This is a genomic window from Kitasatospora sp. GP82 (assembly GCF_029892105.1).
GTDB lineage: Bacteria > Actinomycetota > Actinomycetes > Streptomycetales > Streptomycetaceae > Kitasatospora.
This window is the reverse complement of record NZ_JARZAJ010000009.1, coordinates 115,344-172,267: the sequence shown is the minus strand read 5'-3', so window position 1 is coordinate 172,267 and position 56,924 is coordinate 115,344. Positions and strand designations below refer to the sequence as shown.

General features: G+C 72.0%; 48 protein-coding genes, 1 tRNA gene and 2 pseudogenes (1 of these 51 only partly in view). 22 read left to right on the top strand and 29 right to left on the bottom strand.

The features are described from left to right. Positions 1-292, bottom strand: the 5' portion of a protein-coding gene (locus P3T39_RS12015; RefSeq protein ID WP_280697475.1) for a hypothetical protein. 92 nt of this gene lie to the left of the window's left edge; 292 of the gene's 384 nt are visible here — the first part of the coding sequence; it begins with the start codon at positions 290-292; its stop codon lies beyond the left edge, outside the window. Positions 293-301: 9 nt separating this feature from the next. Between P3T39_RS12015 and P3T39_RS12010 the strand changes: the two genes are divergently transcribed. Beyond that, on the top strand, positions 302-451 hold the full coding sequence (locus P3T39_RS12010; protein WP_280697474.1) for a hypothetical protein: 150 nt from the start codon (positions 302-304) through the stop codon (positions 449-451). Positions 452-562: 111 nt separating this feature from the next. Here the strand turns inward: P3T39_RS12010 and P3T39_RS12005 are convergent. The 8 genes and pseudogenes from P3T39_RS12005 to P3T39_RS11970 all read right to left on the bottom strand — a co-directional run. Beyond that, positions 563-748: pseudogene (locus P3T39_RS12005) on the bottom strand (gamma-glutamyltransferase family protein); the annotation flags it as partial. A gap of 639 nt (positions 749-1,387) precedes the next feature. After that, complete coding sequence (locus P3T39_RS12000; protein WP_280697473.1) at positions 1,388-1,633, bottom strand: hypothetical protein; 246 nt, start codon at positions 1,631-1,633, stop codon at positions 1,388-1,390. A gap of 330 nt (positions 1,634-1,963) precedes the next feature. Continuing rightward, positions 1,964-2,791, bottom strand: a complete 828-nt coding sequence (locus P3T39_RS11995; RefSeq protein WP_280697472.1) for a hypothetical protein — start codon at positions 2,789-2,791, stop codon at positions 1,964-1,966. Between the two features lie 156 nt (positions 2,792-2,947). After that, positions 2,948-3,451, bottom strand: coding sequence for a MarR family transcriptional regulator (locus P3T39_RS11990; protein ID WP_280697471.1), 504 nt, complete (start codon positions 3,449-3,451; stop codon positions 2,948-2,950). Between the two features lie 168 nt (positions 3,452-3,619). Next, positions 3,620-5,464 (bottom strand): FUSC family protein, encoded by a 1,845-nt coding sequence (locus P3T39_RS11985; protein ID WP_280697470.1) that lies wholly within the window; start codon positions 5,462-5,464, stop codon positions 3,620-3,622. Between the two features lie 156 nt (positions 5,465-5,620). Further along, positions 5,621-5,857 (bottom strand): DUF6296 family protein, encoded by a 237-nt coding sequence (locus P3T39_RS11980; RefSeq protein ID WP_280697469.1) that lies wholly within the window; start codon positions 5,855-5,857, stop codon positions 5,621-5,623. 38 nt (positions 5,858-5,895) lie between these two features. Then, a complete protein-coding gene (locus P3T39_RS11975) occupies positions 5,896-6,138 on the bottom strand; it encodes a hypothetical protein (protein ID WP_280697468.1) in 243 nt (80 codons plus the stop codon). A 115-nt stretch (positions 6,139-6,253) separates the two neighbouring features. After that, entirely contained in the window at positions 6,254-6,517 is a 264-nt protein-coding gene (locus tag P3T39_RS11970) for a DUF5133 domain-containing protein (protein ID WP_280697467.1), read from the bottom strand. 310 nt (positions 6,518-6,827) lie between these two features. Here P3T39_RS11970 and P3T39_RS11965 point away from each other — a divergent pair, with 310 nt between their 5' ends. Next, on the top strand, positions 6,828-7,157 hold the full coding sequence (locus P3T39_RS11965; protein ID WP_280697466.1) for a hypothetical protein: 330 nt from the start codon (positions 6,828-6,830) through the stop codon (positions 7,155-7,157). A 71-nt stretch (positions 7,158-7,228) separates the two neighbouring features. Here P3T39_RS11965 and P3T39_RS11960 read toward each other — a convergent pair whose 3' ends face one another. Further along, positions 7,229-7,771 carry a type 1 glutamine amidotransferase domain-containing protein gene (locus P3T39_RS11960; protein WP_280697513.1) on the bottom strand — a complete coding sequence of 181 codons (543 nt, stop codon included), beginning with the start codon at positions 7,769-7,771 and terminating at the stop codon, positions 7,229-7,231. A 130-nt stretch (positions 7,772-7,901) separates the two neighbouring features. Next, on the bottom strand, positions 7,902-8,276 hold the full coding sequence (locus P3T39_RS11955) for a hypothetical protein (RefSeq protein ID WP_280697465.1): 375 nt from the start codon (positions 8,274-8,276) through the stop codon (positions 7,902-7,904). 345 nt (positions 8,277-8,621) lie between these two features. Between P3T39_RS11955 and P3T39_RS11950 the strand changes: the two genes are divergently transcribed. Then, positions 8,622-9,116, top strand: a complete 495-nt coding sequence (locus P3T39_RS11950; protein ID WP_280697463.1) for an N-acetyltransferase — start codon at positions 8,622-8,624, stop codon at positions 9,114-9,116. 309 nt (positions 9,117-9,425) lie between these two features. Beyond that, positions 9,426-10,661, top strand: a pseudogene (locus P3T39_RS11945) (family 10 glycosylhydrolase); the annotation flags it as partial. A gap of 588 nt (positions 10,662-11,249) precedes the next feature. On the opposite strand, the gene P3T39_RS11940 reads toward P3T39_RS11945, so the two are convergent. Continuing rightward, positions 11,250-12,137, bottom strand: a complete 888-nt coding sequence (locus P3T39_RS11940) for an SDR family NAD(P)-dependent oxidoreductase (RefSeq protein WP_280697462.1) — start codon at positions 12,135-12,137, stop codon at positions 11,250-11,252. A 71-nt stretch (positions 12,138-12,208) separates the two neighbouring features. Here P3T39_RS11940 and P3T39_RS11935 point away from each other — a divergent pair, with 71 nt between their 5' ends. The 3 genes from P3T39_RS11935 to P3T39_RS11925 all read left to right on the top strand — a co-directional run bounded on the left by P3T39_RS11935 (position 12,209) and on the right by P3T39_RS11925 (position 14,737). Further along, entirely contained in the window at positions 12,209-13,132 is a 924-nt protein-coding gene (locus P3T39_RS11935) for a LysR substrate-binding domain-containing protein (protein ID WP_280697461.1), read from the top strand. 164 nt (positions 13,133-13,296) lie between these two features. Next, positions 13,297-14,580 (top strand): acyltransferase, encoded by a 1,284-nt coding sequence (locus tag P3T39_RS11930; RefSeq protein ID WP_280697460.1) that lies wholly within the window; start codon positions 13,297-13,299, stop codon positions 14,578-14,580. Between the two features lie 83 nt (positions 14,581-14,663). Further along, positions 14,664-14,737: transfer RNA gene (locus P3T39_RS11925), tRNA-Met, on the top strand. A 349-nt stretch (positions 14,738-15,086) separates the two neighbouring features. Here P3T39_RS11925 and P3T39_RS11920 read toward each other — a convergent pair. From P3T39_RS11920 to P3T39_RS11905, 4 genes are all read right to left on the bottom strand, one after another. Next, a complete protein-coding gene (locus tag P3T39_RS11920; protein ID WP_280697459.1) occupies positions 15,087-15,248 on the bottom strand; it encodes a hypothetical protein in 162 nt (53 codons plus the stop codon). 370 nt (positions 15,249-15,618) lie between these two features. Next, positions 15,619-15,936, bottom strand: coding sequence for a hypothetical protein (locus P3T39_RS11915; RefSeq protein ID WP_280697458.1), 318 nt, complete (start codon positions 15,934-15,936; stop codon positions 15,619-15,621). A 138-nt stretch (positions 15,937-16,074) separates the two neighbouring features. Continuing rightward, on the bottom strand, positions 16,075-17,229 hold the full coding sequence (locus tag P3T39_RS11910; RefSeq protein ID WP_280697457.1) for a helix-turn-helix transcriptional regulator: 1,155 nt from the start codon (positions 17,227-17,229) through the stop codon (positions 16,075-16,077). Between the two features lie 110 nt (positions 17,230-17,339). Then, positions 17,340-18,176 carry an alpha/beta fold hydrolase gene (locus tag P3T39_RS11905; protein ID WP_280697456.1) on the bottom strand — a complete coding sequence of 279 codons (837 nt, stop codon included), beginning with the start codon at positions 18,174-18,176 and terminating at the stop codon, positions 17,340-17,342. Between the two features lie 445 nt (positions 18,177-18,621). On the opposite strand from P3T39_RS11905, the gene P3T39_RS11900 reads away from it, so the two are divergent. The 4 genes from P3T39_RS11900 to P3T39_RS11885 all read left to right on the top strand — a co-directional run bounded on the left by P3T39_RS11900 (position 18,622) and on the right by P3T39_RS11885 (position 27,826). Continuing rightward, entirely contained in the window at positions 18,622-19,833 is a 1,212-nt protein-coding gene (locus tag P3T39_RS11900) for an FAD-dependent monooxygenase (RefSeq protein ID WP_280697455.1), read from the top strand. A 244-nt stretch (positions 19,834-20,077) separates the two neighbouring features. Continuing rightward, positions 20,078-23,599 carry a LuxR family transcriptional regulator gene (locus tag P3T39_RS11895; protein ID WP_280697454.1) on the top strand — a complete coding sequence of 1,174 codons (3,522 nt, stop codon included), beginning with the start codon at positions 20,078-20,080 and terminating at the stop codon, positions 23,597-23,599. A 109-nt stretch (positions 23,600-23,708) separates the two neighbouring features. Further along, complete coding sequence (locus P3T39_RS11890) at positions 23,709-25,367, top strand: S53 family peptidase (RefSeq protein ID WP_280697453.1); 1,659 nt, start codon at positions 23,709-23,711, stop codon at positions 25,365-25,367. Positions 25,368-25,540: 173 nt separating this feature from the next. Next, the gene (locus P3T39_RS11885; RefSeq protein WP_280697452.1) at positions 25,541-27,826 is read left to right on the top strand and encodes a glycosyltransferase family 39 protein; all 2,286 of its coding nucleotides are present in this window, start codon (positions 25,541-25,543) and stop codon (positions 27,824-27,826) included. Between the two features lie 94 nt (positions 27,827-27,920). Here P3T39_RS11885 and P3T39_RS11880 read toward each other — a convergent pair whose 3' ends face one another. The 4 genes from P3T39_RS11880 to P3T39_RS11865 all read right to left on the bottom strand — a co-directional run bounded on the left by P3T39_RS11880 (position 27,921) and on the right by P3T39_RS11865 (position 31,568). Beyond that, positions 27,921-28,385: a plastocyanin/azurin family copper-binding protein gene (locus P3T39_RS11880; RefSeq protein WP_280697451.1), complete on the bottom strand. Its 465-nt coding sequence runs from the start codon at positions 28,383-28,385 to the stop codon at positions 27,921-27,923. Positions 28,386-29,037: 652 nt separating this feature from the next. Then, positions 29,038-29,619: a sigma-70 family RNA polymerase sigma factor gene (locus tag P3T39_RS11875; protein ID WP_280697450.1), complete on the bottom strand. Its 582-nt coding sequence runs from the start codon at positions 29,617-29,619 to the stop codon at positions 29,038-29,040. 89 nt (positions 29,620-29,708) lie between these two features. Continuing rightward, the gene (locus tag P3T39_RS11870; RefSeq protein ID WP_280697449.1) at positions 29,709-31,085 is read right to left on the bottom strand and encodes an MFS transporter; all 1,377 of its coding nucleotides are present in this window, start codon (positions 31,083-31,085) and stop codon (positions 29,709-29,711) included. Between the two features lie 126 nt (positions 31,086-31,211). Further along, positions 31,212-31,568: a metalloregulator ArsR/SmtB family transcription factor gene (locus P3T39_RS11865; protein WP_280697447.1), complete on the bottom strand. Its 357-nt coding sequence runs from the start codon at positions 31,566-31,568 to the stop codon at positions 31,212-31,214. 291 nt (positions 31,569-31,859) lie between these two features. Here P3T39_RS11865 and P3T39_RS11860 point away from each other — a divergent pair, with 291 nt between their 5' ends. From P3T39_RS11860 to P3T39_RS11850, 3 genes are all read left to right on the top strand, one after another. Then, the gene (locus P3T39_RS11860) at positions 31,860-32,141 is read left to right on the top strand and encodes a hypothetical protein (protein WP_280697446.1); all 282 of its coding nucleotides are present in this window, start codon (positions 31,860-31,862) and stop codon (positions 32,139-32,141) included. A 176-nt stretch (positions 32,142-32,317) separates the two neighbouring features. After that, a complete protein-coding gene (locus P3T39_RS11855) occupies positions 32,318-32,911 on the top strand; it encodes a hypothetical protein (RefSeq protein WP_280697445.1) in 594 nt (197 codons plus the stop codon). A gap of 62 nt (positions 32,912-32,973) precedes the next feature. Continuing rightward, positions 32,974-33,297 carry a putative quinol monooxygenase gene (locus P3T39_RS11850; RefSeq protein ID WP_280697444.1) on the top strand — a complete coding sequence of 108 codons (324 nt, stop codon included), beginning with the start codon at positions 32,974-32,976 and terminating at the stop codon, positions 33,295-33,297. 18 nt (positions 33,298-33,315) lie between these two features. Here the strand turns inward: P3T39_RS11850 and P3T39_RS11845 are convergent, their stop codons facing one another. Then, positions 33,316-34,356 carry an aminoglycoside phosphotransferase family protein gene (locus tag P3T39_RS11845; protein WP_280697443.1) on the bottom strand — a complete coding sequence of 347 codons (1,041 nt, stop codon included), beginning with the start codon at positions 34,354-34,356 and terminating at the stop codon, positions 33,316-33,318. A gap of 228 nt (positions 34,357-34,584) precedes the next feature. Here P3T39_RS11845 and P3T39_RS11840 point away from each other — a divergent pair, with 228 nt between their 5' ends. From P3T39_RS11840 to meaB, 5 genes are all read left to right on the top strand, one after another. After that, positions 34,585-36,018 (top strand): selenium-binding protein SBP56-related protein, encoded by a 1,434-nt coding sequence (locus P3T39_RS11840; protein WP_280697442.1) that lies wholly within the window; start codon positions 34,585-34,587, stop codon positions 36,016-36,018. A 120-nt stretch (positions 36,019-36,138) separates the two neighbouring features. Next, positions 36,139-36,429 carry a hypothetical protein gene (locus tag P3T39_RS11835; RefSeq protein ID WP_280697441.1) on the top strand — a complete coding sequence of 97 codons (291 nt, stop codon included), beginning with the start codon at positions 36,139-36,141 and terminating at the stop codon, positions 36,427-36,429. Positions 36,430-36,662: 233 nt separating this feature from the next. After that, on the top strand, positions 36,663-38,543 hold the full coding sequence (gene mutA / locus P3T39_RS11830; RefSeq protein ID WP_280697440.1) for a methylmalonyl-CoA mutase small subunit: 1,881 nt from the start codon (positions 36,663-36,665) through the stop codon (positions 38,541-38,543). Then, positions 38,543-40,747, top strand: a complete 2,205-nt coding sequence (gene scpA / locus P3T39_RS11825; protein ID WP_280697439.1) for a methylmalonyl-CoA mutase — start codon at positions 38,543-38,545, stop codon at positions 40,745-40,747. Before mutA ends, scpA begins: the two co-directional genes overlap by 1 nt. Before the next feature lie 12 nt (positions 40,748-40,759). Further along, positions 40,760-41,761 carry a methylmalonyl Co-A mutase-associated GTPase MeaB gene (gene meaB / locus P3T39_RS11820; RefSeq protein WP_280697438.1) on the top strand — a complete coding sequence of 334 codons (1,002 nt, stop codon included), beginning with the start codon at positions 40,760-40,762 and terminating at the stop codon, positions 41,759-41,761. Between the two features lie 75 nt (positions 41,762-41,836). Here the strand turns inward: meaB and P3T39_RS11815 are convergent, their stop codons facing one another. From P3T39_RS11815 to P3T39_RS11795, 5 genes are all read right to left on the bottom strand, one after another. Further along, positions 41,837-42,979: a toll/interleukin-1 receptor domain-containing protein gene (locus P3T39_RS11815; protein WP_280697437.1), complete on the bottom strand. Its 1,143-nt coding sequence runs from the start codon at positions 42,977-42,979 to the stop codon at positions 41,837-41,839. Positions 42,980-43,122: 143 nt separating this feature from the next. Then, positions 43,123-44,442 (bottom strand): M1 family metallopeptidase, encoded by a 1,320-nt coding sequence (locus P3T39_RS11810; RefSeq protein ID WP_280697512.1) that lies wholly within the window; start codon positions 44,440-44,442, stop codon positions 43,123-43,125. Between the two features lie 121 nt (positions 44,443-44,563). Beyond that, positions 44,564-48,439, bottom strand: a complete 3,876-nt coding sequence (locus P3T39_RS11805; protein ID WP_280697511.1) for a Pls/PosA family non-ribosomal peptide synthetase — start codon at positions 48,437-48,439, stop codon at positions 44,564-44,566. 239 nt (positions 48,440-48,678) lie between these two features. Further along, on the bottom strand, positions 48,679-48,825 hold the full coding sequence (locus tag P3T39_RS11800) for a hypothetical protein (RefSeq protein WP_280697436.1): 147 nt from the start codon (positions 48,823-48,825) through the stop codon (positions 48,679-48,681). 952 nt (positions 48,826-49,777) lie between these two features. Further along, positions 49,778-50,497, bottom strand: coding sequence for a hypothetical protein (locus P3T39_RS11795; protein WP_280697435.1), 720 nt, complete (start codon positions 50,495-50,497; stop codon positions 49,778-49,780). A 226-nt stretch (positions 50,498-50,723) separates the two neighbouring features. On the opposite strand from P3T39_RS11795, the gene P3T39_RS11790 reads away from it, so the two are divergent. The 3 genes from P3T39_RS11790 (at position 50,724) to P3T39_RS11780 (ending at position 54,037) form a co-directional block, all read left to right on the top strand. Beyond that, positions 50,724-51,476 (top strand): class F sortase, encoded by a 753-nt coding sequence (locus P3T39_RS11790; protein WP_280697434.1) that lies wholly within the window; start codon positions 50,724-50,726, stop codon positions 51,474-51,476. 201 nt (positions 51,477-51,677) lie between these two features. Further along, a complete protein-coding gene (locus P3T39_RS11785; protein ID WP_280697433.1) occupies positions 51,678-52,571 on the top strand; it encodes a polysaccharide lyase in 894 nt (297 codons plus the stop codon). 335 nt (positions 52,572-52,906) lie between these two features. Continuing rightward, positions 52,907-54,037: an AI-2E family transporter gene (locus P3T39_RS11780; RefSeq protein WP_280697432.1), complete on the top strand. Its 1,131-nt coding sequence runs from the start codon at positions 52,907-52,909 to the stop codon at positions 54,035-54,037. Between the two features lie 35 nt (positions 54,038-54,072). Here the strand turns inward: P3T39_RS11780 and P3T39_RS11775 are convergent, their stop codons facing one another. From P3T39_RS11775 to P3T39_RS11765, 3 genes are all read right to left on the bottom strand, one after another. After that, complete coding sequence (locus P3T39_RS11775; protein WP_280697431.1) at positions 54,073-54,561, bottom strand: ATP-binding protein; 489 nt, start codon at positions 54,559-54,561, stop codon at positions 54,073-54,075. 116 nt (positions 54,562-54,677) lie between these two features. Continuing rightward, the gene (locus P3T39_RS11770) at positions 54,678-55,040 is read right to left on the bottom strand and encodes a hypothetical protein (protein WP_280697430.1); all 363 of its coding nucleotides are present in this window, start codon (positions 55,038-55,040) and stop codon (positions 54,678-54,680) included. Between the two features lie 180 nt (positions 55,041-55,220). Beyond that, a complete protein-coding gene (locus P3T39_RS11765; protein ID WP_280697429.1) occupies positions 55,221-56,087 on the bottom strand; it encodes a SigB/SigF/SigG family RNA polymerase sigma factor in 867 nt (288 codons plus the stop codon). Positions 56,088-56,924 lie beyond the last annotated feature (837 nt).

The following is a 56,924-nucleotide window of genomic DNA, read 5'->3' as shown; positions in this document are numbered from 1 at the left end:
GTTCCAGCAGCCCGGTCGCGATCTCCTCCGGGGTCCCGATCAGCAGGGTGGGGACGTCGGCCACCTGTCCGGCCGCCAGGTAGGGCATCCGCCGGCGCATCACCTTCGCGGCTCCCGGCCGGTCGGCCGTCACCAGGACCGTCTGGACCAGGATGTTCCGTTCCAGGTGCGCGGCGCGCTCACCGGCCTCCCGCTCGAAGAACCCCACCCGCTCGTCCATGGCCTCGGCGTCGATCAGTTGCAGGGTGCCCCGGATCGAGCCCGGCGCCAGCACGGCACCGGCGAAGTACACGATGTCCGCATGGCGCGCGGCCAGTCGCAGTACCCGGTCGCCGTTGCCGCCGATCAGCAGCGGGAGCCGGGGCGGCGTCCGGGGAAAGCCCAGGGCACGCGGCTCCTGCGCAACCGCACCCAGGCCGTCGTCTACGCGCTCCGCACCGGGGTGCTCTGAACCCGGTTCCCCGGGGGCGGCTCGGAGATCTCTCGGCGGATCGGCCCGCAACCCGACGACCGCTCGCCGCCGTTGCCACATCCGTTGCCACATCTGCTGCCAAGCCGGCGGCTACCGACCCGCCGCGTACCCCTGCATCCCGCGCGGGTTCGCCCCCGCCGAGAGGATGCCGGTGAGCGGGTCACGGGCCACCGCGCTCATCCTGCCCTCCGACCAGGGTCCTGCGACCGTCACGCGGTGCCCACGACGGCGCAGTTCGGAGACGGCCCGCTCACCGGTCCGCGATTCGACGCTGACGTGTGCCGGGCGTCCGCTGTGTCTGCCGCGTCTGCCCTGTCGTACGGGATACCGCCCGCTGCGGCGTCGCGTGCGTGCCTGCTCAGCCTCGGTGTCCAGCCGACCGGCCGACCGGCCGACCGGGCCGCAGCTCGACCGAGGCCCACTCGGTGATCAGCGCGCGCCGTTGCCCGCTGTACCCATCGTCCAGCAGGCACTCCCCGCCCGAACCACTTTGGCAGCAGAGCGAGTTGCTGCAAAAAGTCCGGTCCCTGGCTCCACAGCCCCGGCTTGCACACCGTCCAGCCGTTCCACTCGTCGGGGCGACCGGAGTGCGCTTTCTCGGGGGGGCTGGCGCAAACCGGCCGTCGTCGTCATCATGGGAGGCGAGGGAAACATCCCGGGGGGCCGTCGACGCGGAACGTCGAATCCGGGGCCGGCGCCTGTGCGTCAGGAGCCCCGGGGAACGGATCCCCTCCCATGGACACGATCCTCCTCACCGTAGATGCCGTTCTCGGCGTCCTCGGCTCTGCCCTGTCCCTGTCGGTGGAGATCGTCCGCGCGCGACGGTGTGCTCCGGATCGGCAGCCCGACTGCCCGAAGGGACAAGGGCAGTTACCGGACCAGGATGCGGCTGTGTGAGTCAACGGCGCGGATCGGTCAGATCCCACAGTTCGAGGTACTGCCCGGGGTTGATGAGTCCGCCTTCCAGGACCAGCGTCCGGCTTCGCGGCAGGAATCCGGCGGCATCCCACGATCCTGGGACTCGACGCCCGCGCTCGCGCCGGTGTCGAAGGCGATCGGCGCCGCGAGCGGTGAGGCCGCGCCCAGGCTCCACAGCAGTGCGGTGCCGCCGGTGACGGTGGCCAGGGTGGTGCCGTCCGGACTGAACGCCAGCGAGGTCACAGCGCCGGACTGCGTGCTCCGGCCGACCAGGTCCACCGACCCGCCGGACGAGACGCGCCAGAGCCGGAGGGACCCGTCACTGTCCCCAGCGGCCAGCAGGGTACCGGCGGAGTTGAAGGCGAGCTGCGTTGTCGCCGCCGCGCCGGGCGTGCCCGTGGCCGCGATCCGGGTCGGCCGTTGAGGGTCCGTCAGATTCCAGAAGGTGAGCGCGCCCGCGCAGTCGGTTGCCAGCAGCCGCGTGGCGGGCGGGTCGCACGCGATCGCGCCGACAGGTAGGGGGCGCTGGTCTCGCTAGGCCGGTGGGCCCGGTCCGCGGTCGGACCTGACAGGTCAGCCGCAGTGGCTCCAGCTGCTGGTCCAGGTGGTGCCCTGGTACGAACCGCCCCATTCGACGCAGGTGTTGGGGGCGTGCTCGGTGACCGGGCCCGCGTAGTAGGTGAAGGTGCCCGGGTCACTGGCCGAGCCCCCGCCCCGGACAGTCAGGGTCGAATTCATCGGGACCGCGCCGCTGGGGTTGTCCGCGATCGTGGTGACGCAGTTGTCGCCGGTGGCACTGTTGTAGAGCAGGTACACGCTGGCGCCGCCGAGGCTGTGCGAGCCGATGACGTTGTATCCGCTGCCGCACACCTGGCGAGCGCTGTACGGCTTCCCGGCGGGCGGAGCCGGCTGCGGCGGATTGGAAGTGGCGCCGGGGCCCGGGGCGGGCGGTGGCGCCGCCGCCGGGGTGCCGGCCCCCGCCGGAGCGGCCGGCCGGGCAGTGGCGGACCTGGTAGGGGCGGCCGACCGGGACGCGCCGGCACTGGCACCGGCACCGACACCGACACCGACACCGACACCGACCGAGGCTGACGCGTCGGCGAAGGGCAAGGCGCTCTCACCCGAATCAGCCGGGGCGCTGCTACGACTGCCGGAGCCGGTGACCGCCGCGGCGGTGGTGCTCGCGGACTTGTGCCCCGAGCCGGAGACCTGGATCACGGTGGCGATGATGCCGCCGATGGCGGCAGTGGCCACGACACCGGTCGCCACCACCCGCTTCTGCTTGCGCCGCCGGATCTCCTGCTCGTGACGCTCCGCCAGAGCCGTCCAGTCGGGCTGCGATGCCCCGGTCACCAGCGGTTCGTCGCTCCAGACCGGTCCTGTCCCCCGTGTCTCCGTCATGGGCCGACATCCTAGAACACCTGTCGGTACCGCGATGGTGTCGGGTGCGGCGGACACGGCCACGCCGGGTCGGGTTCGGATTCATCTCGTGGCCGTCCTCGGTCTTCCACCAGCGGTGCGTTCCCAACTCGCGGCCGATCTCGGTGAGAACGTGCGTCAGGCCGAGCTGCTGCCGCTGCTGCCCTCCAGGACGAGCAGCAACCGGCCGAGGGAGCGGGCGAGTTCGTCGCGCTCCTCGGCGGTCAGGCCGGAGAGCAGGGCCCGGTCGTAGGCGAGCAGCTCGGGGTAGATCCGGTCGACCAGCTTGCCGCCGCTCGCGGTGAGCGAGAGATGGGAGACGCGGCGGTCGCGCTCGTCGGTGCGCCGAGTCACCAGGCCGCGCTCCTCCAACTGCCGCAGGCGCTTGGTGACGGCGGCGCCGGAGGCGAAGGTCTCGCGGGCCAGCTGAGTTGGCGTCAGCTCGTGGCCGATCCGGCGCAGCGCACCGAGGATGTCGAACTCGGAACGGGTGAGCCCCTCGCGGGTGAGCGGCCCGGTGCTGCCCTGCTGCAACAGCGCAGCGCAGCGGTTGATCCGGCCGATGACCGCGATCGGCTCGGTGTCCAGGCCGGGGAATGCCTGCTGCCACTGTCGCAGCACGCCCGCAACGGCGTCCTCCACGTACGGTGCTCCCCTCTGCCGCGCCGGGCGGTCGGTGTGCGGCCCGTTGCGCGCCGAGGCGCGGCGGGTCCGGTGGTCTGAACCCGATCCTATGGGCAGCGGACCGGAGCCCGGTCGCAGGTCCCGTCCGGCCGCTCTTCGACGGACGACACCCACGCAGCGCCTTGGTCAGCGCATGCCTGACGTCGCGCCCGGGACCGACAGGAGCACCGGACGGCCCTGGGCTCCGCGGTGGTCGACCAGGGCGGCCAGCAGTATGTGGCCCTCCTGCTCGGCCGCGGCGATCCGGGTCTGGGGCAGGGCTCGCTGCCACCACTCGCCGGACGCGATCTCGGCCGCCTCCCGCAGCTCCACCAGCGCACGGGAGAGCCGGTCGCGGGACTCAGCGGTGGTCGGGACGCGCCCGCCGTCCTCGCCCCGGCGGGCGGCGGCGGTCTCGTGCGGTGTCCGCTGCGATACGGCCGACGGGGGCGGCGGAGCCATGGACCCGGACGGGACGGCTGTGCGGGCCGCTTCGTTGGCCGCGACAAGCGCGGTCAGGGCATGGTCCAGGCGGGTGGCGGTACGGCGGTTGGTGACCAGAAGGCAGGCGGCGAGGCCGAGCAGGGCGCCGAGGCAGGTGTCCAGCCAGCGGTCGGCCACCAGGGCCCGGGCGGGCTGGTAGCCGGCGAACTCGGTCATCAGCAGTGCCATCGGTGTCACAAAGGTGCTCGCCAGCCAGTAGCTGCAGGCGATCAGCGCCTCCGCGCCGAACTGGCAGACCAGGCCGAGCAGCACCAGGAGGAGCTGACCGGAGCGGGAGACGGGCAGGAGCGCGGTGAAGAGGAGCAGTCCGAGCAGGTTGCCAAGCACCCGTTGCACCGCGCGCAGCCAGGACATTCCGGCGCTGGCCTGGAACACCGAAGCGGCGGTGACCACCGCCCATGCGGGCCGTCCGACGCCCAGCGCCATCGAGGCCCAGCCCGCGGCGGCGCAGCCGAGCGCCACCCGCAGGCCGATCGGCAGCAACGGCGAGCCGGGGCGCAGCGCGTGCCACCACCGTGGTCCGCGCTCGACCACGCGGTCATCGTCAGCGGCGGTGCCGCGCAGCTCGGCCTGCTCGGCAGCGGTGAGACCGGGGCCGGGCAGTGGCCGGTTGCTTCGCAGATCGCGGGCCCAACCCTCGTAGCGTGCGGCGGCTTCGGCGTTCTTCGGGGAAACCGCCGCCGCGGTCGGACTACCGGCGCCCGCCAAGGCCAGGGCGGACTCGCTGCGGATCAGCAGCCCTTCCAGGTCGGCCACCGCCTGGCGGCGCGGCCCGCTCGCCCCGGGTGTGAGCGACAGGGTATGCCGGGCGGCGTTGACGGAGGCCGCGAGCGCCGTCCGGGCGGCCGGTCGCCGGGCCGGTTCGCTGCGCAGCAACCGGGCGGCGGCACGCAGGGCGCGCGCCGTGACGATCCGCTCGGGCCCGAGCGGCCTGACCAGCGCCGGGGCCATGCAGACCAGCCAGGCCACAGCCGCACCGAACGCGGTGAGCGCGAGGTGTCCTGGCACCTCGCCGAGGTGCTGCGGCACGAAGGCGCAGCTGGCGCTGGTGAACGTCACGATGATGTTGCCGGGCGGGCCGATCCGAGCCGCGTCGCAGGCCATCTTGTGCAGCGCGGCGAGGGCGGCGCTGACGGCGACCAGGATCGCGGCGGAGTGGGTGAGCGAGGCGGCGGTCAGCGCGACTGCCGTGCTGGCGAAGGTGCCGAGGACGACCCCGCCGAGCGTGCGGGCCCTGACCGGGTAGGGAAGTCCGTGGCCGTAGAGGGCGCACAGTCCGCCGGCCGAGGTGTAGAGCGCGACATCGAGTCGGCCGAGCGCGAGCAGGGTGAAGTTGAGGGCGGCGAGGGTGACGACGGCACTGACGGCCGGCTTGTGCCAGATGTCCGCCGGAGCGCCCAGCCTCACGGCGTGGCTCAGCGGCGGCAGCGGGAGCCGGCGGGCGGGCGGGATGGGTGACGCTGAGGCGGTCTGGGACTGTGCGGCCATAGCCAAAAGCTTAGCAACTAATTTACTTGTGAAATAAATCTTTGCGGCAAAGTGTTCTCCAGGACGCGGAACATGCCTCCCGGACACTCCCCCGACCTGCGATGCCGACCGCCTCTGCCTGCATCTCCTGGCGGAGCACAGCGCCGGGCCACCGGTCTACGGGAGCGGGACCGCATGCAGGCACCGCATGCGATGGGGACTCGGATCGTCCGCCAGCGGCTCGGCGATGCCGTCCTCACCGACGTGCACCAGGAGAGCGCCCGACTCGTCCGCGTACACGGCTCGTCCGTCCACACCGGTCCGTCCGGTCAGCTGCACGGTCACCACGCGCGGCGGGGCATGGGTTCCAGGAGTGCCCGGGAACGTGATGGCGTATCGCTTGATCTTGGCCATGACAACCTCCTGCCCCCTGGCAGGCGTGTGACCGTCGCTCAGGGGTTGGCCGCGGGCACCGCGGCGTCCGGCGACCTGTCGGCCGCCGGGGGCTGCGCGTCGATGGGAAAGAGGTCGTAGAGGTCGGTGATCTGCATGAGCCGGACGAGCTGTGGGGCCGGGGCGGCCGGGTGGAGCGGATCGACGCTGTCGTGGTCCGCCGCGCCGACGGCGCCGACGGCGGTCGCTTCGGGCGTACTGCGGACGGTCACCGAAAGTGCGCCACCGACTGAGGGGTTCATGGCACTGCACCCCCGATCTCATCGCTGGTTCGGCCGGCTCGACCCGATTGGTTCGACCATACGGCGGTCGGCGACCCTCGCAAGCCGGGTGGCCGCCGACCGTTGCGTCAGGCCCTCACCAGCGCTTCCTGGCTGCCGCAGCCCGGCCGGGCAGTCGCCCCGGTGACGTCACCCCCGACACGGCAGGGGCCGGACGTGCGGCCAGCAGTCGGCGCGCGGTCTCCAGTGCCCGTGCCGCGTCCCGCTCGCCGGTGTAGATGCACACGGTGTACTGGAGGTCCTCGCGGCGGCGACGGTGAGCATGGCCGTCCGGGCTCGCCTTGAGCAGATCGAGTTCGGCGACGAGACCGCGCAGCGCTGTGTAGTCGATCAAGGGCATGGCCTGCTCCCCATCCATCTCACGTAGAGCGTTCACTTGGACACTCGGAGCTATTGTGCCCGCCGAGGCCGCCTCGGAGTGTGTGCAGACTTCGGGACAGCGGACGGGGGACATGTTGCCGAGCCGGTGCCCGATCCCGGCCCGACCTCAGGCGCCGCCGCTGTCGTCGGCACGGCCATCGGTCATTCCTTTCCCGGTGCCCCCTACGGCCGAATGGGCTCATGCGCGCTTGAGTGTTCTGCGCACCTTCCATCGCTCTCGATTCGGGGCGATCCGGAAGAACTCCGGCACGAGGTGCACGAGGTGAGGGATGAGCGGGAGCACGGGCACCGGGACCACGGTGCGCTTCGGACTGCTGGTGCTGCTGCCGTCCCTGGTGCCGCACTTCATCGAAATCGCCTCGATGCTCCCGACGCCGTGCTGGACCGGTGTGGCACCGATACTGATCCGCGGTTTCCTCCTCACGGTCCTCACGGTCGTGCTGGTCTATCTGGCGCGCTCGGACGTCCTGCGTACGCGGGAGATCTACGCCGATCGGGCGGCGGTGGGCTGGGGCGCGGACCCCGGCATCTGGGCCGACGCTTCGGCAGCGCCGGTGGCCGGGCCGCCACATCGTTGGGCCCGCCGCTCCTCGCCCTGACCCAGGGCTCCGAATAGCCCGCTCCCGCTCTCACCCCCAGGCCCCGCGCGGGATCCGCCATCCTCAGCCTTCTATACGCGAGGCGAGGCGAAGTGCTCCACCAGGGCACTGTTGAAGGCCGGCAGGTCGGCTGGTTTCCGGCTGGAGATCAGGATGTTGGGGCCGTCCCGGCACACCTGGACCTCCTGGTCGACCCAGCGTGCACCGGCGTTGGTCAGATCGGTTCGCAGACTGGGCCACGAGGTCAGGGTCCGCCCCCGGACGACGTCCGCCTCGATGAGTGTCCAGGGGCCGTGGCAGATCACGGCGACGGGCTTGCCCGAGGCGAAGAACCCGCCGATGAACTCGACCGCTCGGGAATCCATGCGCAGGAAGTCGGGGTTGGCCACACCGCCCGGCAGCACCAGAGCGTCGAAGCCCTCGGCCGAGACATCCGTGACGACCGCGTCCACCGGGAAGGTGTCGCCCCGGTCCAGGTGTCTGAACGCCTGGATCCGACCGGGTTTGGTGGACACCAGACGGGCTGTTCCGCCCGCCTTGGTCACTGCCTCCCACGACGAGCTCAGCTCCCGTTGCTCGGCACCCTCGGGCGCGACCAGGAACGCGACCGTCAGCCCGTTCAGACCGGTCATGTCGAACACCTTCTTCCTTTCGGAAGCGTCTGTCCGGTAGCGCCTAGCCGGTGGGCGGCTCCTCGAAACCGACGCACCCCCGGCGGTACGGTGCGAGGTGCTCCGCGCGCTGTCACATCTCCAGTTCGGATTCGATGCGGCGGGTGTGGTGGCGGGCCATGGCGAGGTTGGCGCGGGCCCGGTCCAGGACGAGGTAGAGGAACAGCCCGTGTCCGCCGGGGCGGGTGAGCGGGCGGATCAAGTGGTACTGGCTGGTCAGCGTGGTCAGGGTGTCTTCGAGGCCCTGGTCGTGCAGGCCGAGGAGGTCCAGGCAGCGGTGGGTGGCACGGACGATGTCGGTGCTGCCGGCCGCCGCCAGCGACAGGTCCAGGCCGGGCGCGGCGCCCAGGGTGCCCAGGGCCATGCCGCTCTCCGCGTCGACGATGGCCGCGCCGAGCGCGCCGTCGATGGTCAGGGCGTCCTTGAGGGCGGCTTCGATGCTGGACATGTGCTCCTCCGTAACCGTCGGTGGTCCTGGAAACGTCGGTGGTAGCGGCCGACTGCACGGTTCGACGGCTGCTCCGCGACTCCGCGCGATCTTGAGGTTACGGATGCGGCCGGTGGCCGTCGGCCTGATTGCCACTACCGACCGGAATGGGACGCTTACGGTTCGAATCAGACTTGCAATGACTGCAACTTGAAGAATTCTTCATATCTACAGATATGACCTCCTGTAATCGGACGGGCAGTGCGACCAGGGTCCGATGCGGTCACCACCCCGGGGCCAACGCTCTCCGGGCTCGGGGGTTTAACCCGGTGCGCAGTTGGCGGGCCGTCAACTACCCTCCGGCCCATGACCTGGCTGCCCGCTGATTTTGTCCACCCCGTCCGCGTCGCGCTCCTCGGCGGCCACCACCTGCGCCCGATCACCGGGGCCGACACCGAGCTCGACTACCCTGCCGTGATGGGTTCGCGGGACCGCCTGTGGTCCATCTACGGCGAGGCCTACGGCTGGCCGGCCGCCACCATGACGTATGAGCAGGACTTGGCGGACCTGGTACGGCACGAGGCCGAGATCGCCATCCACAAGTCCTTCAACTACGCGCTGTTCGACGACGCTTGCACCGCCCTGCTCGGCTGTGTCTACATCGACCCGCCGGAGAAGGCCGGTGCCGACGCCGAGATCTCCTGGTGGGTGGTGGACGACCGGGTCGGCACCGATCTCGAACGCGCACTGGATGCGCTCGTCCCGCAGTGGATCGCCGAGGTCTGGCCCTTCCAGCGACCGCGCTGCATCGGGCGCGACGTCTCCTGGCAGGAGTGGCTGGCCCTGCCCGATCTCGCCTGAGCCTGAGCCCGAGCCCAAGCCCGAGCCTGAGCCTGAGCCCAAGCCCAAGCCCAAGCCCAAGCCCGAGCCCGAGCCCGCGCCGTTCTCCGCCCTCGGTCGGCCGGTTGAGCCGGCCACGGGGTGGTGGCGGCGTGTCGCGCCCCGGTCGGCATGGGGCCCGGCATCCTGGGGTGCGTGCTGTCCTGCGGCTGCCGCAACCATGCCCAGCCCTTCGGCCTTCAGCCGGGGGCGAGTGGCTCCCGGTTCTCCGGTCCCGTCTGTCCGTGCGTCCGCACGGGACGACGTGGCTTCCTCTCCGGCCTCGGCCTTGTGGGCGCGGCAGCCGTTGCCGGCACGGCCTGGTCGAGCAGGCCGACTCGGGCGCAGGCGCTCCTCCGGGCCCGTGGTGGCGGGGTGCCGTCCCGGCCCGCTCCACGCGGCGGCCCCGGTTCCTCCGGGCGCCGGCTTCGCGGTGTGTGGATCGCATCGGTCGAGAACATCGACTGGCCGGCGTCGCCGGGGCTGTCCCCCGATCGTCTGCGCGCGGACTTCCTCGGCCACCTGGACCGCGCCCAAGCGGTCGGGCTGAACGCGGTCTTCGTGCAGATCCGCCCGACGGCCGACGCCTTCTGGCCTTCTCGCTTCGAACCGTGGTCGCAGTGGCTGACGGGGAGTCAGGGCAAGGATCCGGGCTGGGATCCGCTGGGCTTCATGGTCGAGGCCGCCCACGGCCGGGGCCTGGCCTTCCATGCCTGGTTCAATCCGTACCGGGTGTCGATGCAGCCCGACCCCGCCCGGCTGGCGGCCGACCACCCCGCCCGGCTCAACCCGGGCTGGGCCGTCCCCTACGGTGGAAGGCTCTACTACGACCCCGGTGTTCCGGCGGTCCGCCGGTTCGTCCAGCAGGCCATGATGGACGCCGTGGTGCGTTACGACATCGACGGCGTCCACCTCGACGACTACTTCTACCCGTACCCGGTCCAGGGCCAGGACTTCCCCGATGCCGAGACCTTCGCCGCGCACGGGGCCGGGTTCACGGACCGGGCCGCCTGGCGGCGGCACAACGTCGATCTGCTGGTCCAGGAGTTGCGTGACCTGGTACGGGAAGCCAGGCCCGAGGCGGCCTTCGGCATCAGCCCGTTCGGCGTGTGGCGCAACGCCCGCAGCGATCCGGCCGGTTCCGACACCACGGCCTTCGAGTCGTACGACGGGCTGTACGCGGACACCCGCGCCTGGATCCGCAACGGATGGCTCGACTACGTCGCCCCGCAGCTCTACTGGCCCATCGGCTTCGCCGCTGCCGACTACCGCACGCTGGCCCCGTGGTGGGCCGCCCAGACCGAAGGCAGCGACACCCAGCTGTGGATCGGCCAGGCCGTCTTCCGAGTGGGCGACCCGGGCCAACCGGCGCCGTGGCAGGACCAGTCGGAGCTCTCCCGCCACCTCACACTCAATGCCACGCTGCCGCAGATCGGCGGTGACATCCTGTTCAGCGCCAAGGACGTGTGGGCGGACCGGCTCGGCGGTGTCGGCCGGATGGCCGCCGACCACTGGCGACAGCCCGCCCTGGGCCCCGTGCTGCCGCGACTGGCCACCGCACCCGCCCCGGGACGACCGGTCGTACGCCTGGTACTCGACGGCCGGGACGGGCCGCGGCTGACCTTCCACTCAGGTGTCGGCAGCCCGCCGTTCCAGTACGCCGTCTACCGGTACGCGTCCCCTCCCGGGCCGGCCCCGGAACCCGCCCCGGACCGGCTGATCACCATCGTCCCGGCCGCAATTGGCCGCCTCACGCTCGCCGACGCCTCCGAGGCAGCGTGCCTCGCGGTGACCGCCGTGGACCGCGCCAACCGGGAGAGTCCGGCGGTCCGGCTCCTCGGCTGACGACGCATCACCAGGCGTTCCCGGTGCGGAGCAGCCGTCAGCGTCCCGAGTGCACGGATGCGGCCGGAAATGGCTCGTAAACGTTTTCGGGGCGACCATTGCCTTATCAACTCGACTGCGTGGGTGCCGGACTGGGTGCGCGGAAGCCGGGCCTGATGCCCGTTTCCCGAGAACCTGTTCGGCCCCCACCCTCCGGCGTGACATCACCGACGCGTGAGCCGAACGGTGCCTTGACGGCGTTCGTGGTGGAACTCCCTGCGCTGGGCCGGGTCACGGGGTGAGCAGTCGGTCCTGGTCCTTCGGAGGCGTTCCGTCACGCCAGGGCAGCACACTGCCGAAGCGGACGAGTTCGCCGTAGAACGCCGGGTCGAACCGTTCGGAGAGCACCAGGTCGAGCACGGGCCGCGCGGCCTGTGCCGGTGTCCGGGCCTGGCTGAAGTCGTCGAACCACGGCCGCGACAGCGGGGTGTCCACAAGCCCGGGGCAGACCGCCGCGATCAGGGTGCCGTCGGGCACGTCCTGCGCCCGGCGCTGCGCCGCGAGCGCCCGCACCGCGGCGATCTGGGCCACCTTGGACGGCACGTTGAGCCAGCGCGGCCAGCCCAGCTCCTCGGCGCTCCCGGCGTGGACGGCGGCCCGCCAGGACTCGACGGCCTTCTCGACCTCGTCGAGCGACGCGCCGTCGAACAGGGACTGAAGCCGGGGGTCCAGGTGACCGAGCGTGCCCAGGGAACTGGCCACGACGATCAGCCGTCCGCCGGAGCGCAGTACCGGGCCGAACGAACGCAGCATCGCGTGGGTGCCCCCGTTCGCGACGTCGATGAACTCGTCGGCCTGCCGGGACTGCGGCCGGTCCGGGGTGAGCAGGGCGCTCGCGTTGGACACCACGATGTCCACCCCGCCGTGGCCCTCGTGGAGCTCGGCGGCCATCGCGGCCACGGCGCCGGCATCGGTGACGTCGAGCACCCGGCCTTCCACCCGGCTCCTTGTGCCGGGGGCCCTGGCGACGAGTGAGGCGGCGTCCGCGACCCGTCGGGCGTCGCGTCCGGTGAGCAGGACCAGGTCCTCCGGGCCCATCCGGGAGGCCATCCCCTCGACGAGCGCGAAGCCGAGGCCCTTGTTCGCCCCGGTGACCAGGGCGATGCGTGCAGATCTCATGCCACCCAGGCTAGGAAGATGTCGGCCATGCGGCCAGCGAAAGTTACGCACACCTGGTATGCGTAGACGTCATGGACTTCACCGATGTCTCACTGACCGCACTGCGGGTCTTCCGCGAGGTGGCCGAGCGGGGCACGCTCACCTCTGCGGCGGCCGCGCTGGGCTACACCCAGTCCGCGGTGTCCCGGCAGATCGCTTCGCTCGAACGGGCGGCAGGGGTGCCGTTGTTGGAGCGGCGCCGCGACGGGGTGCGGCTGACCGCCGCCGGGCACGTCGTGCTGCGGCGGGCCACGACAGTGGTCGACCAGATCAACGCCACCGCGCGCGAGCTCGCCGGCCTGCCCGCCGAGGCCGGGACGGTGCGCGTCGGCTGGTTCACCAGCGCGGGCGCCGTCCTGCTTCCCCGGGCCATCGCCGCGCTGCGTCGCACCCACCCCGCCATCACCGTCACCACCCGCGAGGGCAGCACACCCGCGCTGGTCCGCGCGCTGCGAGCCGGCAGCGTGGATCTGGCGCTGTTGGCCTCGGCGCCGCCGTTCCGTCCGCCCGACGCCGAGTCGCCTCCGCTGGAACTGCGGACGCTCACCGAACGCAGCCTGCACCTCGCGGTGCCCGCCGACCATCCGCTCGCCCGGGGCGACTTCGTCGATGTCGCCGCCCTGCGCGGTCAGCGCTGGATCGCCGGCCCTTCCTCCGGCGAGGAGAAGCTGATGGGCGTCTGGCCCGGCCTGGACGAGCGACCCGAGATCGCGCACACCGCCCGCGACTGGCTGGCCAAGCTGCACCTCGTCGCCGCCGGATGCGGACTGACCACCGTGCCCGCCTCGCTCGCGTCCGCCGCGCCCCCGGGTGTGCGGATCCTGGCGGTGCGCGGCGGCCCCCAGGAGCAACGGCGCATCGTCCTGGCACGGCTCCCCCATCCGCTGACGGAGCCGGTCGCCCGCCTCGCCGACGCCCTGCGCGCTGCGGCGATCGACATCGGTGCACCGGTGTAGCCGGGCCGTCGCCCTGTGCGCGCACCGACACTCGGGCCGGAGCCGGGCGGATGATTGATCGGCACCCGCAATGTCGGACGTCGAACCCTGAACGTGTCGAGCCCTGAACGCTGAGCCCTGAGCGTTGAGGCTCGGATACGCAGCAGCCGGACGGAGGAGCGGCGTTGGGACGGAACCGCCACGCGGACCTGCTGCGAGTCGGCGCAATCGGCGCGGTCGTAACGGGCCACTGGCTGGTGACCGACGTCAGCTACCGCGGCGGCCGGCTGTCGGGGCTCAATGCCCTGGACTACATCGCCTGGGGCCACTGGCTCACGCTGCTCTTCCAGGTGATGCCGGTCTTCTTCGTGGTCGGCGGATATGCGAACGCCGTCTCCTGGAGGGCGCACCGCGACCTGGGCGGCGGATGGACCGACTGGGTCCGCCGCCGGACCCTGCGGCTGGTGTGGCCGACGACGGTGTACGTCGCGGTGGCGGAACTCATGGTCACCGCGGCTTCGGCCGCCGGACGGAGCGCCGCCGAGCTGACTCGCATCGGCTGGTTCATGGCCCTGCATCTGTGGTTCCTACCGGTCTACCTGGTACTCGTCGCGCTGACCCCGGCCCTGTTCGCGGCGCACCGGCGCTGGGGGCTCGCCGTGCCCGTGGCGATGGCCCTGGGGGCCGCGGGAGTGGACGCCGCGGTACTGGGCCCGCACCTGCCCCTGATCGGCTTCACCAACTACCTGCTGGTCTGGGGTTCGATGCACCAGTGGGGGTTCGCCTGGCAGGACGGCCGCCTGACCCGTCGTCGGTGGGCCCCGTACGCACTGGCCGGCGCAGGAGCCGCGCTCCTGGCCGGACTCCTCGTCTGGAGTCCCTTCCCGGCGGACATGATCGGCACCGGCGAGCGTGTAGGCAACACGAGCCCGCCGTCGATCGCCCTGCTAGCGTTCGCAGCCGTCCAGGCCGGGCTTCTCCTCGCAGCGGAACCCGTCGGACGGCGGCTGACCGCCCCCGCCGCCCGACAGCGACTGCTGTTCCGTCTCAACAGCGCGGTCATGACCGTCTACCTCTGGCACATGGTTCCGGTGATCTTCGTGGCCGGCATCCTCTTTCCCGCCGGGCTCCTCCCCCAGCCCCGGGTCGGGACGACCGGGTGGTGGGCGCTGCGCCCAGCCTGGCTCGCTGTCCTGGCCCTCGTGCTGATCGCCCTCACCACGGCGGTCGTTCGCGCGCAGCGGCCGCTGCGCCGCCTGCCCACCGGCCTGGGGAGCCCCGGGCGCTGGTCCCCGGTCCTGCTCCTATGCGGCCTCGGTGCCGTGATCCCCGCTCTCGCAAGGCTCGCGATCGGGGGCTTCGCCCCCGCCGGACACCCGCCGCCGCTGGTCCTGACCTGCTACGCAGGCGGTCTCCTCACGGTGCTGCTGTCGGGCCGCCCGTCGCCCGAGCACTTGGTCCACCGTTGACGGACCGAATCCTCGCTCCGCTCAACCACCGTGGAAGCGGATTTCGCGGTGGGAGCGTCGTGGCGTAGAGTCGGGTTCACCGACGCGGGGTGGAGCAGCTCGGTAGCTCGCTGGGCTCATAACCCAGAGGTCGCAGGTTCAAATCCTGTCCCCGCTACTGCAGGACCGGGTCCGGTGCACACAGTGCGCCGGACCCGGTCCCGTTTCCGGTGCCGACCTGTTCTGCCTGGCGCGCCAGGCAGACGTCCGGGAGCGGCCAGGGCGCCTTCGGTCAGCGTTCGATGCGGTCGCTCATCTGGGCTCGGTCTCCTGGCCGGTGGTGAACGCCTCCCGGGCGACCTTCTCCACGGCGATGCTGAGTACGCCCATCACCTTCTTGGTCGGCGTGTTGTCCCCGAGGGGCGAGCTCGGTGGCGCTGACCGCGGCCGACGTCTCCGCCGCGCTGCGCTCGAACCGGCCCTGTCGCAGCGGCGGTTGGATGACGTGACGTCACGAGCCCGGGTCGTCAACGTGCCGACCAGGTAGGGCAGTACGGCCGGTGCCAGGTGGTACGCACGACTGTCCCGCCCAGCGTCAGGTGCTCGGTGACCGTCACCTCGCAGCATCCCGCGTCCTGCCCGCCCGTCCGGGCCGAGCTGCGGAGTTCCTCCAGATCTTCCAGTGACATGCCCAGGTCCCGGGCGCGTGACCGGCGTCGGCTTCGCTGTCCATCTGTCATCCGCCCAGCATGCCCGGATCACCGGTCCTCACCGGGCGTCCACGCCGGAGGCGTCCCACCAGGCCCCGCTCGGCGCTGTCCGGGGCCGGCCACGAGTGATTCCCACACGGGATCGGGCTGGCCCGGAACTGTCCGCCCGGCCGCACGCCACGCGGCGGCGAGCTCCGAGTAGATCGGCGCGTCGGGGCAGTGGAGAACCGTTTCCGCACCCGTCCCTCGCAGGGGACCCGGCATCACAGCAGACGTCGTCACGCCTGACCAACGAGCCCGGTGCGACAGCGGGCACGCTCCGGTCAACTCCACCCGCTCGTGCGCCTGGTCACCGGTTGTTGTCGCGGGCGAGTTCGAGGGCCAGCTGCTGGAGGATCTCCTCGGTCGGAACGTCGGGCTCCGTCTCGTCGTAGGCATCGGCGACCGCCTCGAAGGCGAGGACGAATCCGGTGATCAGATGGCTCAGCGGACGGGAGAGCTGGCTGAGCACCGAGAGCCCGATGCTCTCCGCATCACCCTTGACGGGGACGATGAACTCGGTCGGGATCACCTCGCTGAGCAGATCGGTCACATAACTCGGTTCGACGCCGCCGCGGACAGCGGTGAGCGCGGCGATGGCCTTGAGCTTGATCTCGTTCTCGGTCACAGAGCGAGCGTATGAGCACGCCCTTGCCCAAGGGCGGCTGACGTGCCGGACGGCTCGCGACGAGGGCGCGCCGCCTGCCTGCTCCTCGTCCTCGTCCTCGCGGCGGATCGACCCGTTGGCCGGGCTGATGCTCGGCAGCTACGCGCTGATGCTCGTGATCGCGCTGCTGGCCAGCGACGAGCGGATGCTCCTCGCCCGCGACCCGGCCACCTGCGGCCTGGCCGGCCTCGTCCTCCTCGCCGGCTGCGCCACGCGCACACCTGTCCTCGCCCGTCTCGCACGGCGCCTGCACCCCGGAGGCATCCCGGACACTGCGCGTGCGCGGCGCGGCCTGCGGGTGCAGACCGCGGTGTGGGGTGTCACGCTGACCGCCGAGGCCGCGGTGCGGCTGGTGCTGCCGAGCCGCTTGGAGATCCGGCCGACGTGTTCGGCCACCGTACGCCGGCCGATTCCCGTACTGCGCGCGATCTTGTCCTCGGTGTGGCCCTCGACCAGGAGCCGCACGATGCGCCGTTCCAGATCCGACATGTCGTCAAGGGGGCGGCGGTCGTTCTCCGGACGGATCGGTATGGCCCGGCCCCAGGCCTGTTCGAAGACGTTCGTCAGGAAGCGGACGATGGCCGGGTGGCGGATCTCCAGGGCCTCGTCGGCGCACTCGGGACCGGTCGGGATGTAGGCGACGGCCCGGTCGCAGATCACCAGGCGGTCGAACATCTCGTCCACGGTGCGGACTTCGCCGCCCGCCTCGACCACCTGCGTGGCGTGACCGAAAGTCGGGGCGTCGAAGCGAACCGCGTGCTGGCAGAGGGTGCGCTGGCGGACTCCTCGGCTGAGGACTTCGAGGGTGCGCTCCAGAACGGCGTCGAGGATCTCCCGGGGTCGGCGGCCGCCCGGCTGGGCGGTGATCAGCTCCTGTTCGCAGGCGTCCACGGTGGCGTCGATGGTGCGGGAGATCGTCGCGTGGCCGCGAAGTACCGTCACGTTCGGCAGGCGCTGCTTCCGGGCGTCCGCGTAGAGGGCCTCGATGGACTCGAAGGCCGAGTTGAGGGACTGCGTCTGCCGGCGCAGGAGGGTGGTCTGCCGCTCCAGGGGCAGCAGCACCCGGCCGGAGGCGACGGCCGGGGTGACCGAGGCCATCCGGCCCGGGTATCCCGCACACGCCTCCAGCAGACCGAACCGGATCAGACAGTGGGGCACGTCGACGTCGCTGGTGGAGCAGGTCTCCACGGCCTCCCGGTACCGCTGCCGACCGGCCTTGCACAGGCCGGTGCCACAGTCGCCAGAATCGCACATGAGCGTGTTCAAGAGCCCTCCAGCAGGATCATGCACTGCACGAGGATGCTAGTGGCCGCCCGTTGCAAGCGGACCCCCGTTGCCGGCCCCTTCTCCGTGCGGTGCCCCGATCAGCCCCGACGGGCCGCCAGGATGTCCTGCCGGAGCTGCCGGGCGACCGACTCCACCTGCTCGTAGAGGTAGAAGTGGCCCCCGGGCCAGCTGCGGAAGCCGATTCCGGCACCGGTCTGCTCCGACCACGGTCGGACCGCCTCCTCCGGGGCCACCGGGTCCTCCCGACCGGTGTAGACCGAGACCGGGACGCCGAGCCGCGGGCCCTCGGTGTACCGGTAGGTGTCCACGATCGCCAGGTCGCCGCGGAGCGTCCGCACCATGGTCTCGACCAGCTCGGTGTGGTCCAGCACGTTCTCCGGCGTGCCGCCCAGCTCGCGCATGAACTGCACCAGCCGCTCGTGCGGCCACAGGTCGCGCCGGGAGCCGTGGCGCAGGCCGAGGTGGCTCGGGGCCGGGCTGCCGGAGATGCCCAGCCAGACCGGTGGCCGCCCCTGCCGTTCCAGCTCCCGGACCAGCTCGAAGGCGACCAGGGCACCCATGCTGTGGCCGAACACCGCGTATTCACCCTCACCGGCGAGTTCGGCCGCGACGGAGGGCAGCAGCCACTCCACCGCGTGCTCCGCGCTGTGACAGGCGGCCTCGGCGGGGGACATGAGTCGCCCCGGCAGTTCCAGGCCGAGCACTCGCCAATTGGGAGGCAGATGGCGGACGAACGGCGTGTACGCACCGGCCGCTCCGCCCGCGTGGTGCAGCAGGAGCACGGTGAGCTCGGGCTCGGCCGGCCCGGACGCTGCGCCACCGACGCCGGCCCAGCGGCGCAGATCCCGCACGCCCGGCCGGGAGGTGGTGGGGGTGGGGGTGGTGGTGGTGGTGCCGGGCAGGATCGTCGTCAACCTCGGTACTCCAGTGCCGTGATGCCCCAGCCGAAGCCCATGCCACTGCTGCCGAGCAGGACCGAGTCTCCCTCGCGCGGGCTTATCTCGTCCAGCAGATCGCCGGGCGTGATCAAGGTATCGGTGCCGCCCGTGCGGCCCGGCCGGTGATGCTTGAGGACGGGCGGGGTCGTCGACGGCGCGGGTCGGTCCGAATGGTCCGCTCATGCTGGTGCGGCTCTCGGACCTGGCGAGCAGCTTCACCGCCCGGCTCCGGAGCCGCGGCCGACACTCCCCGGCGATGGTGACGATCGGCACACTGTCGCTCGGACACCGGCCGCCGCCATACTGGTGACGATCAGTCATCACCAGGGCCTCACAAGGCGGGTTGACCGGACGATCCACCCCGGCGCGCGGCCACCTCGGCCTCTCCCGGACCGGACGTACGACGACGGAGGGAAGAGCAGTGCGCGGAGGACGGGTGGCCGTGGTGGGCGGGAGCATCGCGGGCTGTTCCGCCGCACTCGCCGCGTCACGGACCGGGGCCGACGAGGTCGTGGTCTACGAACGGGCCCTCGGGCGGCTCCAGGACCGGGGCGTCGGCCTCGCACTCCACAACGACCGGTACGCCGAGCTGGAGGCGGCCGGCTACCTCGACGCCGGTATGCCGTGGGTCCAACTGGCACGGCGCCCCTGGGTGGTACGCCGCGGGGCCGAGCGCGCGGGACACGAGATCGGCGTGCTGCCGTTCCCGTTCCGCTCGTACAACTGGGGTTCGCTCTGGCGGGAGTTGCGCAGCCGGATCCCCGAGACGGTCACGTACCGTACGGGCGCCGCCGTCGCGCAGGTACTGCCGCAGGAGGACGGGGCGGTGGTGCGCCTGGCGGACGGCGGCGAGGAGCGGTTCGACCTCGTCATCGGCGCGGACGGCTACCGCTCGGTGGTGCGGGCCGCGATGTACCCGGACGCCTTCGCCCGGTACGGCGGCTATCTGGCCTGGCGCGGCACCCTGCCCGCGGAGCAACTGCCGGGGCCGGCCGAGGCGTTCCTCCCCCAGGACGCCACGACGGTCGCCTTCCCCGGTGGACACATGATCGTCTACCGCATCCCTGGACCGGGCGGCGTCGGCACCAACGTCAACTGGGTGTTCTACGCCACCCCGCCCGCCTCCACCCGCCCGTGGTTCGACGATCCGACGACCGTGCCGCCCAGGGCCACCACGCAGATACTGACCGACTACCTGCACCGGGTGGTCGAGGAGCACTTCCCACCGTTCTGGCAGGAGGTCGTCCATCTCACCCCCGCCGAGGAGACCTTCGTGCAGCCCATGTACGACATGGCCGCGCCGCACTTCGCGTGCGGCCGCCTCGTCCTCCTCGGCGACGCCGCCTCGATCGCCCGTCCGCACACCGGCAGCGGTGCGATCAAGGCAGTTCAGGACGCCGCCGTGCTGGAGCGTTCGCTGCGCTCGGCCGACAGCTGGGCAGCGGCCCTGCACTCCTACGACGCCGAACGGGCACCGGTCGGCCGGGCCGTGCTCGAACTCGGCCGAAGCCTCGGCCGGGCACAGGTCCAGCAGACGCCGGAGTGGACGGTCATGGACCAGCGGGCGATGGACTCCTGGTGGCAGGAGGCGGGCGGCGGAAGCGGGTTCGGCGGTCACACACTCCGCCGATGACGACCCGCCGGCGCCGAGCGGGCCGCTGCGCAGTGGTCATGACGAGCAGTCATGACGGTGGATCAACCGGCCGTGAACATTCAGTTTCGTACGCACACTTCTGCCGCCGCCGATATTGACGGACCCTTGGGCCAGGGCTGGGATGAGGTGCCGAGGCGCAGAGGGCCGCGCCAGGGCACATGTCAGGTCCATGGCGCGCGGCCTCGGGGGCGCCGCGCCGGTGGCCTTGTGGAAGGGGCGGGGTATGCCGGAGATCGCAACCGTACGGACCGGCGAGGCGCAGCGGCGGCCTGCCGCTCCGGCCGACCGGGGGAAGCTGCGCGAAGCTGACGCCGAGGCCGCCGACGACGAGACGTCCGGCTGCCCGGCGGCTGCCCCGGGCGGCCTGGTGCCGGGCGGACGTCCGGTGGCCGTCGGACCGCCGACAGTCCAAGGTGTGCCGGTCGTCGGCGGCCAGGTCGCCGGACTCGGCCGACCGCCCCGGCGGCCCGAACGCCCTCCGTACGACGAACCGCCCGACCTTGGCCGGCCACCGGTCGGGCGCAAGGTACCCGGCCGCGACAGCAGCCGCCCGGCCGGCCACGACGGCACCCGCTCCCTCGGCCGGAGCGAGACCCGCCTGCCGGGCCGGGGCGAACTGCTCGCCTCCGTCGGCGATCTGCTCCAGGAGCACGGCGCACTGCTCCTGTACGGACCCGCCGGGATCGGCAAGAGCGCCGTGGTCGCGGCCATCGCCGCGCAGGCGGCCGGATCCGGCACCACCGTCCTGCGGTGCGCACCGGCGGACCAGGAGACCCGGCTGCCGTTCGTCGGTCTGATCGACCTGCTCAGCACCGTACGCGACGCCTGCTTCGACACGCTGCCCGCCGGACCGCGCGGCATCCTGCGGGCCGCACTGCTGCGCGGCGAGGGCCCGGCCGACGACCGCAGTCGGCTGGCCCTGCGCGTCGCGGTGGCCGAAGTCCTGCGCTCACTGGCCGGACGGGCACCGGTACTGCTCGTTCTCGACGGGCTGCAGTGGCTCGACGCGCCGAGCGCCGAGGTGCTCTCCTTCCTCGCGAGACGGGCCAGAGCATTGGGCCTGTCCGTACTCGCCACCGAACGGACACCGGAGGAGCAACCGCCCCAGCTGCGCGACCTCTGCCCGCCCGGCGCGATCGAGATGCCCGTCCCGCCGCTCGCGCCCACTGCCATCGGCGAGTTGCTCGCCCGGGAGTGCGGCGGGCAGCCGGCCACCGAGCGGGTGCGGGAGATCCAGCAGGCCTCGGCGGGCAACCCGTTGTACGCGCTCGAACTGGCCAGAGCGGGCCGCCACCACCCGCCCGGTACGGCCTGGCCGCCGAACGGACCACTGTGGCCCGTCGGCCCGGCGGCGGTGCCCAAGCGGCTGCGGGCCCTGCTGCTCGACCGGGTTCGGGTGCTGTCGGCCGAGACCGCCCGGGTCCTGCTGCTGGTTGCCGCCGCCTCCCGGCCGACGAGCCGTCAGCTGCGCGCGGCGGGCGTCCTCGACCCGATGGCGGCCCTGGCCGAGGCACAGGGCGCCGGAGCCCTGGACACCGACGCCGACGGGACCGTCCGCTTCCGGCACCCGCTGCTGCGCGCTGCGATACTCGCCGAGGCCGCGCCCCGCGACCGCCTGGCGGCGCACCGGGCCCTGGCAGCCGCAGCCCAGGACCCGGTCGAGCGGGCCCGTCAACTCGCTCTGGCCCGCCCGGAGGCGGACGAGAACGTCGCCCGGGTCCTGCTCGACGCCGCTGCCACCGCCTGCCGCCGGGGCACGCCCGAGGCGGCGTACGAACTGGCGGCTCTCGCGGCCGCCAGGACGCCCGCCGCAGCACCGTGGGACCGAGGCGAACGACTGCTCAGAGCCGCTGAGTACGCGTGCGACGCGGGGCTGTGGGAGGAGGCTCGCCGAGCGGTACGGCCCCTGCTGGCCGAGCCCACGACCCCGTCACGGTACGGCTCTGCGGCTGCGGGCCGGCGATTGCGGGCCCGTACGGTCCTGCTCCGGGCGAGCGGCCCGGCCCTTGACGGCGCTGCGGAGTTGATAGCCGAGGGCCTGGCCGAGGCTGCGGACGATCCGCTGCTTCAGGCACCGCTGTACTACTGGTCCGCGGCACGCGAGCTGCTGGGCGGCCGGACCGCCGAAGCTGCCGACCAGGCCCGTTGGGCGGCCGAACTCGCGACCCGCGCGGGCGACACCGCCACCGGGGCCGCCTCTCTCGGGCTCCTCGCCGAGGTCCAGGCGCTGCGTGCAGAGCCCGTCCTCGCCGAACGGAGCCTCGCCCGGGCCCTGGCCCTGGCCGCCGGGGACGGTCCACGGCACCGGGCCCTGCTCCGCCGTCAGGCCCTCCTCGACCTGGACGCGGACCGGCCCGACCAGGCCCGGCAGGGGATCGCCGCACTGCTCGACCCGATCGGCCCCGGCCCCCGGCGACCGGCAGGCAGAGCCACCCCGGGAACCGAAGGGGTCGCCCGCGGCAGCAGAGCGGTGGACCCGACCGAGGCCACGGAGCCCGCCGACAGCCCGGCGTCACCCGGCCACCGGAGACCGGGCGCGCGGCGGGCCGGAACCGAGGAGACCACCTCCCGCGGCCGATCGGTCGCGCCAGCCGGGAGCAGGGCGGCCGCTGGTGACGGGATGTCATCGGGCCCCGGAAGGCCGGCTGGTGGCACCGGAGCAGCCGACCGGGTCGGGGCCGGGGGCCCGGTCGACAGTACGGAGGCATCGGCCGCCCTGTCGGCGCTCGTACGGCTCTGCACGCAGCTCGGCGAGTGCGACCTGGCCCTCTCAGCGGTGGCCGACTGCGCGCCCGGGGACCCGGCCCCCGCCATGACTGCCGTGGCGCTGGCGGAACTCGCGGGCGGCGAGCGGCCCCGGGCCGTCGAACGGGCCCTGGCAGCGGTGCACTGCGCGACACGGTCGAACGACCGGCTCTCCCTGGTCCACGCCCTGGACGTCCTCGGCCGGGCCCAACTCCTGGCCGGTGACCCCGCTTCGGCCGCCAAGGCCGTCGAGGCGCTGCAACGGGCCCGTGCCCTGGGGGCAGAGATGGAACTCGCCGACCCGGGCACGGTGCGCCGACTCGGCGCCCTGGCGGAGGGGTTGGTGACGCTCGGTGAACCGGCCGAGGCCATGGCCGTGATCGCCGGGGGCCGGACCCTTCTCGCCCGGACGGCGGGCGGGCCGGAGGAGGCAGCGCTGCCTCGGACAGGCCCGAGCGCCACTGCCGTGCTGGACCGTGCGGAGGGGCTGCTGCTCGCCTCGCTGGGGCACGGTGCCGAGGCTGCCCCGCTGCTGAGAGCGGCCGCCGCACGCCTGGGCGAGTTGCGACTGCCGCTGGAGGCGGCGGCGACACTGGTCGCGCTCGGCGGTGTCGAGCGGCGGGCGCGCCGCCGGGCGGCCGCCCGGGCCGCCCTGGGCGAGGCACGGGAGATCTGCCTGGCACACGGAGCCCGACCGCTTCTGGAGCGCGTCGAACGGGACCTGGACCGGCTCGTCGCCGGGGACCGGGTCGGCCCGGAGAGCGTGGAGCTGACGGCGGGTGAGCACCGGGTCGCCGAACTGGTTGCCGGTGGAGCCACCAACCGTGAGGTCGCCGCAGCGCTGTTCGTCAGCGTGAAGACGGTCGAGGGCACCCTCTCCCGCGTCTACCGCAAGCTCGGGGTAAGGTCCCGGACCTCGCTCGCCAGAACTCTGGTCATGGCCCGGACACCCGGGGACACCGACGGTTCATACAACAGGCAAGGGCAATCACCATTTTGACGGTAGGTCGGCGCTTCTAGCGTTGAGGCCATCCACTTCGTCGCACCGTTCCCCGCCCGCCACCGCGGGGAACGGTGCCCCCGTACCTCGTCGCCCCAGGAGGACCTCAGTGAAGTCCCGACTCAAGCCCCTCATCGGGCTGATCGCCGCACCGCTGCCGATCATCGCCCTCGCGGCCTCGCCGGCCTTCGCGGCGCAGACGGAGACCCGGCAGGCCGCAGCACAGCCGGTCGCGCTGCACGGGAACGTCGTCCCGGCGGTGAGCCACTCCACCCGCACCGGAGAGGTCGCGGCGGACAGCCGGATAACCCTCGCCATCAGCCTCAACCAGCAGGACACGGCGGGTCTGGACACCTTCCTGACCCAGGTGACCGATCCGAAGTCGCCGGACTACGAGCACTACCTGACGGTGGACCAGTTCGCCCAGCGGTTCGGTGCGAGCCCGGCGACGATCGCCAAGGTGACCGCCTATCTGAAGGCCCAGGGCCTGACGGTGGGTGCGGTCACGGCCAACCGCCTCACCCTGGAGGCCACCGGAACCGCCGCGCAGGTGCAGAAGGCATTCGGCACCAAGCTGGCGACCTTCCACGACACCACGACCAACCGCGACTTCTACGCCAACACCGACGCCCCGGTGCTGCCGTCCGAGATCGCCTCCGTGGTGAGCGATGTCTCCGGGCTCAACAACTACGCGAAGTACCGGCACTTCAGCACCGGCAAGCTCTCGCCCGAGGCCGCCACCCGCGCACCGTCCGGCCTGAGCCCGGCCAAGGCCCGTAGCGCGTACAACCTCAACTCCGCGCTCAGCGCCGGCTACACCGGCAAGGGGCAGACGGTCGCCGTGGCGGAGTTCTCCGCCTTCCAGCAGTCCAACATCGCCGCGTACGACAAGTACTTCAACCTCACCCCGCCCACGCCGACGGTCGTCAGCGCCGGCGGCGGCACCACCGACCTGTCGGGCCAGGGCGAGGTCGAGTTGGACATCGAGGTCGTCCACGCGCTGGCACCCGGCGCCAATGTGAAGGTCTACGAGGCCCCTAACAGCGACACCGGGGAGGTCTCCCTCTACAGCAAGCTGGTCAGCGACAACGTGCCCGTGATCTCCATCAGTTGGGGCATCTACGAGGCGGGCGAGACACCGTCCAACCGGGTCGCCGTGGACGCCGACTTCAAGGAGGCCGCCGCCCAGGGCCAGTCGGTCTACGCCGCCTCGGGCGACAGCGGATCCGACGACGCCGGCAACGGTGGCGTCTCCGTGGACTTCCCGGCGGCCGACCCGTACGTCACGGGTACCGGCGGCACCACCCTGTCGACCACCTCCTCGGGCACCTGGAGCAAGGAGACCGCCTGGAGCGGCAGCGGCGGCGGCGTCTCGACCCTCTTCGCCACCCCGAGCTACCAGACCAAGGTGAACACCGGCACCAAGCGCTCGGTGCCGGACGTGGCTGCGGTCGCCGACCCGGCCACCGGGTGGGCCGTCTACACCGCCGGTGCCTGGTACACCTACGGCGGCACCAGCGCGGCGGCCCCCAACTGGGCGGCGTTCACGGCCGTCTACAACAGTGAGGCCGCGGCCAAGTCGAAGCCCTCCTTCGGCTTCGCGAACAGCACCATCTACTCGCTGGCCTCCTCGGCCAACTACCGCGCCGCCTTCCACGACGTGACCAGCGGCTCCAACGGCGCCTACAAGGCGGCCACCGGCTACGACAAGGTGACCGGCTGGGGCTCCTACAACGGAGCGGGCTTCCTCAAGGCCAAGCTCGGCTGACCGGAGACGCACCGCTGGAGGGGCCGGGCCTTTGCCCGGCCCCTCCAGCGCACCGGGCACCGGGCCGGGGGACGGAATCCCTGCGTAAAATCTCGACGCACGGTGGGTATAAATTATCCCAAACCGGGGCAGTCCACAGGGTTTTCTCATGCTCCTGCCCCAGGGTGCCTCCCATGGCCAACAGTCTGCTTGCCGCGCCTGCCGAATCCACCGCCGTACAGGCCGGAGCCCGGGGCGCACCTTGGCGGTCCCCCGAGGACCAGCCCGGCTATGCCCGTCCCGCGCTGCTCGGGATCGCCGCGCTCGCCGCCGTACTCTACGCGTGGAACATCGACCAGAGCTCGTTCCACTCGTTCTACGCCGACGCGGTACGCAGCATGACCGAGAGCTGGAAGGCCTTCGTCTTCGGCTCCTTCGACCCCGCGAACACGATCACACTGGACAAGCTGCCCGGCTTCCTGTGGCCGCAGGCCCTGTCCGCACGGATCTTCGGCTTCCACCCGTGGGCGCTGACGCTTCCGCAGGTGATCGAGGGGGTGCTGTCGGTCCTGGTGCTGTACAAGGTGGTGCGCCGCTGGGCCGGGGCCAACGCGGCCCTGCTCGCCGCTGCCGCGTTCACGCTGACCCCGGTGGCCGCCGGGCTGTTCCGCACGGCGGTGGAGGACCCCGCGTTCACCCTGCTGCTCCTGCTCGCGGCGGACGCGGCGCAGCGCGCCGCACACACCGCCCGCCTGCGGCCGTTGCTGCTGGCCGGGGTCTGGGTCGGCCTGGCCTTCCAGACCAAGATGCTGGAAGCCTGGGCGGTACTGCCCGCACTCGGTGCGGTGTACCTGCTCTCGGCGCCGACCTCGTTGCGGCGCCGCTTCGGGCACGTCGCACTGGCGGGCCTCGTAACGGTCGCCGTGTCCGCGTCCTGGATGCTGGTCGTGACCCTCACCCCGGCGAAGGACCGCCCGTATGTGGACGGCACGACGGACAACTCGGCGTTCAGCATGGTCGTCGGCTACAACTTCCTGAACCGCTTCTCCTCCCTGGGCGTCGACGCCGCCGACACCGGCAGCGTGCAGGCGGTGCGCGGCGGGCCCGGGGGCTCCGGCGGCGCCGGCGGCTCGGGTTGGTCCGGCGGGCAGCGGGGCGGCGAGGTGGCGGGTACTCACTACGGCGACACCGGGGGCGGCCCGGCGTCGCGCGCCGGGGCGGCGGACACCCCGTCCGGCGCGGCGGCCGCCGGGGCGACGGCGTTCCACGGCGGTGGCGGCGCAGGCGGCGGTCGCAGTGGCGGTAACGGCGGCGGCGGCCGTAGCGGCGGCGGTGGCGGCGGCCAGGACGGCGGCTGGACGAAGATGTTCAGCTCCCAGTTCGCCCCGCAGACCGGCTGGCTGTACCCGCTGGCCGCCATCGCGGCGCTCTGCGGCCTCGCCTGGCGGCGCGGGAAGCCGCGCACCGATGTGCTGCGGGCGGGCCTGGTGATGTGGGGCACCTGGCTTGCGGTGTTCTTCCTGGTGTTCAGTGCGGGCAGCGTCGGCGGCCACAGCTACTACATGGGCGTGATCGCCACCCCGCTGGCCGCGCTCAGCGGAGCCGGAATCGTGCTGCTCTGGCGGGCCTACCGGGCGGGTGGCCCGCAGGCCTGGGCGCTGCCGGCGGCGATCACCGCAACGGTGGCCTGGTGCGCCGTCCTGGCCTGGCGCTTCCCGGACTTCATGCCCTGGTCCGCGCCGACCGCGATCGCCCTGGGCGCGGCCGCCCTGGCTCTGCTCGGCGCGGCCAATCTGCCCCGGTTCGCCGGACGACGCCTGGCCATGGCCGGGCTGCTGGCGGGGATCACCGCGATGCTGGTCACGCCCGGCGCGTGGGCTGCCTCGGTACTCGACAGCAAGTACGGGAACTCGGGCATGGGTACGGTCGGTCCGGCCGGCGGCTTCGGCAACCACGGCGGCTCCCCCAGGTCGGCGGCCGGCCCCTCCCAAGGCGGTGGTGGCGGTGGCTTCGGCGGTGGTGGCTTCGGCGGCCGGGGCGGCGAGTCGACCGGCCTCTCCGCCTCGCAGCAGACGCTGCTGAGCTATCTGAAGGCGCACCGGGGCGGAGCGACCTACCTCTTCGCCACCTCCAGTTGGAGCAGCGCGTCTCCGTTCATCCTCGCCACCGGCGAGGAGGTCCTGCCGATGGGCGGCTTCTCGGGCGGGGCACCGTCGCCCACGCTGCCCCAGTTCCAGCAGCTGGTCGCCTCCGGCAAGTTGCACTACGTCCTGCTGGGCGGTGCCGGTTTCAGCCGCTCCTCGGCACAGTCGCCGACCGCGGCGGTGCAGGACTGGGTCCGCGGCTCCTGCACCGCGGTCCCGGCCGGCCAGTACGGCGGCTCCAGCCAGTCCGACAGCGGATCCGGGGGCTTCCACGGCCTCGGCGGCGGTGCGGGAGCACAGCCGGAGGAGCTGTACCGCTGCCCGGCGAACGGCTGAGCATCCGAGCGGCGCGGCGGGCTGTCACCGACGATCCGTCGGTGACAGCCCGCAGGCCGGGCGTGCCCGGCGTGCGGCCGAAGGGCCCGTCACCTCACTTCACGGTGACCGCACCCTGCATGAACGGGTGGATTGCGCAGTGGTAGGCGTAGGTTCCGGCGGTGGTGAAGGTGTAGCTGTAAGTGGCACCCTGACTCAGCGTCGGCGAGTTGAGTGGGCCGGAGCCGCTGCTCGTCACCGTGTGGGGGGTCGAGTCGCTGTTCGTCCAGGTCACCGTCGTACCGACACTGACGGTGACAGAGGCGGGTGAGAAGGCGAAACCGGCGATGGCCACCGGCTGAGTGGCGGCGGTCGGTGCCCTCAGCACACCGACGGCGGCCGACGATGTCGAGGCCACCGAGTTCGCCGTGGAATTCGGTTGAGCGGCATGGGCCGAGCCGACCGGGCTCAACACGCCGAGCGAGACGATCCCCAGCGCGGCGACGGTGGCCGCCAACGTCTCTGTGAACCGGCATCTCGGCATGCTGCCACTGAGATCCAGGCCCGAACTGAGTGTCATGATCTCCACCCATCCGACCCGTCTGATGCGGGCCCGTCGAACGCGACCCGCCTGATGCGAGGCGCCACGTCAGGTACGGGCAAGACTACTCCGGTCGGCGTCACATCTCCGCTCGGCGGCTGATCGCGAAACACTGGTCGGGTTCCGCAAGCCGTTTTCTGCGTATGGCCGGTCCGGGAAATTCGGATTTCTCACACGGGAGAATCTCTCGTTCCCGCCAGGCCGATCATCTGAACGCAAGTGAACAGAACTCCGGAGAGGCTGACTTGCGCGCTTGCTGTCCCCGGCGTTCCGGCCGGGGTCGTCGGGGGAGCGAAGGTGGCGGTGGCGAGCGTGGACCAGTGCGAGACCGGCTGCGGCCGCCGCCACGGCGAGGGCGATCCGCCGCCACGGTACGCGGTGGCGCGGAGGCCGCGCGGACGACAGCCCGAGGCGGTCCAGAACCCTCTCCTCGAAGCCGACGGGTGGTTCACTGCCGGGAACAAGGTCCAGCAACGCGTCGGCCGTGAGTACCAGCTCGTGGACGTGTTCGCGACAGGCAGGGCAGCGCTCCAGGTGGTCCATCGCCCCGGCTCGCTCCTCGGCGGGCAGCACGCCGAGCGCGAGCTCCGCACCGATCTCCCGGAGCTGCTCGCAGGTGAGCCCGCGCTGGTCAGTCATGGTCGAGCTGCCTGGTTTCGAGGAATGCGCGGAGTTTTCCCATGGCGGCCCTGATCCGGGTCTTGGCGGTACCGAGCGGCACCCTTTCGAAGTCGGCGATCTGCTGGGCCGTCATCCCGTGGATACGGGCCAGGACCAGGGCGCGGGCTTGCTCGCGCGGCAGCGTGGCGACCGCGCGGCGCAGTTCGGCCGTGGTCTCGGCGGCGAGCGCATGCTGCTCCGGCGTGCCGGTGACGCTCTCCACCATGCTCTCCAGGTCTCCTGGGTCGACCGGAGTGGCCCGGCGTGCGCGTACGGTGTCGATCGCCAGGTTGTGCGCGATGGTGGCCAGCCAGATGGCCACCGATCCCCGGCGCGGGTCGTACGCCTGGGCATACCGGCAGGCGCGCTCGAAGGTCTGCTGGGCGATGTCCTCGGCGAGCCGGGTGTCGCCGATCACGGCGACGGCCATGCCGAAGACCCGGCACTGGAACCGCCGGACGAAAGCCACGGCGATCTCGGGATCGCCGGTCATGAGGCCGGCCAGCAGTGCTTCGTCGGGCACCCGCTCCAGGGGAGTGCCAATCCTGCGCATACTCCTGCGTAGCACGTGCCCGCACGGTTTGCCTCCGCCGGGCAGTAGTCAGTGCGGTGCGTCCGCCCGAGCACGGGGGCGGTGGCGGGTCAGGAGGGCGTCGCCTGGCGGGCACGGCTCCAGGCGGGCCGGGGCCAGTGGCGATGGTTCAGGTCGATGACGTAGTCGTGGCCGTGCTGCCAGCCGCCTGCGGTGCGGTGTGCGTCGGTGAGGTGCGGGTGGCCGACGGGGAGGTCGGCATGGATGTGGTCGAGGCGCGCAGGGTCGCGGAGGGGCCAGAAGGCGGCGGCGGCCGTGGTCGCGACCAGTGCGATCAGGCCGAGGACGGCGGCGGTGACCGGGAGCCCGGCTGCTGCGGCCAGCCAGCCCGCGAGGGGGTAGGTGAGCAACCAGCAGCTGTGGGACAGGGAGAACTGGGCCGCGAACGCTGCGGGCAGGTCGGCGTCGGCGGCGGAGCGGCGGACCACGCGCCCGCCCGGGGTGAGGACGGCCGAGCAGGCGGCGCCGATCGCGGCCCAGGCGGCCAGGAGTACGGGCCAGGACCAGCCGCTCGGCTTGACGGCGGTGGCCACCGCGACAGCGGCGAGGATGGCCGGGAGGGTGAAGGCGGCCGGGAGCATCACGGTGCGCTCGCTGAAGCGTTGCAGGGTGCGCGGCAGCAGCAGTGCGGTGGCCATGGAGCCCGCGCCGTAGGCGCCGAGGGCGAGCGAGACAGCGCCGGCGGGAAGGTGGAGGTGGTCGCGGACCAGGACGACGGTGTCGACGAAGACGATGGCGCCCGCCGCCGCGACCGCGAGGTCCAGGGCGAGCAGGGCGCGCAGGCGGGGGGTGGCCCAGAACAGGCGGGTGCCGAACGCGGCCTTGGAGTAGACGCCGCCGGTACGCTCGACGGGGGCCGGTTTGGGAAGGACGGCGGAGACGACGAGGGCGGCGGAGGCCAGGAAGCCGACGGTGGTGCCGGCGAAGAGCCAGTCGTAGGAGACCACGGCCAGCAGCCCTGCGGCGAGAGCCGGGCTGAACAGGCTCTCCAGGTCGTAGGCGAGCCTGGTCATCGACAGGGCGCGGGTGTAGTCGCGGTCGGCGGGCAGCACCTCGGGGATGGTGGCCTGGAAGGTCGGGGTGAAGGCCGCCGACGCGGCCTGCAACAGGAAGATCAGGAGGTAGATCTGCCACACCTGGGTGATGAACGGCAGGGCCAGGGCGACTGCGGCGCGGGTGAGATCCATCGTCACCAGCAGGGCCCGCCTCGGTATCCGGTCGGCGAAGGCGCCCACCATCGGGGCGATACCGACGTAGGCGACCATTTTGATCGCCAGCGCTGTGCCGAGGACCGCGGAGGCGTTGGCCCCGGCGATGTCGTAGGCGAGCAGACTCAGCGCCACGGTGGCCAGCCCGGTGCCGACCAGGGCGACGACCTGGGCGGTGAACAGGTGGCGGTAGGTGCGGTTGCGCAGCACGGGCAGCATGCGGGCCCATCCGGGGTCGACTCGGGTCGGGACGGGCCCATCGTAGCCAATGCGTGCGTACCTATGCACGCATTGGCCAGTCGTCGGTGCGGTCGAAGCGCCGGGCCGGGCGTCAGTCGTGGAGCATCAGTCGTGGGGCGGCAGGGAGCGGAGCTGGTGGTCGGCGACATTGAGCGCCTCGTCGACCAGGCGCCGCAGGTGTCCGTGCCGCAGGGAGTAGACCACCCGGCGGCCGTCCTTTCGCGTGTCCACCAGGCCGGCCAGGCGGAGCTTGGCGAGGTGCTGGCTGACCGAAGGGCGGGCCGCTCCGCAGGCTTCGGTGAGGGTGGTGACGTCCGCCTCGCCCCGGCCGAGCTGATCGAGCAGCGCGAGGCGGGTGCGGTCGGCGAGCAGCGCGAGGACGCCCGCTGCGACCTCCAGGCGTTCGCCGGTGCTCTGCTGTTGCGAGCTGTGTGCACCTGCCAGGTGCGTGCTTGCGCTCATATGCACATGGTAGGCGTGGGCGCACTTCGCGGGCGCACACGGGCGCAGGGCGAGGATCATCGTGCGGCGGGTCCGGACGCCGCGGAGCGAGTGCTCGCGGGGAGGCCCCGACGCCGGCCGCAGGAACGCGCGGCCGGCGAAACGGTGAGTCAACGTCCGCACCGGGCCTGCTGATCCTCGGCCGGGAGTATCGTGTCGTACACCCTCAAAGGGAGCATGGATCTTGCAAGGTCCTGGCGCATCGGCCGGCCGCCGATGAAGGGGCCTGCACGGGACGGGAAGGAGCGCATCATGTCCGCGCAGTTCCAGGTGGAGCCGCTGGGCGACCACGAGTACCTGGTCCGGGCCCGCCATGGCGAGGAGGCCGTCGAGTCCGTGTTCCGGGCCAGCGAGACCGTCCTCGACGAGCTTCGGGTCCAACCGGCCGACGAGCAGCGGGTCGTGGAGGAGACCGCGGCCTTCCTGGCCGAGCGTCAGGCGGTCATCGACTTCCCGGGGATGGTCGACCTGGAGGACGTCGTCGCGGGCTACGCCGACTACCTCGACCAACTCGGCCGGCGCCTGACGCCGTAGCACTCGGCGGCGGCGACCGCCCAGAGGGCGGTCGGCACAGCGGGCCCGATTGCATCGGAACGGAAAGGGTTCGCATGCGGTCGCGTGTACGCACAGCAGTCTCCCTGACCGAGACGCCGTCGAGTCGCTAAGGTACGTCAGCACTCGAACACTTGGTCGCAACATCGGGGGACTGCATGAGCACACCACCACCGCCCAATCCGTTCGGCGGACAGCCGCCCGGCTATCCCGCCGCGCCGCCCGCAGGGCAACCGGCCTACCCGGGAACGCCGTACGGACAGCAGCCTCCCGCCGCACCGTACGGACAGCAACCCCCGGCAGCGCCGTACGGACAGCAGCCTCCCGCCGCACCGTACGGACAGCAACCCCCGGCAGCGCCGTACGGACCGCCGGGCTACCCGACGCCACCGCCGGAGGAGAAGTCACGCGCCCGGCGGTGGACGTTCCGGTCGGTCATCGGGGGGACCGCGCTGGTACTCGCCGCGTTCGGTCTGTGGATCACCGACAACAGCCCCGAGAAGGCGCACGTCGGCGACTGCATGCACCGCTCCTCCAGACCCTCCAAGGTCGCCTGCTCCTCCCCCGACGCGAACGTGGTCGTGGTCGCGCGCTACAGCGGGTCAGGGACGCTCCTCTGCCAGGTGGACCTGGATTCCACCAGTTCGTACTCGGGCAGTTACGGACGGCGCTACCACAAGAAGAAGTACGTCCTCTGTCTCGCCCCGCACCAGCCCGGCAATCCGGCGCCGACGGTCATGAAGAGGCACTGACAGAGTCCCCGGTGCTCTGTTCACCAACCAGCGGCCCGGTGGTACGCCGTAGACTCGGGTCCATGATCTTCATTGTGGTCAAATTCCCGGTCAAGCCCGAGTACGCCGACGAATGGCCCTCCCTTGTGGACGACTTCACCCGTGCCACCCGCGCGGAACCGGGCAATCTGTGGTTCGAGTGGTCGCGCAGCATCGACGACCCCGACACCTATGTCCTGGTCGAGGCGTTCCAGGACGACGCGGGCGCGGCACACGTGAACTCGGATCACTTCCGGGCCGCTATGGAGAAGATGCGCCCGCTGGTGCGGCACGCACCGGAGATCGTGAGCACCACCATCGAGGGCGCGACCGGGTGGAGCAGGATGGGCGAGCTCGGGATCGACTGACCCGCCGACCGGTCAATGCTACGGCCGCTCGGCGGGCAGCGGTTGGAGGGTGGGCCAGCGGGTGAGCATGCGGCTGTGCACGGCTGTGGCGAGCTGACCCAGGGCGGTCAGTCCGGGGCGTTCCGCGGTCGAACGGCTGACGACGTCGAGGCGGTGGAGCAGGCGCTGCCGGGCGGTCGCCGTCCCCCACGCCCAGTCCCGGTGCGGGACGGCTGCCAGGTGGTCGGCGGTGGCCCGGCGCGCCCGTTCGACCAGTGCGTCGCCACGGAGCAGCCAGCCCGCGCAGGCGTCGGCGAGGTCGCCCCGGACGTCGGTGCCGGTCGCGTCGCGCCAGGCCGTACGGTAGGCGGCCTCCGCCGCGTCCAGCAGCGGCCGGGGCGGGGCGGTGACGCACCAGCAGGTCGGAAAGCCGATCCGGAGGTAGGCGAGTTCCACGACTCCACTGCCCAGGGCGGCCTGCTCGAAGTCGATGAACCTGATACCGCCGCCGGTGTGCAGATCGTTGCCGGGGCACGGGTCACCGTGGAGCAGTGCTCGGCCGGGCGCCGCGGTGAGACGGTTCACGAGATCGTCCAGCTCGGCGCCCACCCGGGGCGGAGCGGCGACCTCAAGTGTCCTGGCCAGTGCGAGGAAGGAGTCGACGTCGTCCTGGGTCGGACCGGACCAGGCGGGAAGGACGCTCATCTCGTCCGCGTCGGCGTCACCGCTGGTGGCCGCATGGAGCCGGGCGAGTGCGGCAGCGTACTCGACCACCCAGTCCTCGGCAGGTCGGCGGTGCTCCAGGTGTTCCAGCACCAGCACCCGCTCGTCGGGGTCGGTGCCGAGCAGCCTCGGGACCACCGGCGGCTCGACCCTGGACGCGAGCCGGAGGGCGGCCACCTCGCGGGCGTACCGCTCGGCGGCCTCCGGAGCGTCGACCAGCTGCTTGAGCACCACGGGAGTCCCGGACAGCTCCACCTGCCATACCCGCGACCGAGGACTGCTGCCCAGCCGGCGGACCTGCCCCGGCGAGCCGAGATCGGCGCGGAGCCGCTCGCCGAACGGCACTCGTGATCTCATGGGTCCATCCTTGCACAGCCACGAACACGTATACGGTCCAGCCCAGTTGAAGCAGCGGCCGACTGGCGGGAACCCGTCCCTCGACGGTTCTGCCCGGCCTGGGCTCGGGCGGCCCGCATCCGTGCGCCCCGTTTGCGCCCGTGGTTCCGTGGAAGGCTGCTTGGACAGTTGCCTTCCACCGGTGATCGAGCTACTCCCCTTGCCGCAGGCCGAGTTGAGGAGTCGTCAATGCCCCATGAGCACACCGCCGACGAGCACACGGATCCCTCGCTGTACCGGACTCCCGCGGACGCCATCGCCGCGCCACCCGAGAAACTCGCGTACGTCGCCGGATTCGACCGGTCCGCGCGCCGTCCGGACGCCCTCATCACCGTCGACACGGACCCGGAGTCGCCCAGCTACGGCCGGGTGCTTAATCTGGCCGAACTTCCGGGACTCGGTGACGAGTTGCACCACTTCGGGTGGAACGCCTGCTCCAGCGCGCTCGCCCATGCCTGCCACCGCAACCCCGAGCGGAGATTCCTCCTGCTGCCGGGGCTGCGGTCCTCGCGGCTGCATGTGATGGACACCCGGCCCGACCCGGTCCGGCCCCGGCTGGTGAAGGTCGTCAGCGCCGAGGAGCTCGCCGCGAAGGCCGGCTACTCGCGCCCGCACACCCTGCACTGCGGTCCGGACGGCGTCTTCCTCTCCTGCCTCGGCGGTGCGAACGGTGCGGACGGGCCCGGTGGGGTGGCACTGCTCGACCACACCACCTTCGAGGTGCTGCGGGCCTGGGAGACCGACCGGGGGCCGCAGCACCTCGCCTACGACGTGTGGTGGCACCTCGGCGCCAGCATCGGGAACACGAGCGTCGGTGTCACCAGCGAGTGGGGCACCCCGTCGATGGTGGAGGAAGGCGTCGATCCGGAGCTGCTCCTGGGCCGCAAGTACGGTCATGCGCTGCACTTCTGGGAGCTGGACTCCGGAAGGCACCTCCAGCGGCTGGACCTCGGCGACCAGCACCAGATGGTGCTGGAGCTCCGCCCGGCACACGACCCGGAGCAGCAGTGGGGCTTCGTCGGAGTCGTGACGAACGTGGAGGACCTCTCCGCGTCGATCTGGCTGTGGTACCGGGACGGCGCGCGGTTCGCCGCGCGCAAGGTGATCGAGATCCCCGCCGAACCCGCCAAGACCGAGGACCTGCCGCCCGCGCTGCAGCCCTTCGGCGCGGTGCCACCGCTGGTCACCGACATCAATCTCTCGGTGGACGACCGCTGGCTGTACGTCTCGGCCTGGGGCACCGGTGAGCTGTTCCAGTACGACGTGGCCGACCCCTTCCACCCCCGGCCGACCGGCTCGGTCCGGCTGGGCGGCATCACGGCCGGGGCTCCCCACCCCACGGCCCCGGACGTGCCGCTGACCGGCGGTCCGCAGATGGTGGAGCTGAGCAGGGACGGGAAGCGGATCTACCTGACCAACTCGCTCTACGGCTCCTGGGACGACCAGTTCTACCCCGGCGGCATCGACCCGTGGATCATCAAGCTCGACGCCGACACCACCGACGGCGGACTCGTCGTCGACCCGCGCTTCTTCCCGCACGGCGAGGAGTTCCAGGGTCTTCGCGTGCACCAGACCCATCTGCACGGCGGCGACGCCTCCTCGGACTCGTACTGCTTCCGCTGACGGCCGCTCACGGCAAGCCAGGTCACCGACTGCCAAGGAAACGTCAGAACCGGCCTCCTGCGCGGTAAAAGTCCGTGAACCCCCTTACGCCGGCGGCCTCCGGCGCGATGGGCTGCTCGGGTGTCCAACCGTGTCCACCGGGGTCCGGCCGCGGCTGCCGGCGCACCGCGACCACGTCAGCCCACCACCGACCGGAGCCGCCTCGCCGAGGCCGAGGCCGAGGCGCTCAACGCGCCGAACGCATGCAGTTCGTGGAACGGCAAGTGGTTCCCGGCAGAACGGCCCGGCCCCGAGGCACCGGCCACCTGGACCGTACCCCGCTCCAACGAGCCCAGCCGCGTGCTCGCCGTGGCCGCCGGGTTCCGCCCGGTGCGCGAGGACATCGCCTACTGGGCCGGCCCGGCTGCCTGAGCGGACCGGCCGACTTTCTTACCGCTACCGCTCGTTCACGCCCGGCCGCGCCTCGGTCCCGGACCCACTGCCGGCCGCGCACTGGCCGGGGCGCGGGGCTGCGGGCACGTACCCGGTTGCCGTCTGCGGCTCCGGCCTGGCCGGGCACTCCGTGCGGCGTGGAGTGCAGCGAGTTCAAGGTCACACCGCCAGGGCCTGCTGCGATAGCGCTAACGGGCACTAACCTGCCCTTCATGACGGTCCTGCCCGAAGGGCTCCCTCTGGCCGCCGAGTTCCCGGATGCATCCCGTGAGCAGTGGCGGCGCCTGGTCGAAGGCGTTCTGCGCAAGTCCGGTGCGCAGGACGCCGCAGGTGTACAGGCCGAGGACGCTCTCGCCACCCAGCTTCAGGACGGACTCCGTGTCCGTCCGCTCTACACCGCCGAGGACGCCACGGGCGACCCGGGCCTACCGGGCTTCCCGCCCTTCGTCCGGGGCGGCCGGCCACAGGGCTCGGCCGTCTCCGGCTGGGACGTGCGCCAGCACCACGCCGATCCGGACGCCCGGCGGACCAATGAGGCGGTACTCGCCGATCTGGAGCACGGGGTCGGCTCGGTCTGGCTGACGCTCGGTCATACCGGCCTGGCGGTGGACAGGCTCCCGGACGCCCTGCAAGGGGTGTATCTCGACCTGGCGGCCGTCGTGCTCGACGCCGGAGCCGAGTTCGCCGCCGCGGGCGAGCGGCTGCTGAAGCTGTACCAGGAGCGCGAGGTGCCGGCCGGGGCCGCCGCGGGCAACCTCGGCGCGGACCCGCTGGGCCTGCTCGCCCGGACCGGCCGCGACGAGGCCACCGACGTCCGGCTCGCCGAGGCCGCCGCGCTGGCGCTGCGCTGCGAGAGCGAGTACCCGGGCGTGCGCGCCCTTGTGGTGGACGCCCTCCCCTACCACGACGCCGGTGCCTCCCCGGCCCAGGAACTCGGCTGCGCGCTGGCCACCGGCCTCGCCTATCTGCGCGAGCTCACCGCCGCCGGGCTCACCCTCGACGCGGCCGCCGCCCAGCTGGAGTTCCGCTTCGCCGCCGACGCCGACCAGTTCCTCAGCATCGCCAAGTTCCGTGCCGCCCGCCGTCTGTGGGCCCGGGTGGCGCAGGTGTGCGGAGTGACGGCCGAGGCCGCCGCACAGCGGCAGCACGCGGTGACCTCCGCCGTGATGATGACCGAGCGCGACCCGTGGGTGAACATGCTGCGCACCACGGTCGCCTGCCTGGCCGCCGGGGTCGGCGGCGCCGACGCGGTGACCGTCCTGCCCTTCGACAGCGTGCTCGGCCTCCCCGACGCCTTCGCCCGCCGGATCGCCCGCAACACCCAGGCGATCCTGCTGGAGGAGTCGCACCTGGCCAGGGTCGTGGACCCGGCCGGCGGCTCCTGGTACGTGGAGCAGCTCACCGAGGAACTCGCCCGGGCCGCCTGGGCCTGGTTCCAGGAGATCGAACGGGCCGGCGGCCAGCGGGCCGCCCTCGCCGGTGGACTGGTCGGCGAGCGGATCGCCGAGACCTGGGCGAAGCGCTCCACCGCGCTGGCCAAGCGGCGTGAACCCATCACCGGCGTCAGCGAGTTCCCCAACCTCCAGGAGCAGCCGCTGCTCCGCGAGAACGCGCCCGTACCGCTCGGCGGCGGGCTGCCCCGGGTGCGGCGGGCTCAGGCCTACGAGGCGCTTCGCACCCGCTCCGACGCCCATGTGGCCGAGACCGGCGATCGTCCGCGCCTGTTCCTGGCGGCCATCGGGCCGGCAGCGGTCCACACGGCGCGGTCCTCCTTCGCCGCCAACCTCTTCCAGGCCGGTGGCATCGAGACCAGCACGGCCGAGGGCGTCGAAGGCGCCGCACTGGCCGAGGCGTTCGCCGCGAGCGGTGCGAGCGTCGCCTGCCTGTGCTCCGGCGACCAGCTGTACGCGGAGCACGCGCCGGCGGTCGCGGCGGCACTGAAGGCGGCCGGAGCCAGGCGGGTGCTGCTGGCGGGGCGCCCCGGTGAACTGCGTGAGGCGTATCAACGGGCCGGGGTGGACGAGTTCGTCTTCGCGGGCTGCGACGCGGTCGCGGTCCTGTCCTCGGTGCTCGACGAAATCGGAGTGGCGTGATGATCCCCGACTTCACCCGGATCGCACTCGACGGGGAGAGCGGCACGGCCGCGACCGGCGAGCAGTGGCGGGCCGCCTGGCAGCAGGCCACCGGCAAGGACGTCGAGGACCTGGTCTGGGAGACCCCCGAGGGTATCGGCGTCAAGCCGCTGTACACCCCCGAGGACCTGGCAGGTCTGGACTTCCTGGGTACCTACCCGGGCATCGCCCCGTACCTGCGCGGCCCCTATCCGACGATGTACGTCAACCAGCCGTGGACGGTCCGCCAGTACGCGGGCTTCTCCACCGCCGAGGAGTCCAACGCCTTCTACCGGCGCAATCTGGCGGCCGGTCAGAAGGGCCTGTCGGTCGCCTTCGACCTGCCCACCCACCGCGGCTACGACAGCGACCACCCCCGGGTGACGGGCGATGTCGGCATGGCGGGCGTGGCCATCGACTCCATCTACGACATGCGTCAGCTCTTCGACGGCATCCCGCTGGACCGGATGTCGGTGTCGATGACGATGAACGGCGCCGTACTGCCGGTGCTGGCGCTGTACATCGTGGCGGCCGAGGAGCAGGGGGTGCCGCCCGAGAAGCTGGCGGGGACCATCCAGAACGACATCCTCAAGGAGTTCATGGTCCGCAACACCTACATCTACCCGCCGCAGCCGTCGATGCGGATCATCTCGGACATCTTCGCGTACACCTCGCAGAAGATGCCGCGCTACAACTCGATCTCCATCTCCGGCTACCACATCCAGGAGGCCGGAGCCACCGCCGACCTGGAGCTGGCCTACACCCTGGCCGACGGCGTGGAGTACCTGCGGGCCGGTCTGGGCGCCGAGTTGGACGTGGACGCCTTCGCGCCCCGGCTGTCGTTCTTCTGGGCGATCGGCATGAACTTCTTCATGGAGATCGCCAAGCTGCGGGCCGCCCGGCTGCTGTGGGCCAAGCTGGTCAAGCAGTTCGACCCCCAGAACACCAAGTCGCTGTCGCTGCGCACCCATTCGCAGACCTCCGGCTGGTCGCTCACCGCGCAGGACGTCTTCAACAACGTCACCCGTACGTGCGTGGAGGCGATGGCCGCCACCCAGGGTCACACCCAGTCGCTGCACACCAACGCGCTCGACGAGGCGCTCGCCCTGCCGACCGACTTCTCCGCCCGGATCGCCCGCAACACCCAGCTGATGCTCCAGCAGGAGTCGGGCACCTGCCGGGTGATCGACCCGTGGGGCGGCTCCGCCTACGTGGAGAAGCTCACCCACGACCTGGCCGCCCGAGCCTGGCAGCACATCCAGGAGGTCGAGGCGGCAGGCGGGATGGCCAAGGCGATCGACGCGGGCATCCCCAAGCTGCGTGTGGAGGAGGCCGCCGCCCGTACCCAGGCCCGGATCGACTCGGGCCGCCAGCCGGTGATCGGTGTCAACAAGTACCGGGTGGCCAACGACGAGCAGATCGACGTCCTCAAGGTCGACAACTCCTCCGTCCGCGCCCAGCAGATCGAGAAGCTGCGCAGGCTGCGCGCCGAGCGCGACGAGGCCGCCTGCCAGGACGCGCTGCACGCGCTCACCCGCGCCGCCGAGGCGGGCGCGCAGCGCGGCGGCAGTCTGGAGGGCAACCTGCTCGCCCTCGCGGTGAACGCCGCCCGGGCCAAGGCCACGGTCGGTGAGATCTCCGACGCACTGGAGAAGGTGTACGGGCGCCACTCGGGACAGATCCGTACGATCTCCGGTGTGTACCGAGACGAGGCAGGCCCCTCCACCGCCGTTCAGCGCACCCGCGACCTGGTCGAGCGCTTCGAGGAGGCGGAGGGCCGCCGCCCGCGCATCCTGGTCGCCAAGATGGGTCAGGACGGGCACGACCGCGGCCAGAAGGTGATCGCCACCGCCTTCGCCGACCTCGGCTTCACCGTGGACGTGGGCCCGCTGTTCCAGACTCCGGGCGAGGTCGCACGGCAGGCCGTCGAGGCCGATGTGCACATCGTCGGCGTCTCCTCGCTGGCCGCAGGTCACCTGACGCTGGTTCCGGCGCTCCGTGCCGAACTGGCCGAAGCCGGGCGGGAGGACATCACCATCGTGGTCGGCGGGGTCATCCCGCCGCAGGACTTCGACGCCCTGTACGAGGCCGGCGCCGCCGCCGTCTTCCCGCCGGGCACGGTGATCCCGGACGCCGCCCACGACCTGCTGAAGACGCTGGCCGCCGACCTCGGCCACGAGCTGTGAGCCGCTGAGCCGATGCCGCCTCGCACGATTGATCCCGACCAGTACCGCCAGGGTGTGCTGGATGGCTCGCGCGCCTGGATCGCGCGGGCCATCACCCTGGTGGAGTCCACCCGGCCCGATCACCGGGCGCTCGCCCAGCGGCTGCTGGTCGAGCTGCTGCCGCACTCGGGCAAGGCCGTCCGGGTCGGGATCACCGGCGTGCCCGGGGTGGGCAAGTCCACCTTCATCGAGGCCCTGGGCACGATGCTCACCGGGCGCGGCCACCGGGTCGCGGTGCTCGCCGTCGACCCGACCTCCAGCCGCACCGGCGGCTCCATCCTGGGTGACAAGACCCGGATGGAGAGGCTCGCGACCGATCCGGGCGCCTTCGTCCGCCCCTCCCCCACCTCGGGCACCCTCGGCGGAGTCGCCCGGGCCACCCGGGAGAGCATGGTGGTGATGGAGGCGGCCGGGTACGACGTCGTGCTGGTCGAGACGGTCGGCGTCGGGCAGTCGGAGACCACCGTCGCCGACATGGTCGACTCCTTCCTGCTGCTCACCCTGGCCAGGACCGGCGACCAGCTCCAGGGCATCAAGAAGGGCATCCTGGAGCTCGCCGACCTGGTCGCCGTCAACAAGGCCGACGGCCCGCACGAGAGGGACGCGCGCGCCGCCGCACGGGAGTTGGCCGGTGCACTGCGGCTGCTCCAGGCGCCCGACGCGGTCTGGACTCCCCCGGTGCTCACCTGCAGCGGCCGGGACGGCGCCGGCCTGGACGCCCTGTGGGAACGCCTGGAACAGCACCGCAACCTCCTCGACGCCACCGGCGCGTTGGCCGCCAAGCGCCGCGACCAGCAGGTCGACTGGACCTGGTCCATGGTCCACGACCAACTGCTCGCCCAGCTCCACCAGCACCCCGAGGTCCGCCGCCTGACCCCCGACCTCGAACAGCAGGTCCGCAACGGCTCGTTGACCGCCACTCTGGCCGCCGACCGCCTGCTGGCAGCCTTCCGCTCGACGGCCGAATCCGGCTGATCGTTGCTCGTCAAGTCCGACTACTGAAGCTCGACTTGGCGAGCACGCTACGATCGGCCCTGGTGAAGGTGGTAGCTAGTCGTCGTCCAGACCGGGGAGCTTCGGCCGGACCCGGCCGGTGGCACTGACCCGGCGCTGCCACTCCTCCAGCCGCTCCATCCCGTCGGTGATCCGCTGCATCGCGGCGGTCACCTTGGCGACGGGCGGATGCATGACCTTGCTCAGGCCGGCGATCCGGCTCATCGACTCGCCGTAGCGCTTGATGACGTCCACGTTCTGACGGAGCCGCGGGATAATAGTGAGAATAAGCTCGCAGGCGTACTCGACGAAGTCCGTTGCCGGTTCGGTCTGCTCCGCATTCCGCACGATCACCAGCACGCCGGGGTCGAGCTCGATCGCCTCGGACGCGAATACCGAGGCGAGGTCGAATATCTGCTGGGAAGGACCGGAAATAATCTCCGCGTAGCGCCGCAGGACGGCCAGTTTTGCCACCGCGGCACCGGAGGTCAGGTCGAGGTTCCCCGCCTGCGCCTGGTCCGCGATTTCCTCACTGGCGGCGGCCATCTCCTCCATCAACTGGTACATGGACTGGAAGTTCCTGCCCCAGCGCGGAATCGCCAGTTCCAGCCCGGCGACGGTGTCGATGGTGCTCGACTCCGGACCACCGAGGTCGCCGAGGCCGTCCGGCTGCGCGGCGGCGCTCGGCGGCCCGACCTGTGCCGAGATCTCCACCAAGCGGTTGACCAACCGTGCGATGCCCTTGCGGTGCTCGGGCGATTCCTCGGCCTCGAACCGCAGCTGGCGCCAGTCCTCCCGCTGCATCCGCTTGATCAGGGCGACCGCCTCGTCCGCCGGGTTCTCCTCCTCGAGCTCCGGCGTTGCGACGTAGAGGATCGGCAGGACGAGCTCCTGGACACCGAGACTCCGGGCGTTCCCGAAGAAGGTCAGGAGTTCACGCCTGCACTCGCGACTCCGGAAGTACCCGGGCGTGATGATCGGAATGAAGAATGCCGTTCCGTTCAATGCCCGGTTGAGGCGGTCGCGCCAGTCGTCACCCCAGGCGATGTGGGTCTTGTCGATGAATACGTCCAGCTTCCTGCCGGTTGCCATCGTGTACTCCCGCTCGATGAGACCGGCCAGCCGGAGAATGCGCCCGTGGTCGTACTCATTGTCGCGACGTGTGTAACTCAGGAAGAAACCTGACACCTGTTCGGTCACGAGCGCGAGGCTAGCGGTGGAGTTATTAAGATCACAACTCGTCAGTTCCGCCGGGACGGGTGGCCCTGAAATCATCGTTGTGCGGTCCATGCCCGTCTGACGCGCCAAGGCCGGGTGCCCGTCCCCACCGGACCGGTGAGCCGTTACGCGCGGCCCGGCAGCGACGGGAGCGCGGGCTCGGTCAGCCAGGCCGTGAAGAGGGTGTCCAGTGGGCGGTCGGTGTAGCGGGCGGCGTGGGCGGTGAAGTCGGCAGTGGTGACGGTGGAGTGGCGTTGGGCACTCGTCCAGTCGCGAACCAGGCGGAAGAAGACCTCGTCGCCCAGGGCGCAGCGCAGCGCGTGCACGGTGAGCCCGCCGCGCTCGTAGACCCGGTCGTCGAACATCTGGCGTCGGCCCGGGTCCGCGAGTCGCAGGTCCTGCGGCAGTCCGGCGAGTTGGCGGTGTGCGGCGGCGGCGCGGGTCTGCACGGTGGGGCCGCCGGAGCGCTCCGACCAGAGCCACTCGGCGTACTTGGCGAAGCCCTCGTTCAGCCAGATGTGCCGCCAGTCGGCGATGGTGACGCTGTTGCCGAACCACTGGTGGGCCAGTTCGTGCGCGACCAGCCGCTCGGAGCCGCGCGCGCCGTCCAGGTGGTTGGTCCCGAAGGTGGCGAGGCCCTGGGCCTCCACCGGGACGTCCAGTTCCTCGTCGGCGACCACCACTGCGTACTCGCCGAACGGGTAGGGACCGAAGAGATCCTCGAAGAACCGCATGATCTGCGGCTGCCGCCCGAAGTCGGTCTCGAACTGCGCCAGCAGCCGGGCCGGGACGTACCCGGTCTGCCGCACGGTGCCCGGCTGCGGCCCGCCGAGAGCGACCGTCCGGTAGGGGCCGATCGACAGACCGACCAGGTACGTCGGCGTCGGGGCGGGCTGCTCGTACACCCAGGTGGTACTGCTGGCGTGGGTGGTACGGGTCAGCAGGCGGCCGCCGAGCACCACCGTGTACGGGGACGGCGTGGTGAGCGAGATCTGGTAGCTCGCCTTGTCCGAGGGCCGGTCGTTGCACGGGAACCAGGACGGCGCACCGACGGGCTGGCTGGCCACCAGCGCGCCGTCCGTCAGCTCCTCCCAGCCGAGGCCGCCCCAGGGGCTGCGCACCGGCTTCGGGTTGCCGGACCAGTGCACCTCCACGGTGAACGCCGCGCCCGCCGCTGGCGGCTTGGCCGGACGGATCCGCAACCTGCCACCCCGGTGGGTGTAGTGTGCGGCGCGGCCGTCCACCAGCACCCGGCTGATCTTGAACTCGGCGAGGTCCAGGGCGAATTCGCGCAGCTGCGCCGGGCCGGCGATGGCGCCGATCCGGGCGCTGCCGACGAGCCGGTTGGGCGCCGGGCGGTAGTCCAGGGCCAGCTCGTACCGGTGGACCCGGTAGCGGGTGTCGCCGTTGTTCGGGAAGTACGGGTCCGTTGCCGCTGCCTGCATGGGACTCACCGGTTCACTCACTCTCACGGGACTTCTGAATCAGGCCGTAGGCCCTCCGAGCGATCTTTCCGCAGTCCGCAACCGTCCAGTACCCGGGGGCGCGGGATCCGCCGGACGGCCCCTACGCGTGCCAGGACTCGATCGGGTTGCCCAGCCAGCGGGTGTCCGGCGGGACGGTCTCCGCGCGCATCACCAGCGAGGCCGGGCCCAGCGTGGAGCGGGCCCCGATCGTGCTGCCCGGCAGCACGATTCCGCCCGGGCCCAGGGTGGCGCCCTCGCGGAGAACCACAGTATCCAGCCGCATGATCCGGTCGTGGAAGAGGTGTGTCTGCAGGACGCAGCCGCGATTGACGCTCACGCCGTCCCCGAGGGTGACCAGGTCGGCCTCGGGCAGCCAGTAGCTCTCGCACCAGACGCCGCGTCCGATGCTCGCGCCCAGCGCACGCAGCCAGAGGCTGAGCACCGGCGTGCCGGGCACCGCGCCGATCAGCCAGGGCACGGCCAGCACCTCGACGAAGGTGTCCGCCAGTTCGTTGCGCCAGACGAAGCCGCTCCACAGCGGGTGCTCCACCGCCCGGAACCGGCCGACCAGCAGCCACTTGGCGGCGACGGCCACCAGAGCGGCGGCCGCACCGGCGGCCAGCAGCACAAGACCGGACAGCAGTGGTGCGTCGAGGCAGCAGAGCGCGGCGATGGTGAGCACGGCCAGGGTGCTGGAGGCGAGGACGGGCACCAGCCGTCCCAGCTCGACCAGTCCACGGGCCCAGAACAGCCGGGCGGGCGGTTCGTAGGTCAGGCTCAGGTCGGCGGTGTCGGCCGCGCGCGGGAGCTTCATCGGGGGCATGCCCAGGTAGGAGCTGCCGCGCTTGGCCTTCTTCGGGGTGGCCGAGAGCACCCCGACCAGGCCCCGGTCGGGCACCGAGCGGCCCGGCGCCGTCATCCCGGAGTTGCCGAGGAAGGCCCGCCGGCCGACCTCCGCCTTTCCGATCCGCACCCAGCCGCCGCCCAGTTCGTAGGGGGCGATCAGGGTGTCGTCGGCGAGGAAGGCGCCGTCGCCGACCTTGGTCAGGCTGGGCAGGGCGAGCACGGTGGACACCTCGGCGCCGCGTCCGACCGTCATGCCGAGGGCGCGCAGCCACACGGGGGTGATCAGTCCGGCGTAGAGCGGGAAGAGCGTCTCCCTGGCCAGATCCATCAGCTGACTGACTGTCCACGCCTGCCAGCCGATCCGGCCGTGCAGCCGGTGGTAGCCGGTCCGCAGGCCCAGGCTCAGCAGCCGGACGGCGGCCAGCACCAGCAGCGCGTACGCCGCCCCGTAGGCGAGCGTGGCGGGGACGACGGCGAGCAGTGCCCCGCGCAGGGCCGCGCCGAGGCCGTCGCCGGGGTGGACGAACCGACCAGCCAGCAGGAGGGCGGGCAGTGCGGGGAGTACGGGCAGCAGGCCGAGCCAGAAACCGGTGAGCCCGTAGACGGCGGCCCAGCGGGCGGTGCGCGGCGGCCGCTGCTTGGGCCAGCCGTGCTCGGCCTTGCCGAGCTTGACGGCGGGTGCGCCCGCCCAGCGCTGGCCGGTGGGGATCTGTCCGGTGACCCCGGACCCCGGTGCGACCTCGGCGCGCTTGCCTACCCGGGCACCGGGGAAGAGCGTGCTGCGGGTGCCGATCACCGCACCGGAGCCGATCCGGATCGCGCCGATCACCAACCGGTCCCCGTCCAGCCAGTGGCCGGACAGATCGACCTCGTTCTCGATCGCGCAGCCCTTGCCGAGGCGGAGCATGCCGGTGACGGGCGGCAGCGCGTGCAGGTCGACGTCGGGGCCGATCCGGGCGCCGAGCGCACGGGCGTAACGGACCAGCCAGGCGCCGGAGAGCGCGGTGGCACCGCTGACCTCGGCGAGGCGCTCGGCCGTCCACAGCCGCAGGTGCACGCTGCCGCCGCGCGGGTGGCTGCCTGGGGTGAGGCCGCGCAGCAGCAGCCGGGCGCCGCCCGCCGCGATCGCCAGCCGTCCGGGTGCGCTGAAGAGCAGCACGGCACCGGCGGCGATCAGCCACCAGGGGGCGGTGGGCGCCCACGGGTAGTCGCCCAGTGCGCTCAGCAGATTGCCCAGGGCCAGCAGGCCGACCGACCAGCGCAGTCCGATCAGGGTGAACAGCGGGAGCAGCAGGAGCAGTTGGAAGGCCCCGGCCCGTGCCGGGGTCGGGGCGATGCTGCGGACCTGGCCGTCGCCCTGGGCCGAGTGCTCCAGCAGCCGGGCGAGTTTGCGCAGGGTGGGCTGCTGGTAGATGTCCAGGACGGAGACGGCCGGGTAGCGGCTGCGCAGCAGGGTGGTGAGCTGGGCCGCCGCCAGGCTGCCGCCGCCGATGGCGAAGAAGTCGTCCTCGGCGCTGCCGACCGGCGCACCAAGGATCTCGCTCCACTGCTCGGCCAGCCACGCTTCGGTGCCGTAGAGCTGCTCGGCGGGCCCGGCCTGTTCAAGTCCCGGAAGCGGCCACGGCAGGGCTGCGCGGTCCACCTTGCCGGAGGTGCGGGTGGGCAGCTCGTCGACCGGTGCCAGCAACGGCACCAGGGCGGCGGGCAGTTCGGCCCGAAGCCGCTCGACGGCCGCTGTCCTGTCCCAGCCGTCCTGTACGACCAGATAGCCGACGAGCAGCTGGTTGCCGCTGCGCGCGGTGCGCACGGCCGCCGCCGCTCCGGCGACCCGGGGCAGCTCTTGGAGCGCCGCGTCCACCTCGCCGAGTTCGATCCGGCGCCCGCCGAGCTTGATCTGCTCGTCGCCCCGGCCCAGGAAGAGCAGGCCCTCGGGCTCGGCGCGGACCAGGTCGCCGCTGCGGTAGGCGCGCTGCCAGCCGAGGGAGTCCAGCGGGGCGTACTTCTCGGCGTCCTTGTCCGGGTCCAGGTAGCGGGCCAGTCCCACTCCGCCGATCACCAGCTGGCCGCTGCCGCCCATCGGCACCGGCTGCCCGGCCTCGTCGATCACGGCCAACTCCCAGCCGTCCAGCGGGAGTCCGATCCGTACCGGTCCCTCCCCGGTCAGCTGGGAGGCACAGGCGACCACGGTCGCCTCGGTGGGGCCGTAGGTGTTCCAGGCCTCACGGCCCTCGGTGACCAGGCGCTCGGCGAGCTCCGGCGGGCAGGCTTCGCCGCCGAAGATCAGCAGCCGGACCTCGTTGAGTGCCTCGGCGGGCCAGAGCGCGGCCAGAGTCGGCACGGTGGAGATCACGGTGATCTCCTGATCGGCCAGCCACGGGCCGAGGTCGGCGCCGCTGCGCACCTGGGCGCGCGGCACCGGAACCAGGCAGGCGCCGTGCCGCCAGGCCAGCCACATCTCCTCGCAGGAGGCGTCGAAGGCCACCGAGAGTCCGGCCATCACCCGGTCTCCGGGCCCGATCGGCTCGTCCCGGAGGAAGAGCGCGGCCTCGGCGTCCACGAAGGCCGCCGCACTGCGGTGGGTCACGGCGACGCCCTTGGGCCTGCCGGTCGAGCCCGAGGTGAAGATGATCCAGGCATCGTGCTCGGGCCCCGGGCGGCCGGCCCGGGCGCCTTCTACCCGGGCGCCGCCGCGCAGGGCGGTGACGCCGCGTCCGGCACCCAGCACGGCGTGCACCCCGGCCTCCCCGAAAACCAACTCGGCGCGCTCGTCCGGGTCTTCGGCGTCCACCGGGACGTATGCCGCCCCGGCGGCCAGCACGGCGAGGATCGAGACGTAGAGGTCGTTGGTCCCCGACGGCACCCGGATGCCGACCCGGTCGCCCAACCCGACACCGGCTGCGGCCAGTTGCCGACGCAGTGCCCGGATCTCGGCCGTCAGGGCGCTGTAGCTGAGCACGGTACGGCCGTCGTCCAGGGCGGGCTCGTGCGGGTGGGCCGCAGCGGTGGCGTCGAGGATGTCCACCAGCGTTCTGGGTGCGGGGGCGCCGCCTCCGGGGAACAGCGCCGTCCCCGGGGGCGCTTCGATCTCACCGGGTGCATCGCCCTCGCGCGACTCCCCGCCGTCCACCATGACAGCCATACGGTCCTCGTCCCAGGGTTCTTCGGCAGCCGGGGCTCTGCGCACCCGTCTGCACCCGTCTTCAGCGGCGTCTCACTCCGATCCAGAGCAGAACAACCGGTCGAGTCTAGTCCCGCCGACAACAGCGTCCGCTGTCCTGACGGCCTTTCACCCTCACTCGTCGGTGGCAACTTTCGTTCCGCCGAATGACACTCCGGACGGCGACCCGGTCCTGCGGCGGGCGGCCGGTCTCACAGGCCGAGGTCCGGGCGGGCCCGCAGAAAGCAGTCGGCGGCCTGGAACGGCGTCGGTCCCCCGACGTTGATCAGGGTATCCAGCTCCTCGATGACGTCGATGCCCAGCCGAAGGCAGCCGACCGGAAACGAGTGAGCGGACACAGCTTCCCCGACACCTGCAACACCCGACCAGTTACCGGCAGTTGAGCCCAGAAAGCAGCCTTGCGGCACTCCGACGGGGCTCGGCCGAGCCGACCGGCCGCTACGCCCGCCGAGCACTGCACCACACCGGCGATCCACCACCCGCTCGCGCCCGGCGCGCCTCCGCCGCCCGGCCAGGCGGCCGGCCTCGCGTCGTGTCGCGTACGGGCGGGCGGGCGGGCGGGCGACGACCGGTCTCCGGCCTGTCGATCACTCGCCCGACTCCCCCGCCGCTCCCGTGCCGCTCCCGTGCCGCTCCCTTGCCACCCCTGCCCCTGCGGCCTCGCGCCGAAAGCCGGGCAGAAGGACCTGAGCGGTGGTCAGCGGCAACGGGCAGGATCCCATTCCGTCCTCCCCCAGGCGGCAGCCGCAGGCCCGAGCCGGTGCGTCCGAGCGCCCTGTCTGACACACCCTCGACCAGCGACCCGCGCCCCCTGCCCGCCCCGGGCGAACCGATCAGTCGCACAGCCGTCGCCCCCCCCCCCGCTCGGGGCTCCCACGGACGAAAGACCGAGCCCACGCTCACCACCTGCACCGCCCTGGGACTCACCCTCTTGCCCAGGAAGAACCATCGATCTGCCCACCGGCTTGGGACACACCGTCCGGTGATGCACCGCCAGGGCGTCCTCCCGGACGTTTCCGCAGGTCGGACCGGCCAGTCGCCGATCTGCCCGGGCCGCCGTCCGCTGCATCCCGGAGTAGGAGACATCGGCGTGTCCTTCCACTGGACAGCCATTTCCGAGCCCTAATGGCGGAGCCTCGGGTGGCGACCCTCTTGCGCCTGACTGACGGTAAGTGAAGCACCACGGCGAGGATTCGAGCTGACGAACTGTCGGCCATCGCAGTGGTACCGGAAGGACTCTCTAATATGCGTTCAACGCGCAAAATCGTTACCGGGGCGGCAATCGCTGCTTCACTCATCCTGACCGCTCCCACCACCGCGTTCGCAGACGATGCCCCCAAGCCCGACGGGAAGGCCAACGCCGCACCCGAGAAGAGCGGCGAGCGGTACGGCGACGAGGGGCGCGAGGGCGACCAGGGCCGTGGCGAGGGCGACCGTGGCCGTGGCGAGGGCGACCAGGGCCGTGGCGGCGAGCGTGGCCGCGAGGGCGACCAGGGCCGTGGCGGCGAGCGTGGCCGCGAGGGCGACCAGGGCCGTGGCGAGGGCGACCGGGGCCGTGGCGACTGCGAAGGCCCGCGCGGCGGCGTCCACGCGGGCGGCGGCTTCCTCGCCCTCTCCGCTGTAGCGGGCGGCAACGACAGCAAGGGAGACAAGGGAGGCGAGGGCAAGGGAGACAAGGGAGGCGAGGGCCGCCACGAGAAGGGCCGCCACGAGGAGGGCCGCGAGCACGAGCACCGGCACCACGAGCGCTGCGAGGACCGGGGCCGCGACCGCGAAGGCCCGCACGGTGGTGTCCACGCAGGTGGGGGCTTCCTCGCCCTCTCCGCCGTAGCGGGCGGCAACGACGAGAGGGGTCGCGAAGGCGACCGTCGCGAGGAGGGTCGTGGCGAGCGTGGCGAGCGTGGGCACGAGGGTGGCCGTGGTGAGCACGGCGAGCGTGGCCACGAGGGTCGCGAGGGTCGCGGGGGCGACCGTGGCGAGGAGCGGGAGCACCCGCGCGGCGGCGTCCACGCGGGCGGCGGCTTCCTCGCACAGTCCCAGTCGGGCCTGATGGGTGGTGGCGCCCTGCTTCTGGGTGGGGCCGGAGTGAGCGCATACGCGCTTCGTCGCCGGTCGGCCAACCGCAACATGGCCTGAGTCCACCGCCGCTAAGTATTCCGGTGCGGCCGTCGCCCTGTGACGGCCGCACCGGCGCCCGCCGGATCGGCGGGCCATTGCCAGGGAAGGGCAATGTCGCATGAAGTCTCACCCCTCATCTGATCCGAACACCGATCAGCCTGCGCAGGGCCGGAAGTTCGGCAGGCGCTGGCTGTCGTACCTGGGCATCGGACTGTTGCTCCTCGGCGTCCTGATGGTCCTCAAGCCGCTGTACGGAGCACCGCGGGCCGCGCCGTTGCCCCCCGCTTCGGCCGCCCGCCCGGCGGCAAGCAGCGCCCCCGCGCGGCCCGCGCCCGCACCTGTTCCCGATCCCAGCTCTCTGCCACCTGCCGCACCCGCACCCGCACCCGCCCAGACCTCACTGGGCTTCTCGCCGCCGACTCGGCTGCAGATTCCCTCGATCGGCGTGGACGCGCCCTTCACCGAGCTGGCTCTGGACAACACGGGTGTGCTCAACGCTCCCCCGCCAGACAACAGGAACCTCGTCGGCTGGTACAAGGGCAGCGCCACGCCGGGAGAGTCCGGCAACTCCGTGGTCGTCGGCCACGTCGACACCACGACCGGTCCTGCGGTGTTCATGCGGCTCAGCTCCCTCGAACGGGGAAGCACAGTCGACATCACCCGCGCGGACGGCGTCACCGCGAAATTCGTCGTCGACTCCGTACAGGCCTTCCCCAAGAACCAGTTCCCCGACCAGGAGGTGTACGGCGACACCCCGGACCCCCAGCTGCGCCTGATCACCTGTGGCGGCCCGTACGACAAGAGCGCCGGCGGGTACACCGAGAACGCCGTGGTCTTCGCCCACCTCGACTCCTGGGGAAACCAGGAGTAGCCGCACGGCGAAGAGCGACAACAGCACTCGGCTCGTCCGAGCCTCACCGTTCCGCATGACACAGGGGCTCCTCACCCACCGTGAGGAGCCCCTGTCGTTTCCACGCGCGGCCGAAACGAGATCGGCCCCGTCGCGGGTCTTGACACGATAGAAACAAGTTAGGAAAGTTTACTAACCAATGCCCTATCGGGAGGGACTCGAATGACGCTCCGCCAGGGACCGATTCCGCACGGCCGTACTGCCGCTGTCGCCTCCACCCTGCTCGCCGTCTCGCTGCTGACCGGCGGTACGGCCACCGCGGCCGGACCGGCCGAGCACTCTGCCGCTGCGAGCCGACCCGCCTGGAACGGACAGTTCACCGGGTTCGGCACCTCCTCCTGGCGCACCGCGTGGGGCCTTGCCTCCAGCGGCTCCTGGGGCAGCTCACAGCTCCGGGCCGTCACCGCCTCCGACGCGCCGGGCGACGGCTCCGCCCTCCAGGTGACGTACGGCGCGGGCTCGTCCGCCGGCTCCTGTACGGACTGCCCGAACCCCGGCGGCGGACAGTTCTACACCGATCTCAAGGCGCTGGGCCTCACCGCCCTGGCCAAGTCCGCCACCCTTGACCTCAAGTACTACGCGAAGTTCCCGTCCGGGCAGGACTGGGGCAAGGCCGGCAAGCTGCCCGGACTGTACGGCGGCACGATCGGCGACGAGTCCGGCGGCAACCACGGGAACGGCTGGTCCACCCGCTATATGTGGCGCGGCGACAGGACCGCACCCGACAACGGCGAGGTCTACCTCTACACCCCCACCAACTCGGGGCCCACCGGCTACGGAGTCGACCTCGGCCTCGGCACCTGGAAGTGGGCGCCGGACGGAAACTGGCACAGCATCGAGCAGTCGGTGAACCGCACGACCGGCGACATCACCGTCCGGTACGACGGGCGGCAGGTATTCGCGGCCCGCAAGGCGGTCCCCGGCATCGGCTCGATTCCGTTCGGCGGGGTGTTCTTCTCCACCTTCTACGGCGGGCACGACACCAGCTGGGGCCCGAAGTCCACCCAGCACGCGTACTTCGCCGACTTCTCGCTCTCCGCGGCCCAGCAGCACTGACCGCTCCGCCCGGCCCGGCCCTGGTGGCGCCCCGGGCGGGCCGGGACCGGTGCGTCGATGGCCGAAGCCCTGCGGAGGTGCACCGGAGTGATCCGCCCGGTCACCGGGCCGGGGCGCGGGCAGCCACCGTGTACCTGAGCGAACGTCACCCGGGTGACTCCCCCGGCTGCGCCGCGCCACGGCGGGCCACGGGTTCCGGGCACAGTGGCCGGTCTACTGTGGTCGCTGTACCCGGGCGAGGAGGCTGCGGATGCCATCGCCGAGCGGGAGGAACGCCGTCCCAAGAGCGTGCGCAGACACTTCACTCAGCCACCGCACACGGAAGGCCCGGCAGGATGAGACGTCAGCCAGCAGCCCGAGGCGGGCGCACGCCGGGCCGGCGGGCGGTCGAACCGAGGGCCGGTGGCCGGTCCGGGCGGGCCGGCGGTCACGTCCCGGCGGGACTGCAGCGTGCGGCCGGTTACGCCTGGCGGCTGCTGATCATCGGCGCCGCGCTCTACGCCGCGCTGGTGCTCCTGGGCCGGCTGGCGCTGCCCGTCGTGGCGGTCTTCGTCGGCCTCGTGGTCACGGCGGTCCTGCGGCCGGTGGCCGACGTGCTGGGCAGGAGGATGCCACGGGCCGTGGCCGTGCTGTTCACCGTGCTGGGGGCGATTCTGCTGGTCGCCGGGCTGTTCGTGCTGATCGGCGAGACCATCGCCGGGGAGTGGACCCGGCTCGGCGACGAGTTCCGCGGCGGACTCGACCGAATCGAGCGCTGGCTCGAAGGGGCCCCGTTCCATATTCAGCCGAGCACCGTTGCCGGGCTCCAGGCCAAGTTCGGTGCGTTCATCTCCGCGCACCGTTCCACATTGATCAGCACGGCGGTGGGTGAGGCCACCCGCCTGATCGAGATCGTCACCGGCGCTGTCCTGGCGCTGTTCTGTTCGGTCTTCTTCATCCACTCGGGCGACACCATGTGGCAGTGGGCGCAGCGGCAACTGCCCGCAGATGCCCGCCGCACCTGGGCCCGCGGCGGGCGGGCCGCGTGGCGCGCCTTCGCCGGGTACACCCGCGGCATCATGATCGTCGCGGCCAGCAACGCAACGCTGGTCGGTATCGCGCTCACCGTGCTCGGAGTGCCGCTGGCCCTGCCCCTGACCGTGCTGGAATTCTTCGCCACCCTCATCCCGCTGGTCGGATCCCCCATCGCCATGGCCGTCGCGGCCGTGGTCGCCCTGGCCGCGAAGGGGCCGGTGACCGCGCTGATCGTGCTGGCGCTGATCATCGTCATCGGCCAGATCGAGGGGCATGTGCTGCATCCGCTCGTCATGAGCTGGGCCGTCAGCATCCACCCGGTCGCCGTCGCGCTCTCGGTGACGGCCGGTGCCCTCCTGGCCGGGGTCGTCGGCGCGGCCGTCGCGGTGCCCCTGGTCTCCGTTCTCTGGGCGGTGGTGAGCGAACTCCGCAGCCCCCAGCCGAAGGTCTGACCTCGCGATGGTGCGGTGGCAGAGGGCTCGCTCGGCTAGCCACCGGCCTCGGGGCCGCCGATCCGAGCCGCGTCCACCTCGAACCAGACGGCCTTGCCTCCCGCGCTGACCGTCGTCCCCCAGCGGTCGGACAGCAGCCGCACGACCAGCAGCCCGTACCCGCCGGGGAGTGCCGGACGGGGCACGGTCACCTTCGGCACCACGGTGCTGGCATCGCGCACCTCCACCCGGAGCACCGCACCGGATGCGGTGATCACGACCTCGGTCGGGCCCCCGGCGTGCAGGCAGGCATTGGACAGCGTCTCCGAGACGAGCAGAAGGACATCGTCTCCGATGCTCAGGCCCATCGGATCGGACGGATCGCGCGGCTCGGGCAGCCAGCTCCAGTCCGCGAGAGTACGGCGAGTGAACTCACGTCCGCGCAGTACGGGCTCCGCAACGCCGGTCAGCGACAGCGACCGCTGCCGGGGCTGCCGGAGAGTCCCCGATCCGCCGACGCCTCCCGGAGAAGCTGAACTGGTCATCGGGTCCATCTGCATCGCGATTCGATCCGTGCGGGCGTTCTGCGTGTGCTGTACATCCCTCGGTCCGGCGGTTCGTGCGCGGCCGTCCGGGTGGGAGAAGGTCGGCCGGCCAGGCTCTAGTGGCCGAACAGGTGGCGGTGTCGGGGCGGGGCGGCCGGGGTCGTCCCTCCGACGGTGTCAGCGTCCTGCCCCGTGCCGGTGCCGAGCGGGGCGCGCCCGGAGCGGGTACTGCGGGCGTCGCGCAGGGCGCGCGAACGACGACGCATCAGGATCCCGCCGCCCATGACCAGGGCCGCGCCGAAGCAGAAGATCAGGGCAAGGGCGAGACCGGCGCAGAAGACGGCCAGACTGTTCATGGTGGCCAGATCGTTGCCGAACAGGGTCACGGTGTAGTCCGGGCCGCCGGCGAGGTTGTAGGCGATCAGCAGGGCGGCAAAGGCTCCGCTCGCACCGAGCAGCAGAAGTCCGAGCAGCATCATGGTCTGGCTCCTCTCCACTCACGGGGTGTGCGTCTGCCCGGAAACGCGGTGCCCAATCCACCCCGCACGCCCGCCGGCCGGCCGGCCGGTCCCGGGCGCGACGCCGCACCGTACCGGACCGGGTGAATGGCCAGGACTCACCGCTCGCCGTGTCCGGCAGGCACGTCGTCCACCGTCGGTTCAGCAGCCGGACTCCTCGTCCTCCAGGCGGCCGCGCAGCCCGGCCAGTGTGGTGGCGAGGATGCGCGAGACGTGCATCTGCGAGACGCCGATCCGCTCGGCGATCTCGGACTGGGTGCGGTTGTCCCAGAAGCGCAGCAGCAGCACGGTCCGCTCACGCTCGGGCAGCTCCTTGAGCAGTGGCCGGACGGCTTCGCGGAAGTCCACCAGGTCCAGGTTCTCGTCGCACTCGCCGAGCCGGTCGAGCAGGGCGGTACCGGTCTCGTCCGGGTCGTCGTCGCGCAGCGCGTCCAGCGAGTTGCAGCGGTAGACACGGCCCGCGGCGAGTCCTGCGGACACCTGGCGGGGGGTGAGGCCGAGTGCCCTGGCGATCTCCTCGGGGGTGGGAAGCCGCCCGAACTCCTGCTCCAGGCGGTCGGAGCCGCGCGCGACCACCAGGTAGAGCTCCTGCATGCTGCGCGGGACCCGGACCGGCCACGAGGTGTCCCGGAAGAACCGTTTGATCTCACCGGCGATGGTCGGGATCGCGTACGTCACGAACTCCACACCTCGCCGGTGGTCGTACCCGTCCACGGCCTTGATCAGGCCGACCGTGCCGACCTGGAGGATGTCGTCCATGTCCGCCGACCGGTGGCGGAAGTTGGCGGCCGCGAAGCGCACCAGTGGCATGTTGAGTTCGATGATGGTGCCCCGGACATAGCTGTAGGCGTGAGTGCCGCGCTCCAGCTCGCCGAGGCGTCGGAAGAGCGCGTCGCTGAGCGCCCGCGCTTCGGCCTTGTCCATCATCCGCATCTGCTGCGGGCTGGGGCGCGCGTCGGCGGCAGGGGCGGCGGTGATCGGGGGCGTTTCGGCGATCGGGGCGGACACCGGGTCATCTCCCTGAACGTTCCGGGTACCACTACCCGCACGGCAACGCTCGACGCGTATCGACGGCGCGCGGGGGGACACGCGGGAGACCGCCCGCCTCGACTGCTTGCGGCGACGGCGTCCCGGCAGGGGGACCGTGCCACTGGGGCCGGGCACCACCGGGCCGGGCGAACTCGAGGCCGCCGGACCGGAGGGGCACCCGATCGGTCCACTCACTCCGTTTTCCGTTCCTACCCGCCCGACGCGGTGCCAACCCTCACCGCCCGGTCGGCCGACGGTGTCGGGTTTCCGAAACCGGGTAGACGCGAGCCGGGTGACCGGTGCCCCGATACCGGTGGCCGTCACGCTCTGTGCCCGTCAGCTGCCGAGAGGGCACCGGGCCGTCCGCCGAGGATCCGGTCCCAAGCGGGAACGGCGGTACGAGCACATGATGGAGAGCGCACCGGAACGCGACGGGAGCAGGAGACGCACCGAGGAGATCGCAGCCTGGACGGGCAACAAAGGGCGTTCGAAGATGGACAAGAAGCAGGTGTCGCACGCTCCGAGGTGTTGAGGGGGGCCGCCGCGGAGCTGCACAAGAGGCTGAGAGGTGCTGCCATGACCATACCGATTCCGTCGGATCCGGACACCCATCCCCCGCTGCCCGAGCCTCCGTTGCACCCCAGGCCCGGACCGAACGGCGATCCGTTCCCGACCCCGCGGCCACCCGACCCCGATCCGGGACCGCCTCCGACCCCTGGACCCGCTCCTACGCCGGATCCCGACCCGGCACCGGATCCGATGCCCGCACCGCACCACTGAGCACCACTGAGCACCACTGAGCACCACTGAGCACCA

Excerpts from the sequence above, each read along its gene's own strand:
- P3T39_RS11970 (WP_280697467.1), bottom strand. The coding sequence starts at position 6,517 with ATGCCCTTGATCGACTACACAGCGCTGCGCGGTCTCGTCGCCGAACTC.
- P3T39_RS11975 (WP_280697468.1), bottom strand. The coding sequence starts at position 6,138 with ATGAACCCCTCAGTCGGTGGCGCACTTTCGGTGACCGTCCGCAGTACG.
- P3T39_RS11870 (WP_280697449.1), bottom strand. The coding sequence starts at position 31,085 with ATGCTGCCCGTGCTGCGCAACCGCACCTACCGCCACCTGTTCACCGCC.
- P3T39_RS11850 (WP_280697444.1), top strand. The coding sequence starts at position 32,974 with ATGATCTTCATTGTGGTCAAATTCCCGGTCAAGCCCGAGTACGCCGAC.
- P3T39_RS11950 (WP_280697463.1), top strand. The coding sequence starts at position 8,622 with ATGACCTGGCTGCCCGCTGATTTTGTCCACCCCGTCCGCGTCGCGCTC.
- meaB (WP_280697438.1), top strand. The coding sequence starts at position 40,760 with ATGCCGCCTCGCACGATTGATCCCGACCAGTACCGCCAGGGTGTGCTG.
- P3T39_RS11935 (WP_280697461.1), top strand. The coding sequence starts at position 12,209 with ATGGACTTCACCGATGTCTCACTGACCGCACTGCGGGTCTTCCGCGAG.
- P3T39_RS11770 (WP_280697430.1), bottom strand. The coding sequence starts at position 55,040 with ATGATGCTGCTCGGACTTCTGCTGCTCGGTGCGAGCGGAGCCTTTGCC.
- P3T39_RS11780 (WP_280697432.1), top strand. The coding sequence starts at position 52,907 with ATGAGACGTCAGCCAGCAGCCCGAGGCGGGCGCACGCCGGGCCGGCGG.
- P3T39_RS11810 (WP_280697512.1), bottom strand. The coding sequence starts at position 44,442 with ATGCAGGCAGCGGCAACGGACCCGTACTTCCCGAACAACGGCGACACC.
- P3T39_RS11855 (WP_280697445.1), top strand. The coding sequence starts at position 32,318 with ATGAGCACACCACCACCGCCCAATCCGTTCGGCGGACAGCCGCCCGGC.
- P3T39_RS11995 (WP_280697472.1), bottom strand. The coding sequence starts at position 2,791 with ATGACGGAGACACGGGGGACAGGACCGGTCTGGAGCGACGAACCGCTG.
- P3T39_RS11790 (WP_280697434.1), top strand. The coding sequence starts at position 50,724 with ATGAAGTCTCACCCCTCATCTGATCCGAACACCGATCAGCCTGCGCAG.
- P3T39_RS11860 (WP_280697446.1), top strand. The coding sequence starts at position 31,860 with ATGTCCGCGCAGTTCCAGGTGGAGCCGCTGGGCGACCACGAGTACCTG.
- P3T39_RS11955 (WP_280697465.1), bottom strand. The coding sequence starts at position 8,276 with ATGTCCAGCATCGAAGCCGCCCTCAAGGACGCCCTGACCATCGACGGC.
- P3T39_RS11965 (WP_280697466.1), top strand. The coding sequence starts at position 6,828 with ATGAGCGGGAGCACGGGCACCGGGACCACGGTGCGCTTCGGACTGCTG.
- P3T39_RS11880 (WP_280697451.1), bottom strand. The coding sequence starts at position 28,385 with ATGACACTCAGTTCGGGCCTGGATCTCAGTGGCAGCATGCCGAGATGC.
- P3T39_RS11980 (WP_280697469.1), bottom strand. The coding sequence starts at position 5,857 with ATGGCCAAGATCAAGCGATACGCCATCACGTTCCCGGGCACTCCTGGA.
- mutA (WP_280697440.1), top strand. The coding sequence starts at position 36,663 with ATGACGGTCCTGCCCGAAGGGCTCCCTCTGGCCGCCGAGTTCCCGGAT.
- P3T39_RS11920 (WP_280697459.1), bottom strand. The coding sequence starts at position 15,248 with ATGTCACTGGAAGATCTGGAGGAACTCCGCAGCTCGGCCCGGACGGGC.
- P3T39_RS11895 (WP_280697454.1), top strand. The coding sequence starts at position 20,078 with ATGCCGGAGATCGCAACCGTACGGACCGGCGAGGCGCAGCGGCGGCCT.
- P3T39_RS11775 (WP_280697431.1), bottom strand. The coding sequence starts at position 54,561 with ATGACCAGTTCAGCTTCTCCGGGAGGCGTCGGCGGATCGGGGACTCTC.
- P3T39_RS11940 (WP_280697462.1), bottom strand. The coding sequence starts at position 12,137 with ATGAGATCTGCACGCATCGCCCTGGTCACCGGGGCGAACAAGGGCCTC.
- P3T39_RS11805 (WP_280697511.1), bottom strand. The coding sequence starts at position 48,439 with ATGGTGGACGGCGGGGAGTCGCGCGAGGGCGATGCACCCGGTGAGATC.
- P3T39_RS11985 (WP_280697470.1), bottom strand. The coding sequence starts at position 5,464 with ATGGCCGCACAGTCCCAGACCGCCTCAGCGTCACCCATCCCGCCCGCC.
- P3T39_RS11875 (WP_280697450.1), bottom strand. The coding sequence starts at position 29,619 with ATGCGCAGGATTGGCACTCCCCTGGAGCGGGTGCCCGACGAAGCACTG.
- P3T39_RS11845 (WP_280697443.1), bottom strand. The coding sequence starts at position 34,356 with ATGAGATCACGAGTGCCGTTCGGCGAGCGGCTCCGCGCCGATCTCGGC.
- P3T39_RS12010 (WP_280697474.1), top strand. The coding sequence starts at position 302 with ATGGCGCGCGGCCAGTCGCAGTACCCGGTCGCCGTTGCCGCCGATCAG.
- P3T39_RS11785 (WP_280697433.1), top strand. The coding sequence starts at position 51,678 with ATGACGCTCCGCCAGGGACCGATTCCGCACGGCCGTACTGCCGCTGTC.
- scpA (WP_280697439.1), top strand. The coding sequence starts at position 38,543 with ATGATCCCCGACTTCACCCGGATCGCACTCGACGGGGAGAGCGGCACG.
- P3T39_RS11885 (WP_280697452.1), top strand. The coding sequence starts at position 25,541 with ATGGCCAACAGTCTGCTTGCCGCGCCTGCCGAATCCACCGCCGTACAG.
- P3T39_RS11840 (WP_280697442.1), top strand. The coding sequence starts at position 34,585 with ATGCCCCATGAGCACACCGCCGACGAGCACACGGATCCCTCGCTGTAC.
- P3T39_RS11865 (WP_280697447.1), bottom strand. The coding sequence starts at position 31,568 with ATGAGCGCAAGCACGCACCTGGCAGGTGCACACAGCTCGCAACAGCAG.
- P3T39_RS11910 (WP_280697457.1), bottom strand. The coding sequence starts at position 17,229 with ATGTGCGATTCTGGCGACTGTGGCACCGGCCTGTGCAAGGCCGGTCGG.